This is a genomic window from Buttiauxella gaviniae ATCC 51604 (assembly GCF_001654835.1).
GTDB classification, from domain to species: Bacteria; Pseudomonadota; Gammaproteobacteria; order Enterobacterales; family Enterobacteriaceae; genus Buttiauxella; species Buttiauxella gaviniae.
The window spans coordinates 173,014-223,564 of the sequence record NZ_LXEP01000044.1; the positions used below are offsets into that span (position 1 = coordinate 173,014).

At 47.4% G+C, this 50,551-nt stretch carries 55 protein-coding genes and 4 pseudogenes (1 of these 59 cut by a window edge); 21 read left to right on the plus strand and 38 right to left on the minus strand.

What is annotated here, in order from left to right; genetic code table 11:
- The 3 genes from M977_RS21795 to M977_RS21805 all read right to left on the minus strand — a co-directional run.
- Positions 1 to 894: the 5' portion of a FecCD family ABC transporter permease gene (locus tag M977_RS21795; RefSeq protein ID WP_064518840.1), read on the minus strand. Its footprint begins 111 nt before the window's first position; 894 of the gene's 1,005 nt are visible here — the first part of the coding sequence; the start codon lies at positions 892 to 894; its stop codon lies off the left edge, out of view.
- Entirely contained in the window at positions 894 to 1,850 is a 957-nt protein-coding gene (locus M977_RS21800) for an ABC transporter substrate-binding protein (RefSeq protein ID WP_064518841.1), read from the minus strand. Before M977_RS21800 ends, M977_RS21795 begins: the two co-directional genes overlap by 1 nt.
- Before the next feature lie 232 nt (positions 1,851 to 2,082).
- A complete protein-coding gene (locus tag M977_RS21805; protein WP_083962983.1) occupies positions 2,083 to 2,874 on the minus strand; it encodes an ABC transporter ATP-binding protein in 792 nt (263 codons plus the stop codon).
- A gap of 143 nt (positions 2,875 to 3,017) precedes the next feature.
- Between M977_RS21805 and M977_RS21810 the strand changes: the two genes are divergently transcribed.
- From M977_RS21810 to M977_RS21820, 3 genes are read left to right on the plus strand one after another with little or no spacing between them, the layout of a single operon-like run.
- Positions 3,018 to 4,070 (plus strand): ABC transporter substrate-binding protein, encoded by a 1,053-nt coding sequence (locus tag M977_RS21810; RefSeq protein ID WP_064518843.1) that lies wholly within the window; start codon positions 3,018 to 3,020, stop codon positions 4,068 to 4,070.
- Positions 4,060 to 5,064 (plus strand): FecCD family ABC transporter permease, encoded by a 1,005-nt coding sequence (locus tag M977_RS21815; protein ID WP_064518844.1) that lies wholly within the window; start codon positions 4,060 to 4,062, stop codon positions 5,062 to 5,064. Before M977_RS21810 ends, M977_RS21815 begins: the two co-directional genes overlap by 11 nt.
- Positions 5,061 to 5,813, plus strand: a complete 753-nt coding sequence (locus tag M977_RS21820) for an ABC transporter ATP-binding protein (protein ID WP_064518845.1) — start codon at positions 5,061 to 5,063, stop codon at positions 5,811 to 5,813. The genes M977_RS21815 and M977_RS21820 overlap by 4 nt, the downstream gene beginning before the upstream one ends.
- Here M977_RS21820 and M977_RS21825 read toward each other — a convergent pair.
- Positions 5,797 to 6,522: a substrate-binding domain-containing protein gene (locus M977_RS21825; RefSeq protein ID WP_064518846.1), complete on the minus strand. Its 726-nt coding sequence runs from the start codon at positions 6,520 to 6,522 to the stop codon at positions 5,797 to 5,799. The genes M977_RS21820 and M977_RS21825 overlap by 17 nt on opposite strands.
- Positions 6,523 to 7,142: 620 nt before the next feature.
- On the opposite strand from M977_RS21825, the gene M977_RS21835 reads away from it, so the two are divergent.
- From M977_RS21835 to M977_RS21855, 6 genes are all read left to right on the plus strand, one after another.
- Positions 7,143 to 7,733 (plus strand): lipid-binding SYLF domain-containing protein, encoded by a 591-nt coding sequence (locus M977_RS21835; RefSeq protein ID WP_064518848.1) that lies wholly within the window; start codon positions 7,143 to 7,145, stop codon positions 7,731 to 7,733.
- Positions 7,734 to 7,932: 199 nt separating this feature from the next.
- On the plus strand, positions 7,933 to 9,099 hold the full coding sequence (locus tag M977_RS21840) for a methyl-accepting chemotaxis protein (protein WP_064518849.1): 1,167 nt from the start codon (positions 7,933 to 7,935) through the stop codon (positions 9,097 to 9,099).
- A 202-nt stretch (positions 9,100 to 9,301) separates the two neighbouring features.
- On the plus strand, positions 9,302 to 9,466 hold the full coding sequence (locus M977_RS25895; protein WP_226812007.1) for a YnfU family zinc-binding protein: 165 nt from the start codon (positions 9,302 to 9,304) through the stop codon (positions 9,464 to 9,466).
- A gap of 232 nt (positions 9,467 to 9,698) precedes the next feature.
- The gene (locus M977_RS21845) at positions 9,699 to 10,022 is read left to right on the plus strand and encodes an antibiotic biosynthesis monooxygenase family protein (protein WP_064518850.1); all 324 of its coding nucleotides are present in this window, start codon (positions 9,699 to 9,701) and stop codon (positions 10,020 to 10,022) included.
- On the plus strand, positions 10,015 to 10,407 hold the full coding sequence (locus M977_RS21850) for a hypothetical protein (protein WP_064518851.1): 393 nt from the start codon (positions 10,015 to 10,017) through the stop codon (positions 10,405 to 10,407). Before M977_RS21845 ends, M977_RS21850 begins: the two co-directional genes overlap by 8 nt.
- Complete coding sequence (locus M977_RS21855; protein ID WP_064518852.1) at positions 10,404 to 11,114, plus strand: ArsR/SmtB family transcription factor; 711 nt, start codon at positions 10,404 to 10,406, stop codon at positions 11,112 to 11,114. The genes M977_RS21850 and M977_RS21855 overlap by 4 nt, the downstream gene beginning before the upstream one ends.
- 58 nt (positions 11,115 to 11,172) lie before the next feature.
- On the opposite strand, the gene M977_RS21860 is transcribed toward M977_RS21855, so the two are convergent.
- A complete protein-coding gene (locus M977_RS21860; protein ID WP_064518853.1) occupies positions 11,173 to 12,015 on the minus strand; it encodes an MBL fold metallo-hydrolase in 843 nt (280 codons plus the stop codon).
- A 169-nt stretch (positions 12,016 to 12,184) separates the two neighbouring features.
- On the opposite strand from M977_RS21860, the gene M977_RS21865 reads away from it, so the two are divergent.
- A complete protein-coding gene (locus tag M977_RS21865; protein WP_064518854.1) occupies positions 12,185 to 13,078 on the plus strand; it encodes a LysR substrate-binding domain-containing protein in 894 nt (297 codons plus the stop codon).
- Between the two features lie 61 nt (positions 13,079 to 13,139).
- Here M977_RS21865 and M977_RS21870 read toward each other — a convergent pair whose 3' ends face one another.
- Positions 13,140 to 13,841: a GNAT family N-acetyltransferase gene (locus M977_RS21870; protein WP_064518855.1), complete on the minus strand. Its 702-nt coding sequence runs from the start codon at positions 13,839 to 13,841 to the stop codon at positions 13,140 to 13,142.
- A gap of 138 nt (positions 13,842 to 13,979) precedes the next feature.
- Positions 13,980 to 15,593, minus strand: a complete 1,614-nt coding sequence (locus M977_RS21875) for an ABC-F family ATP-binding cassette domain-containing protein (RefSeq protein WP_064518856.1) — start codon at positions 15,591 to 15,593, stop codon at positions 13,980 to 13,982.
- 205 nt (positions 15,594 to 15,798) lie between these two features.
- Between M977_RS21875 and M977_RS26030 the strand changes: the two genes are divergently transcribed.
- Together M977_RS26030 and M977_RS25035 are read left to right on the plus strand one after the other, a co-directional pair.
- A complete protein-coding gene (locus M977_RS26030; RefSeq protein WP_280643861.1) occupies positions 15,799 to 15,930 on the plus strand; it encodes a hypothetical protein in 132 nt (43 codons plus the stop codon).
- Between the two features lie 61 nt (positions 15,931 to 15,991).
- Positions 15,992 to 16,901 (plus strand): annotated as a pseudogene (locus M977_RS25035) (IS256 family transposase); the annotation flags it as partial.
- A 116-nt stretch (positions 16,902 to 17,017) separates the two neighbouring features.
- Here M977_RS25035 and M977_RS21890 read toward each other — a convergent pair.
- Positions 17,018 to 17,938, minus strand: a complete 921-nt coding sequence (locus M977_RS21890; protein WP_157092109.1) for a LysR family transcriptional regulator — start codon at positions 17,936 to 17,938, stop codon at positions 17,018 to 17,020.
- A 670-nt stretch (positions 17,939 to 18,608) separates the two neighbouring features.
- On the opposite strand from M977_RS21890, the gene M977_RS21895 reads away from it, so the two are divergent.
- The 4 genes from M977_RS21895 to M977_RS21910 all read left to right on the plus strand — a co-directional run bounded on the left by M977_RS21895 (position 18,609) and on the right by M977_RS21910 (position 24,136).
- Entirely contained in the window at positions 18,609 to 19,175 is a 567-nt protein-coding gene (locus tag M977_RS21895; RefSeq protein WP_064518859.1) for a fimbrial protein, read from the plus strand.
- 161 nt (positions 19,176 to 19,336) lie between these two features.
- A complete protein-coding gene (locus M977_RS21900; protein WP_167351112.1) occupies positions 19,337 to 21,967 on the plus strand; it encodes a fimbria/pilus outer membrane usher protein in 2,631 nt (876 codons plus the stop codon).
- Positions 21,968 to 21,996: 29 nt separating this feature from the next.
- Positions 21,997 to 22,710 (plus strand): fimbrial biogenesis chaperone, encoded by a 714-nt coding sequence (locus M977_RS21905; RefSeq protein WP_083962985.1) that lies wholly within the window; start codon positions 21,997 to 21,999, stop codon positions 22,708 to 22,710.
- 103 nt (positions 22,711 to 22,813) lie between these two features.
- On the plus strand, positions 22,814 to 24,136 hold the full coding sequence (locus M977_RS21910; RefSeq protein WP_064518860.1) for a hypothetical protein: 1,323 nt from the start codon (positions 22,814 to 22,816) through the stop codon (positions 24,134 to 24,136).
- On the opposite strand, the pseudogene M977_RS24675 reads toward M977_RS21910, so the two are convergent.
- A pseudogene (locus M977_RS24675) lies at positions 24,069 to 24,353 on the minus strand (ArsR/SmtB family transcription factor); the annotation flags it as partial. The gene M977_RS21910 and the pseudogene M977_RS24675 sit on opposite strands and share 68 nt — an antisense overlap.
- On the opposite strand from M977_RS24675, the pseudogene M977_RS21915 reads away from it, so the two are divergent.
- A pseudogene (locus tag M977_RS21915) lies at positions 24,328 to 24,807 on the plus strand (permease); the annotation flags it as partial. The pseudogenes M977_RS24675 and M977_RS21915 sit on opposite strands and share 26 nt — an antisense overlap.
- A 45-nt stretch (positions 24,808 to 24,852) precedes the next feature.
- Here M977_RS21915 and arsC read toward each other — a convergent pair.
- From arsC to M977_RS21930, 3 genes are read right to left on the minus strand one after another with little or no spacing between them, the layout of a single operon-like run.
- Complete coding sequence (arsC, locus tag M977_RS21920) at positions 24,853 to 25,281, minus strand: glutaredoxin-dependent arsenate reductase (RefSeq protein WP_064518861.1); 429 nt, start codon at positions 25,279 to 25,281, stop codon at positions 24,853 to 24,855.
- Between the two features lie 12 nt (positions 25,282 to 25,293).
- Positions 25,294 to 26,583: an arsenic transporter gene (locus M977_RS21925; protein WP_064518862.1), complete on the minus strand. Its 1,290-nt coding sequence runs from the start codon at positions 26,581 to 26,583 to the stop codon at positions 25,294 to 25,296.
- Between the two features lie 45 nt (positions 26,584 to 26,628).
- Positions 26,629 to 26,949: a metalloregulator ArsR/SmtB family transcription factor gene (locus tag M977_RS21930; RefSeq protein ID WP_064518863.1), complete on the minus strand. Its 321-nt coding sequence runs from the start codon at positions 26,947 to 26,949 to the stop codon at positions 26,629 to 26,631.
- Between the two features lie 85 nt (positions 26,950 to 27,034).
- Here M977_RS21930 and arsH point away from each other — a divergent pair, with 85 nt between their 5' ends.
- Positions 27,035 to 27,739 carry an arsenical resistance protein ArsH gene (gene arsH / locus M977_RS21935; RefSeq protein ID WP_064518864.1) on the plus strand — a complete coding sequence of 235 codons (705 nt, stop codon included), beginning with the start codon at positions 27,035 to 27,037 and terminating at the stop codon, positions 27,737 to 27,739.
- Positions 27,740 to 27,771: 32 nt separating this feature from the next.
- On the opposite strand, the pseudogene M977_RS21940 reads toward arsH, so the two are convergent.
- The 26 genes and pseudogenes from M977_RS21940 to M977_RS22060 all read right to left on the minus strand — a co-directional run bounded on the left by M977_RS21940 (position 27,772) and on the right by M977_RS22060 (position 47,324).
- A pseudogene (locus M977_RS21940) lies at positions 27,772 to 28,825 on the minus strand (ISNCY family transposase).
- 338 nt (positions 28,826 to 29,163) lie between these two features.
- Positions 29,164 to 29,697: a DUF2514 family protein gene (locus tag M977_RS21945; RefSeq protein WP_064518865.1), complete on the minus strand. Its 534-nt coding sequence runs from the start codon at positions 29,695 to 29,697 to the stop codon at positions 29,164 to 29,166.
- Positions 29,697 to 30,221, minus strand: a complete 525-nt coding sequence (locus M977_RS21950) for a lysozyme (protein ID WP_064518866.1) — start codon at positions 30,219 to 30,221, stop codon at positions 29,697 to 29,699. Before M977_RS21950 ends, M977_RS21945 begins: the two co-directional genes overlap by 1 nt.
- Entirely contained in the window at positions 30,211 to 30,399 is a 189-nt protein-coding gene (locus M977_RS24680; protein WP_074392093.1) for an HP1 family phage holin, read from the minus strand. The genes M977_RS21950 and M977_RS24680 overlap by 11 nt, the downstream gene beginning before the upstream one ends.
- A complete protein-coding gene (locus tag M977_RS21955; RefSeq protein WP_245163529.1) occupies positions 30,400 to 30,732 on the minus strand; it encodes a phage baseplate plug family protein in 333 nt (110 codons plus the stop codon). It abuts the gene before it with no gap.
- Positions 30,733 to 30,738: 6 nt separating this feature from the next.
- On the minus strand, positions 30,739 to 31,353 hold the full coding sequence (locus tag M977_RS21960) for a phage baseplate protein (protein ID WP_064518868.1): 615 nt from the start codon (positions 31,351 to 31,353) through the stop codon (positions 30,739 to 30,741).
- Between the two features lie 82 nt (positions 31,354 to 31,435).
- The gene (locus M977_RS21965; RefSeq protein ID WP_064518869.1) at positions 31,436 to 31,702 is read right to left on the minus strand and encodes a DUF4282 domain-containing protein; all 267 of its coding nucleotides are present in this window, start codon (positions 31,700 to 31,702) and stop codon (positions 31,436 to 31,438) included.
- 11 nt (positions 31,703 to 31,713) lie between these two features.
- Positions 31,714 to 34,005 (minus strand): tape measure protein, encoded by a 2,292-nt coding sequence (locus tag M977_RS25900; protein WP_083962987.1) that lies wholly within the window; start codon positions 34,003 to 34,005, stop codon positions 31,714 to 31,716.
- A 127-nt stretch (positions 34,006 to 34,132) separates the two neighbouring features.
- Positions 34,133 to 34,621, minus strand: a complete 489-nt coding sequence (locus tag M977_RS21975; protein ID WP_064518870.1) for a phage tail assembly chaperone — start codon at positions 34,619 to 34,621, stop codon at positions 34,133 to 34,135.
- A complete protein-coding gene (locus tag M977_RS21980) occupies positions 34,621 to 35,043 on the minus strand; it encodes a phage protein (protein ID WP_064518871.1) in 423 nt (140 codons plus the stop codon). The genes M977_RS21975 and M977_RS21980 overlap by 1 nt, the downstream gene beginning before the upstream one ends.
- Before the next feature lie 3 nt (positions 35,044 to 35,046).
- Positions 35,047 to 36,408: a DUF3383 family protein gene (locus tag M977_RS21985; protein WP_064518872.1), complete on the minus strand. Its 1,362-nt coding sequence runs from the start codon at positions 36,406 to 36,408 to the stop codon at positions 35,047 to 35,049.
- The gene (locus M977_RS21990) at positions 36,409 to 37,197 is read right to left on the minus strand and encodes a hypothetical protein (protein WP_064518873.1); all 789 of its coding nucleotides are present in this window, start codon (positions 37,195 to 37,197) and stop codon (positions 36,409 to 36,411) included. It lies immediately after the preceding gene.
- Positions 37,197 to 37,550 (minus strand): hypothetical protein, encoded by a 354-nt coding sequence (locus M977_RS21995; RefSeq protein ID WP_064518874.1) that lies wholly within the window; start codon positions 37,548 to 37,550, stop codon positions 37,197 to 37,199. Before M977_RS21995 ends, M977_RS21990 begins: the two co-directional genes overlap by 1 nt.
- Complete coding sequence (locus tag M977_RS22000; RefSeq protein WP_064518875.1) at positions 37,547 to 38,038, minus strand: phage virion morphogenesis protein; 492 nt, start codon at positions 38,036 to 38,038, stop codon at positions 37,547 to 37,549. Before M977_RS22000 ends, M977_RS21995 begins: the two co-directional genes overlap by 4 nt.
- A gap of 2 nt (positions 38,039 to 38,040) precedes the next feature.
- Complete coding sequence (locus M977_RS22005) at positions 38,041 to 38,229, minus strand: hypothetical protein (RefSeq protein WP_064518876.1); 189 nt, start codon at positions 38,227 to 38,229, stop codon at positions 38,041 to 38,043.
- Between the two features lie 121 nt (positions 38,230 to 38,350).
- The gene (locus M977_RS22010) at positions 38,351 to 38,710 is read right to left on the minus strand and encodes a DUF4054 domain-containing protein (RefSeq protein ID WP_064518877.1); all 360 of its coding nucleotides are present in this window, start codon (positions 38,708 to 38,710) and stop codon (positions 38,351 to 38,353) included.
- 9 nt (positions 38,711 to 38,719) lie between these two features.
- Positions 38,720 to 38,974, minus strand: coding sequence for a hypothetical protein (locus M977_RS22015; RefSeq protein ID WP_064518878.1), 255 nt, complete (start codon positions 38,972 to 38,974; stop codon positions 38,720 to 38,722).
- A 3-nt stretch (positions 38,975 to 38,977) separates the two neighbouring features.
- A complete protein-coding gene (locus M977_RS22020) occupies positions 38,978 to 39,916 on the minus strand; it encodes a major capsid family protein (protein WP_064518879.1) in 939 nt (312 codons plus the stop codon).
- A 17-nt stretch (positions 39,917 to 39,933) separates the two neighbouring features.
- On the minus strand, positions 39,934 to 40,725 hold the full coding sequence (locus M977_RS22025) for an Ig-like domain-containing protein (protein WP_064518880.1): 792 nt from the start codon (positions 40,723 to 40,725) through the stop codon (positions 39,934 to 39,936).
- Positions 40,725 to 41,741: a DUF2213 domain-containing protein gene (locus M977_RS22030; RefSeq protein WP_064518881.1), complete on the minus strand. Its 1,017-nt coding sequence runs from the start codon at positions 41,739 to 41,741 to the stop codon at positions 40,725 to 40,727. The genes M977_RS22025 and M977_RS22030 overlap by 1 nt, the downstream gene beginning before the upstream one ends.
- The gene (locus M977_RS22035; protein WP_064518882.1) at positions 41,713 to 43,074 is read right to left on the minus strand and encodes a phage minor head protein; all 1,362 of its coding nucleotides are present in this window, start codon (positions 43,072 to 43,074) and stop codon (positions 41,713 to 41,715) included. The genes M977_RS22030 and M977_RS22035 overlap by 29 nt, the downstream gene beginning before the upstream one ends.
- Positions 43,061 to 44,407: an anti-CBASS protein Acb1 family protein gene (locus tag M977_RS22040; protein ID WP_064518883.1), complete on the minus strand. Its 1,347-nt coding sequence runs from the start codon at positions 44,405 to 44,407 to the stop codon at positions 43,061 to 43,063. The genes M977_RS22035 and M977_RS22040 overlap by 14 nt, the downstream gene beginning before the upstream one ends.
- Positions 44,404 to 45,813, minus strand: a complete 1,410-nt coding sequence (locus M977_RS22045; RefSeq protein WP_064518884.1) for a PBSX family phage terminase large subunit — start codon at positions 45,811 to 45,813, stop codon at positions 44,404 to 44,406. Before M977_RS22045 ends, M977_RS22040 begins: the two co-directional genes overlap by 4 nt.
- Entirely contained in the window at positions 45,800 to 46,342 is a 543-nt protein-coding gene (locus M977_RS22050; RefSeq protein ID WP_064518885.1) for a hypothetical protein, read from the minus strand. The genes M977_RS22045 and M977_RS22050 overlap by 14 nt, the downstream gene beginning before the upstream one ends.
- Positions 46,343 to 46,669: 327 nt before the next feature.
- Positions 46,670 to 46,825: a Hok/Gef family protein gene (locus M977_RS25360; protein ID WP_157092110.1), complete on the minus strand. Its 156-nt coding sequence runs from the start codon at positions 46,823 to 46,825 to the stop codon at positions 46,670 to 46,672.
- Between the two features lie 208 nt (positions 46,826 to 47,033).
- On the minus strand, positions 47,034 to 47,324 hold the full coding sequence (locus tag M977_RS22060; protein ID WP_064518887.1) for a hypothetical protein: 291 nt from the start codon (positions 47,322 to 47,324) through the stop codon (positions 47,034 to 47,036).
- 298 nt (positions 47,325 to 47,622) lie between these two features.
- On the opposite strand from M977_RS22060, the gene M977_RS22065 reads away from it, so the two are divergent.
- The 3 genes from M977_RS22065 to M977_RS25905 form a co-directional block, all read left to right on the plus strand.
- Positions 47,623 to 49,263 carry an ERF family protein gene (locus M977_RS22065; RefSeq protein WP_064518888.1) on the plus strand — a complete coding sequence of 547 codons (1,641 nt, stop codon included), beginning with the start codon at positions 47,623 to 47,625 and terminating at the stop codon, positions 49,261 to 49,263.
- A 17-nt stretch (positions 49,264 to 49,280) separates the two neighbouring features.
- Positions 49,281 to 49,796, plus strand: coding sequence for a Ref family recombination enhancement nuclease (locus tag M977_RS22070; protein WP_064518889.1), 516 nt, complete (start codon positions 49,281 to 49,283; stop codon positions 49,794 to 49,796).
- A 111-nt stretch (positions 49,797 to 49,907) separates the two neighbouring features.
- A partial coding sequence (locus tag M977_RS25905; RefSeq protein WP_245163530.1) for a pyocin knob domain-containing protein occupies positions 49,908 to 50,551 on the plus strand: 644 nt, incomplete at its 3' end.

Here is a 50,551-nt window from a genome sequence, read left to right on the forward strand (position 1 = left end):
GCCCGCAGAGAGAAGTATTGCCCCCATTATTCCCACTAGTGGCAATAATTTCCGGTGACGCACACCAGCAAATGGTCGCGCCAGATGGGGCACCATCAACCCAACAAAACCAATCACCCCGGTTAGTGAAACCAGGATTGCGGTGGCCATAGAACAGCAGAGGAAAACCTCGGTTCGTAAGCGATTGACGTTAATACCCAGTGACCAGGCGGTTTGCTCGCCTGCCAACAGGGCATCGAGGGCTCGCCAGCGTCGGGATATAAGCACAATGAGAATGATCAGTGCGGTCGCGGCAAATCCGAGATTTTCCCAGCGTGCAAAACCTAAACCGCCAAGCGCCCAAAAAAGTGCATTGCTGGCGGCCCGCTGATCGCCGGAAAAAATCAGGAAGTTGGTCAATGCCCCAAATAAAAATGACACCGCCAGCCCGCATATAATCAGCTTTTCAGTTCCTTTATGTGATTGCGACATAAAGATAATCATCACGGCAGCGGCAGACAGCATCCCACCGACAAATGCGGCTATGGGCAATGTCCACGAACCCAGACTATCGCCAAGACGGGTTATCACCAGCACCACGCCTGCAGAAGCACCCGAAGATAGGCCGAATAAAAAGGGGTCGGCTAAATCGTTGCGCGTGGTGGTTTGCAGCAAGGAACCGACCAGGGCCAGCCCGGCACCGGCAATTATGCCCAGTATCGTGCGCGGCAACCGTAATTCGAGCACGATGCTTTTTATCATCGGGGCAACCTCACCATGCACCAGGCCGAGGGAGGTCAACACTTGTGAAAAAGAGAGTGCTACGCTGCCATTCGCAACACTTGCCAGAGCGAGCCCCGCAAGCAACAACGGGGCGACTAGCCACACCAGTAAAAAACGCTTGTTAGCGAACATTAGTTAAATGATGCCGGATAAAACGCGCGGGCAAGTTTAGTAATCGCGGTGATATTGGCAGGCCCTGGTGTCAGTTCCTGATACTTCAGTTTCAGATAGCGATGATGAAGCACCGCTGGCGTATTCTTCATCAACGGATGTTGTTCCAGGAAACGCCGTAATCCATCAGCGCCACCGTTATAGTCAGACTGATAGTCCATCAGAATAATAAACTCAGGCTCCGCGGCGGCAACACTTTCCCAGTTGGTCGCGGTCCAGCTTTTATCCATCGTATCCATGACGTTTTTACCGCCGGCAGCTTCGATAATTGCCGTTGGCATGGCATACGCACCGCTGGTGAAAGGCTTATCTTCGCCAGAATCGTAGAGGAAAACGCGCACTGGTTTATGCCCGGCAATCTTTTGGGTTAAGTTCGCAACGTGTCTTTTCCAGCTATCGACCAACTTAACGGCATCTTCTTCTTTGCCGAATACTTTACCCAGTCGCACCATATCGCTATACAGCAAATCCATACTGGCGCGTGGGCGATGGCTATCTACATGAATACAGCTTTCGGTCAGGACCAGCGTTTTTATATTAAATTTCGCCAGTGCATGGGGCGTGACATCGCCACGTAAACCATAGTTCCAGCCGGCGAAGAACAGGTCGGGCTTTGCCGCCAGTAACGTTTCCATCGACGGGTATTTCGGCGCAATTTCCGGGATAGAACCCTGCAAACGAGTAAATGCCGGGATATTTTTATACCAGCCAGAAATGCCACTGACGCCTACGATTTTTGGTTGCAGATGTAGAGCGAAGGCCATTTCAGACATATTGATGTCATGAACGACCATGCGCTTAGGCGCCTCGGTAAACGTCATTGGTTTACCACAGTTATCGACGGTGACCGGGAAGCCAGAGGCAACCGCGCCGCCAGAAATCACGGTCAGTAACGCCGCTAGAATTAATTTTTTCACACATACTCCTGATTCACTATTGCCGCAAATGATTGACCTTGCGGACATGAATAGCGGGGACAGGGTGTCCAGAATGGAACCTCACCTGAGCACACTATCCCGGATAGCGACGTGCGCTAAAACGGCAGAACCGAAAGCGAAACTCTCGCTTCCTGATAAACCGCCGCACCATACAGGAATTGATGGGGTGAATAGGTCTGGTCAGATCAAACAATGCTTAGTTATTTGTATTTCAATCAAATTGTGATGGCAGGGCTTCGAAGATGCGTAGTGTTTTGCCACTGTTGGGATGTGTAACATGCAGGCTCTGCATACCGAATATTTTTGCAAGCCAGGGTGAGTCCAGAACCTGCGCCGGCGTACCTCGGCAAATCAGTTGCCCATGGTTCATCATCAGAACCTGCTCTGAAAAAGGTTGAATCAATTCAAGATCATGCAACACCGCAATGGTGGTGATGTTTTTGTGTCTGACGAGGCTAAGCAACTGATGACGGGCGAGTGGATCGAGATGATTGGTCGGTTCATCCAACAACAGCAAAGCGGGTTGTTGGGCCAGAACACGGGCTAAACCTGCTCGCTGACGCTCACCACCGGATAATTTCCCCAACGAAACCTGTTGTAGATGCGTGATGCCAACATCGTTAATCGCCTCGGTAATGGCGTTTTCATGTTCAACATTTGGATATTCGGCCTGCCAGGGAATGCGCCCCAATGCCACATATTCACGCACTGTTAGACGTAAATCTGCATTGTCATGCTGGGTCAGTAGAGCGACAGAGCGCGCGCGTTCAATGGGTTTCATGGTGCTTAACGCTTTACCCTGAATCACAATCTCGCCGTGAGCGGGTAGCAGCTCGCTGATGATAAGCCGTAACACAGTCGATTTCCCGCTACCATTTGGCCCTATTATTGAAACAAATTCACCGGGATAAATATCAAATGACACCGCATTCACCTGTGGTGTTTTACCGGCAAAGCAGTGGGTTAGGTCACGAACAGATAGTAGGCTTTCAGGCGCGTTCATTGGCAATATCATTAGCTGAAAATGGCGCTTAGGATAGCAGCCATGTTTTGCCAGGCAAGCAGTAAGGATCGATAATCAGTTGCTAATGCCATCGCTATATAATTTAATATATATCGAATTTACTCCTTTCCCAGATGGCAACTATGTTAATCCTTCGTAATATCGTACTGGTTCTCACCAGTATGTTTTTCGCATTGAACGCTCAGGCAGACAGAATCATCACTGACCAACTTGGTCGCCAGGTCACTATTCCTGATCATGTTGAAAAAGTGGTGGTGTTACAGCATCAGACCTTGAATCTATTGGTTCAGCTTAATGCACAAAATGAAATAGCAGGTGTGATGACCAGCTGGAAAAAACAGCTTGGCCCTGAGTTTTCACGCTTTATGCCTAAGATTACCTCGCTGCCGACTCCGGGTGATCTCACCTCGGTAAATATCGAAAGCTTGTTGGCCATTCACCCGCAAGTGGTATTCGTCGCCAACTATGCACCCCCTGAGATGATTCAGCAGATTCAGAGTGCTGGAATCCCTGTCGTGGCAGTCTCTTTGAGAAAGGATGCTGACGGGCAACAGGATAAAATGAATCCGACGATGGCGGATGAAGAGCTGGCCTACAACGAAGGGCTAAAACAAGGTATCCGTCTCATTGCAGATGTGGTGGGGCGCAAACCTGAGGGTGAAGCACTCATCAAGTATACCTTTACGGCGCGTGAGAAATTTAACGCTCCGGTTGCAAATATCCCTGATACGCAGAAAGTGCGTGTCTACATGGCGAACCCTGATTTGATGACTTATGGCTCAGGTAAATACACTGGGCTTATGATGAAGCATGCAGGTGCGTTGAACGTCGCCGCAGCCAGCGTAAAAGGCGCGCGCCAGGTTTCTCTGGAACAGGTATTACAGTGGAATCCACAAGTTATCTTCGTGCAGGATCGCTATCCGCAGGTGGTGACTGAAATTCTGAATGACCCGAACTGGCAGGGTATTGATGCCGTGAAAAACCATCGTGTCTGGTTAATGCCGGAATATGCGAAAGCCTGGGGTTACCCAATGCCGGAAGCCATGGCGATTGGCGAGTTGTGGATGGCGAAAAAACTCTATCCGGATGCCTATAAAAACGTCGATGTCGATGCCCAGGCGCAAGATTACTACCAGAACTTTTATCGTGTGAACTGGCAGCCCGATGCTAAGTAGTGAGTCATTAATTCCCCAGCAACTGGTACTGATTATCTCAGTGCTGTTGCTGGGAGTTGCTTCACTTTGCTTAGGTCAATATTCACTTACGCTAAGTGAAGTTCTCCATCAGCTAACTCATTTCTCCGATACGCAAAACATTGCCAACCAGGTCATCTGGACGGTAAGACTACCGCGTATTCTGATGGCTTTGCTTGCCGGTGGCGCGCTGGGTTTATGTGGAGCAACGCTGCAAGGGGTTTTCCATAACCCGCTGGTTGATCCACATATCATCGGCGTGACGTCAGGCGCAGCCTTTGGTGGCACGCTGGCGATTCTGCTTGGTCTTGAACCATTAATGATGATGGGGTCGACATTTTTCTTCGGACTGAGCGCATTGATTCTGGTCTATGCGATCGCCGCCTTGCAGGGGCGAGAAAACGCATTGGTGCTGATTCTCTCCGGTATCATTCTGAGTGGTTTTTTTGCAGCCCTAGTAAGCCTTATTCAATATCAGGCCGATACAGAAGAAGTTTTACCTAACATCGTTTTTTGGTTGTTGGGGAGTTTCGCAACCGCCAACTGGCATAAAGTTTTGATGCTGACTGTTCCGGTCATAATTTCTACTACGATTTTGTTCCAGTTACGTTGGCGCATTAACCTATTGTCACTTAACGATAAAGACGCGCAGGCGTTGGGTATTTCCGTGGTACCCCTTCGACGCAGCGTATTGGTTTGCTGTGCATTTTTGGTAGCAGCACAGGTCGCTGTCAGTGGCAGTATTGCGTGGGTCGGATTAGTCATTCCTCATCTGGCGCGTCTTCTGGTGGGGGTTGACCATCGTCGTTTACTCCCGACAGCATTCTGGATGGGGGGCGGCTTTATGATTGTCGTTGATGATATTGCCCGCACGTTAATGCAAGCCGAAATTCCATTGGGAATCATCACCGCTTTATTGGGTGCACCGCTGTTTACCTTTTTGCTAATACACTCAAGCCGTAGAGGCCGTCGATGAAAACGGGTGAATTACGTGTTCAGCAACTGTTATACGGACACAAAGAGCCGTTGTTTGAACCGCTCAGCTTTCACTGCCAGCAAGGGGAGGTTTGGGCAGTTCTCGGACGCAACGGTTTGGGGAAAAGCACTTTGCTTGACACGCTGACAGGTACATTAAAACCCCTCGCTGGGAATATAGAAAATGAGGGTGGCATTGGTATTGTTGCGCAACATTCGCACTTGCCCTTTCCGTACTCGGTAAGCGATGTGGTGCTGATGGGAAGGGCGCAGCATGTGAAGCTATTTTCACAACCGGGCAGTGCGGATAAGCAGAAAGTTATCGAGGCGCTGGAGCAGTTAAATATTGCACAGTTGGTTTCAACACCTTTTACTTCTCTCTCTGGCGGGCAGCAGCAATTAGTGATGATTGCCCGCGCGCTTGTGACTGCCAGCCAAATCTTATTGTTGGATGAACCTTGTTCAGCGTTGGATTTAGCCAACCAACAGGTGGTGTTACAACTGATTAGCGATCTGGCTCACCGCCAGCATCGCGGCATCATTTTTACCACCCATGATCCAGTTCATGCATTGCAGGTTGCAACCCATACGCTGCTGCTTTTGCCTGGAGGGAAATGGTTGGCCGGCGCGACCGATACCATCGCTTCTGAAGAGAATCTGTCTCAAGCTTATGGTTTAACGTTGCGGAAAATCAGGATGGGCAACTATGCCACCCCGTTTGTTGCGCCACTCTTTACGATTGAGAAGTGAGTGGTAAAAAACCAGCGCTAGTCAGAAACGCTTGTCCTTCATGGCTAAGAATAAATTCAACCAGTGCCATTACCTCTGCGGAATTCTCGAGCACAGCCAACTGATATTCGCAGCGAATATTGTGTTCTGGCGCAATTGGTACGCAACGGATATCCAGCTGCCCGCTCAACGCTTTGCCATAATGCGCATAGCCAATAAACACATCGGCGAAGCCGTGGCGTAAAATCCAGGCGCTAGCCAGTTCACCTGGCGGGACGCTGAGCGTATCACGGCCACCAACCAGCGGAATTGCCCGCAGGCGCAGTTGCTGCCCAAGACCTGGCTGAAGCTGTTCGAGTTTATCAAACAGTGCCCATGTGTAATCACCAGACGGGTCACACCCAGGCGTGGAAGTACCAATCCGTAGTGCTGGGTCAGTGAGCAAATCTAGCCAGTCGCCACTTTTTTGCGTAGTTAATACCAGTTGATTCCAGGTGAAGGTCTGGGTTTTGGTCGCTTTACCTGTCGCAAGTAAGTGTTGGGGATGCTCCCGATTGGCAGAAGCGAAAAGGGCGCAGGGCTCTCCAGCTTCAATGCGCTCTCTCAACAACCCTGCCGGGCCGTATTGTGCCGCAACCTCAATCCCTGTGAGTTGGGTAAAATGGTTAAGTAGCGGGGTTAAAGCCAGCCGTAGACTGCCAGCAGCAAACAAAGGTAAAGCGCGCGTCATTATTTTTAGTTCTCTCACTAAATGCTTGGTTCAGCAGACATATACCATCATACTTAACTTTTACTAATGGTTTTTGTTAATTGCAAAATCGCACTGCGTTATTATTCAGGCAGTACGCTGGGGGGTTAATCTGTAAATGCCCAAATGATAAGTTTATATAACTTGTAGGTTAGAAAACCAAAACTTAGTGCGAAGAAAATCGACACTATAGATAGCCTAGGATATAGATATTTTGGCATGAAATAGTAAAGATCAGAAAAAACCCACTTTGTCACCAGGTAGCTTAAGAACGAAAAGAAATATGCTTCAGCTATATTTTTACTTTTACGTTTCATGAGTAAAGACTCCGTCAATAATCAAGTGAAAAATAACCTTATATAACATTCATCGTAATATCCACTTAATTAGCTGGTTGGCTGTTTTTTGCGCACGCCGCACTGACCTTCAATATCAAAATCATTTCCAGTTAAATCTTGTATAAAAATAAACAAAGAAAATAAAAATCAGCACAAATTAAATAACATGCAACACTGCTGAAACATAAAATCCGCATTCTTATTTTTGGTATTTGGCAACAGAATTTGTTCGTTTTGCCGCCTATTTTTTGAATCAGGATATACATGAAGTACAAAAAGCTATTTCTAATTGCCGCTTTGGCCATTGCAGGTTGTAGCGCAAAGGGCGATACGGCTAGCCAGCAACGAAGTGCCATTCAGCAGATGCGAATTGATACGCTGATGAAACTGTATAAGGTCCACCCTGAAGCCCGCAGTGAGATCCTGAAGTCAAAAGGGTATGCGGTGTTCTCCAATAACAGTAGCAAGATTTTGTTATTTGGGTTTGGCAGTGGATATGGTGTTGTGAAAGACCTCAGGTCAGGGAAAGACACCTATATGAAAATGGCACAGGCCGGGGCAGGATTGGGGATGGGCGTGAAGCAACAGCGAACCGTTCTGGTGTTCAAGGACAGCAAAGCGCTGAGCGATTTTATTAAGAATGGCTATATTGTTGGCGCTGATGCAAATGCCGCGGCCAAATATGACGATAAAGGGTTGCCTGCGTTGGGGGCTTCGGCAAGTGCCGTTGCTCCGGACAGTGTGGCAGTGCCTAAATCAGTCGATGTTTACGAACTCACCGAGAAGGGGCTTGCCGCACAAGCCATGGTTAATGGTTACAAATACTGGCCAGATGACGCTCTGAACAGTAAATAATCTAGAGAAGCTAACGGCGCGATGGTGCCGTTTTTTTATAGGGTAATTTTTCAGCTTCAAAAGCAGAAGGGTAAAGAAGTGTAAAAAACTATTTCATTTGCTTATGGCAATACATAGCTTCAATTTCAATTATGCACTGGCTTTTTCATCAATACCGACAATAAATAAAGAACCAGCAAAACATGTTATAGGGTTAGGTATGCTTAACAACTACAGCGTAAGAACCGTTATCCTTGTTTTTATATCTGCCTCTTTTGTCTTTATTGATCTTATGGCCTTCCTTCTGGTAGCAAATGTGAGTGTCATCCTCATGTTGAACATCGTCGGCGTTGTATTGATCTCAACCTTATGGTTTTACATGACTAAATATCTTGTGAGGCCGATTAACGAGGTTAAAAGAAATATTGATGAAATCAACTCAGGGAATTTATCAATTTCTATCCGCGAGTTTGGCAATAACTGTGCGGGGAAATTAATTCCAGGGATAAATAGCCTCGCAAAAGAAATATCCAGTCTGGTCATGGATATAAGAAAATCATCCAATTCGGCCAGCATTTTATCCGGCACGCTGGCTAACCAAAGTGCCGAACTCTCCGTCAAAACTGAACAACAATCGGCCATGCTGATGCAAACAGCATCAAGCATGGAAGAGATTTCAGCGGGGACAAAGAGCAATGCAGAAAACACCCGCCAGTTAAACGATATAACCAATGAAGCCCATAAATCTGCAGGTCATGGGAGTGAGTTGATGCATAAACTCACTGAGAATATGGTATCCATTACTGATTGTTCGAAGAAAATGACCGAAATTATTAGCATTATCGATGGGATAGCGTTTCAGACGAATATCCTGGCGCTTAATGCAGCGGTTGAAGCCGCGCGAGCGGGTGAGCACGGCAAAGGATTTGCAGTGGTGGCGGGTGAAGTCCGAGTGTTAGCTCAAAAAAGCTCTGAGTCTGCCAAAAACATAAAAGCGCTGATTGAAAAAACAAATACCAATGTAATGCAGGGTGCAAAACTTGTATCTGAAGCAGAAAAAAACATGCACGACATCGTTTCAGGATCAGATGATCTTAACATGCTGATGGAGCATATTTTCATATCCACGAATGAGCAGGAAAAAGGTATTCAACAAATAACCATTGCTTTGTCCGAGCTGGAAAAAGTTACTCTGAGTAATGCTGCAGTCGTTGTGGAACTCGCCGAATCCTCAGATGTTCTAAAAAACCAGGTGGTAGAACTTCAAAAAAGAACCAATAATTTACGCTTGAATGGTGAAGATAAAAACACAATGCCTGTGGCTCCGCTCTTAGTCCCAACGAAGCAGGGAAAACATGCATCAGAAGGTCACTGGCAGACATTTTAAATTATCATAATTTAACGACCTGGACTGCACCCCAACTGTTGAATATTCAACGCATTAAGGTGCAGTTTTTAATGGTGAATTTTTGATTATATGGATGCAGATATTTTTATTAATTTAAGATTCAATTGTCTACTGGATAATTTGTGCGCTATTTGATCAGGGCGTGATACGATGAACCTCATTCATTGAAAGGCTAATCCTCATGTCTATATTCGATTATGCAATGAAGCGCTTTAGTAACGCCACAAATGGCACTGTGACATGTCCAATCTGTGGAAATAAAGCCTCTTTTCCCGCCAACAAAATTCGCCAGGGGCAAACATTGCTCTGCCCAAAATGCAAATCACTGTTTGTTGTACCTCGCTAATACTGTTGCCCACAGATCGTAGCGGCTAACGCCAGCAATCCTCATCTTTTATGAAGATTCTCTCTGGCGAATTGCGCCAAAGAACCTGCGCTGAGCTTACAAATCAGCGCACGTAATGGCGATGAAAACCACTGTAACTTCTCCTGAACATTCATACTTCGCTTACCAACGAAGCATCATCTTATTGAATCCCTATAGTAGGCTTCACAAGCGTACATTCAGGAGCAGTATTATGATTGCGGTACTTTTTGAAGCGAATGCCATACCTACACAACAAGAGCGGTATCTACAACTGGCTGCAGAATTAAAGCCAGAGTTGGAGCAAATTGCAGGCTTTATTTCAATTGAGCGTTTTCAAAGTCTGAATACCGTAGGAAAAATCCTGTCGCTGTCATGGTGGGAAAGTGAAGAGTCTGTCATAGCATGGAAACAAAACCTAAAACACCAGGCTGCTCAATTTGAAGGGCGGGAATCTATATTTTCTTTTTACAGAATCAGAGTTGCACATGTCCTGCGCGATTATTCATCTGAAAATAGAGATTCTGGCCATGTTTGATATTCACGTTATTCTTACCAATACTCCGGGTGCACTGTCATCGCTGGGATCTTTACTCGGCCAAAGTGGGATAGGACTTGAAGGCGGAGGTGTTTTTACCATCGGTGATGAAAGCCATGCTCATTTTCTGGTTGAAGATGGTGAGCTTGCGGCACAAGTGCTTAGCGAGGCTGGTCTGAATGTTAAAAATATCACATTGCCATTAATCAGAAAATTAAAACAAGAAAAGCCTGGAGAGCTCGGTGAAATTGCCAAGGTCATTGCTCTGAATGGAATTAATATCAATGTACAATATAGTGATCATAATAATCGTTTGATTCTTCTGACCGACAATAACGACCTTGCCGCTAAAGTAACCAAACAATGGGAAGTGCCTGCGGAATGAATTTAAAAGTTTCAAAAACTGCTGTTGATGAAACTGACTATCTCGAAACATCCATGTCAGTTGTTGCATCAGCCATTGCTGACCCATCGCGGGTCAGCATTCTTTGTGCGCTAATGGATGGTCGGGCATGGACGGCAACAGAATTAAGTACGGTTGCCAATATCGCCGCATCAACAACAAGCGCGCATCTCGCAAAACTGCTTAATAGCCGCTTAGTTACATGCCTGTCTCAAGGGCGGCATCGTTATTACCGCCTGGCTGGAAGCGATATTGCAGCTCTTCTTGAAACTTTGATGGTGGTATCAATGCACAGTGGAAAGACGCTTGAGACCAAAACACCGTCACATTTACGTGTTGCCCGGACATGCTACGACCATATGGCCGGAGAAGTTGCTGTTGGAATCTATAACTTCATGTTCAAAGAAGGCTGGTTTTCTCCTGATGGTAATCTGCTTTCGCCGACAGGAACGCTTCAGTTTCAGAATATGGGCGTGCTCATCGATCCAAATAGCAGGCGCAAAAGCTCCTGTGCTTGCCTTGACTGGAGCGAGAGAAGATTTCACCTTGGAGGCGGTGCCGGTGCTGCACTGATGCTGTTCTTTGAACAAAAGGGGTGGATAACTAAAATCGCTGGTTACAGAGAGGTGGTAATTACAGAAAAGGGCAAAGTCGCTTTTTTACGGTTATTCCAGCTCACTGTGAATTGAATAAAACGAAAGTTTCAAAGCATTGATTCCGAGCAATCCTTTGCTCTACAGCAGCCTGTTAGGCTTCAACGTATGCGATACGATACCCATCATTTTCAGGAATAACGTGAGCAAATCCCGGTCTGGCAAAGTGCATTCCTGCAATGAGCCATTTTTCTCGGGCTGCTTGTTCCAGAATTTTTTTCCTGGTCACTTCGGCTTGAACAGGGTCGCAGTCAAACGCAATAGAAACAGCCGGTTGTGCAGATTGAATATGTGGGAAATGGACAATATCTCCCCATATCACCAGGCTTTTATTATCCGACTCAATGCGAAACCCGGTGTGACCTGGCGTGTGACCCGGTAGCCAGACCGGGTGAATACCCTTAGCAATCTCATTCCCATCCAAAAAACTGACACTCTTTTCATAGGCATCCAGCGTTCGGCGCGCCAATGCAAAATTGCGTTGACCACGCTCACTTGCTTGTTTTTGCCAGGTATCATTGCGCCAGTATTTTGCTTCCAGAGCATTAAGATGGAGTGTCGCATTCTTAAAAACCGGGCGCCCCTCAATATCGAGCAGGCCGCCTATGTGATCAGGATGACCGTGAGTTAAAAGAAGCGTATCGATTTCTTCTGGGCTACTTCCGGCCGCATAAAGGTTTTCCTTGAGCTTCCCTCCAGCATTATTCAGACCACCTGTACCAGCATCAACCAAAATGGTTCGCCCAACGCCACGGATAAGATAACAGTTGATGTGAATATTGCCTGGTTCAGCAATCCCGGCATTACGCTGTATTTCACCAGCTTCAGCAATATCAATACCGCACAATAATTCAAGGCTTGCAGACATATTTCCGTCACTCAGGACGGTAACCTGGTAATCACCGATTTGATGAGATGCAAAGGACGGGTAGCTCATGAACGGTTCCTCTTGAGAGCAAGACAAATTGTGGAGAAGGAATATCCTTCAACTGACATTTCGTCATGCTACACGCTGTATTATCGCTTCTGAATCGATATTATTTCATCATTCAGTGACATTTTGTCACTGACAATAAAACCCACCCTCAACTAAAAAGGCAGCGGTTATGCGTAGAAATATCCCCAGTAGCGCTTCGTTGCTGGCTTTTGAAGCCGCAGCAAGACACGGTAATTTTGCCCGTGCGGCAGAAGAACTCTCGCTGACGGAAGGTGCCATCAGCCGTCAAATTGCACGCCTCGAATCGCTACTGAAATGTAAGCTATTTGACCGAACGGGAAGTCGCGTGAAGCTCAATCCTGTCGGGGCGCGCTATGCACGTCACGTGGGTGAAACGCTTGAGCGCCTGGACCGAGATACTCAATACATAACCGGAATGCCGGAAGGAAACAGAAGTCTGGAGTTAGCTGCGCTGCCGACCTTTGCCAGCCGCTGGCTCATTCCTCGCTTAAGCAGTTTCAGAAAACAGCATCCAGACATCACACTGAATATAGCGGCCAGAATCGATCCATTTATTCTTACCGGTAGTGGTTTTGATGCTGCAGTGCATTTTGATCACCCCGCGTGGGCGGGTATGCGCATGGATTTTCTGTTTAAGGAGAATCTGGTTCCGGTATGTCATCCAGAGCTGCTTACAGATACAAATCTTTCCAGCCAGTTGAACGAACTACCGCGAATTCATCGCAGACAAAATCCAGAGGCCTGGTATAGCTACGCTTGTGAAAGTGGAATTGTCCTCGATAACCCGGCTCAAGGGGTCAGATATGACCTTCACGAAATGGCAATCGCAGCGGCGCTGGCAGGGGATGGCGTGGCATTAGTACCGTGGATGTATGTTGAAAAAGATCTCAGCAGCGGGGCACTAGCAGCGCCCTGGCCCAAATCTGTAGTGCTAAGTAAAAGCTTTTGCCTGGTGAAACCAGTAGAGACTGGAATAAATGACGCTGCACTACAGGCTTTCGAGCAATGGCTGAGGGCTGAAATCACTGATAGCGGGCAATAACGTAATACGATGGAGCAAATATGGCCGCACCAGCGACCATATTGCATCAGTATTGAAAACGTTATGGGTGACTTCGAAAACTCGCAAGTTTGCGCTTTTGCTGTCCGCTGGCTGTGAAATTGCCCGGCGAAAGCCAGCCTGAAAGTGAGCTTTCCACTGTTGGCCATTCAATATCGATAATGGATAACCAGTCCGTGTCACGGTTGCGTTGTTTGCGTGTCATGGCCTGACGGAAGCGTCCTTCAAACTTGAAACCCAGTCTGTCTGCAGCATTTCTGGAAGCCAAATTGAGCGAGTCACAACGCCATGCCACACGGCGATAGCCCAGAGAAAATGCATTTTTCAGCAACAAAAATATGGCTTCTGTGCCCATGGCGGTTCGTTGCATCTTGGGTGACCAAGTGACATGTCCTATTTCTATCGCACCGTTAACAATATCAATATTGCTAAAGCAGACGACACCAACCGGAAGACCACTGTTTATGTCCACCACGGCCCATGCAACCAGCCCGGGATCGTTAATTTTATTCTCAACCCAAAGCTGCATTTGCTGTAAGCAGGTAGGCTGCTCAGCACCAAGCCAGGTCCAGTCTCTATCATCAGGCGCCTGTGAGAAGGCTTCGAGAAGATCACCGCAATGGCTGGTTTCAAGAGGTAAAAGATTACAGTGATGGCCACTGAGCTGAGCTCGGGCTGGAAAGGGTGCAGGTTGCCAGTCGGGAAGTGGGAAACCCACAGGCTGACCATATTTATTCATATTCAATGATCATTCACCTTTTGCATTGCAAGATTGCACGATAGCCATTGTGGTAGCGACAAAGAGCCTATTAAAAACATGATGATCGAATCAAGCGTCACACGCTAGATTTCATGCTGATAACCGTTTACTACCCTTAAAACGTTAACACGCCTCAAGTTTCCAGCTACCGTCGGTGATAGATAAGCGTTCTGTTAAGTTCAGGCTCTTCAGGAACGTCTCATCGTGCGAAACAACCACCAATGCCCCTTGATAAGTCCGCAGCATTGTCTCTAGTGCCTGAATAGAAGGCAAATCCAGATGGTTGCTGGGTTCATCGAGCAGCAATAGTTGTGGCACGGGGTCAGCGTACAACACACACGCCAGCGCAGCTTTCAGGCGCTCACCACCACTCAGGCATCCGCTGGCAATTTGGATTTTGTGAGCATCCAGGCCCAACTGCGCAAGCCGCATGCGCAAATCAGCTTCACTGGCATTGCGGTTGGCTTCACGTATCTGCTTCAGAACTGAACGTTGCGGATCAAGGTTGTCGAGATGTTGATTAAGTAAGGTATGGCCATGTGGGATACGTAAAGCACCGCTTAATGGCTGAAGTTTGCCAGATAGTACGTTTAAAAGTGTCGATTTTCCGCAGCCGTTACATCCAACGATACCGATGTGTTGCTGAGCGTATATCGACAGGTTCAATGGTGAAGAAAAAGCTGTCACGAAAGGCAGTTGTATCTGATTTAGCTCTGCAACCAGACGCCGTGAAGGAGAGTTCACAGCAAGCGAATGCACAACGATTTCAGCATTATCTTCAACGCGCGTTGCCGCTTCATGCACGCGTTGATCAAGTAATTCCTGAGCGGCGAGATGGAGTTGGTTTAATTTACCGACCGACGATTCACTGCGTTGCTTTTGTCCGCCCAGCAAAATTTTAGCCTGATTAGCTTCTCGCCCCTGGCGATGACCACGCGATTGCCGTTTCTCTAAACGTTCCTTCTGATCCTGAAGGTTCTTCTGTTCGCGCTGGCGTTCACGTTTTCTCTGTTCCAGCAGCTGAAGTGCGCTTTGTGTTTCTTGCGTTTTTTGCTGGGCGTAAAACGAGTAATTGCCGCCATAATTGTTCAAGCCGATGGAAGAAAGCTCAACAATCCGCTGCATCGATTCCAACAATTCTCGGTCATGGCTTACCACCAATAGCCCGGCAGGCCAGCGTTGTAACTGAGCAATCAATGCAAGACGGTTTGCTCTATCAAGGTGGTTACTGGGTTCATCGAGAATCAAAAAATCGGCCTGTGAAAGCAAGGCCCCTATGAGTGACACGCGCATGGCTTCGCCGCCACTCAACTGGCTGACAGGTGTTGATGGCGCAAGATGCCCCAGTTCACACCGCTCTAACTCAATGTCCAAACGCTGGCGTATATCCCACTGCTGGCCGACCAATTCAAAATCTGCCATTGAGACACTCCCCATTTCGATGCGCTCAAGTGCGCCAATAATGGATTGAATCCCTGCGAGTTCTGCAACGGTCATTTCTGCCTGATAGTGGGTTTGCTGAGCCAGATAATACGCAACGCCGGAACAGTTACATCTGCCCGATGAAGGAGGGATTATCCCGGCCAGAATTTGCGAGAGAACGCTTTTACCCACACCGTTTCGCCCAACAAGGCCGGTATGACGTGAGTCGAAAGATTCATTGAGTTGTGAGAACAGCGTTGTGCCGTCAGGTAATACAAAAGATACGCTTTCAAGCGTAATGAATGAATTCGTCATGTAACTACTCCATAGATGCCAGAAACTGGCCCGATAAGTCGGGACTAGTAAATTGGCCGTCAGATAGACGGCAGCATCAATGGCGCATTGGACGAATACCTATAAAGAAGAAATGATTATAGACATTTTAAATAGGGTATGAAAAAAGTAAAGGTTCGGGTGAATACGTGATTCAGGTAAATTCGCGCAAATGGGGAGTGAAGTGATGAAAGTTAGATTGGCAACGCCTGCAGAGGCAGAAGAGTGCTGGAATATCAGAAATCAAGCTATAGAGGCTATTTTTACCTCGCCCGATTATTTAGGCAAAGGGTTTGCCGGGCTTATTCTGAGACTGTAATTAAAATTGTGTAATTGCCTGTTTTTGATATGTTCACTCCAGTAACGGAGACAGGCAAATTATGGACGAAAAGAAACTCAAAGCCCTTGCGGCTGAACTGGCTAAAGGCCTTAAAACCGAAGCCGATCTCAATGCGTTTTCTCGTATACTCACGAAATTAACCGTCGAAACAGCGCTCAATGCAGAGCTGACTGACCACCTCGGACACGAGAAAAACGCCCCAAAATCAGGCTAAAATACCCGCAACGGCTATTCATCCAAAACGCTGTTGTGCGACGATGGCGAGATCGAACTGAGCACACCTCGCGATCGTGAAAACACCTTCGAGCCTCAGCTGATAAAGAAAAATCAGACGCGCATCACGCAGATGGATAGCCAGATTTTGTCCCTGTACGCCAAAGGCATGACGACCCGTGAAATCGTCGCCAAGTTCAAGGAAATGTACGATGCGGACGTGTCTCCCACGCTGATATCTAAAGTCACTGATGCGGTTAAAGAACAGGTAACAGAGTGGCAAAATCGACCTCTGGATGCACTGTGACTGTATCGTGGTTAAAGTTCGTCACGGCGGCAGCGTGATTAACAAAGCCGTATTCCTCGCTCTGGGCATTAATACCAAAGGCCAGAAAGAATTGTTGGGCATGTGGCTGGCAGAAAACGAAGGGGCAAAGTTCTGGCTCAGTGTGCTGACAGAGCTGAAAAACCGGGGTCTTCAGGATATTATGATTGCCTGCGTGGACGGCCTGAAGGGCTTCCCGGATGCGATAAACAGCGTTTATCCTCAGACGCACATCCAGTTGTGCATCATCCATATGGTGCGCAACAGCCTGAAATACGTGTCGTGGAAGGATTACAAAGCCGTCACTGGCGGGTTGAAAACGGTGTATCAGGCTCCGACAGAGGAAGCCTCCCTGATGGCGCTGGATGCATTCGCAGACGTCTGGGCCGACAAGTACCCAGGCGCATCGCAGCACCACCGAGGGGGGAAGCAAGGGAAAGCGCGAGCCGGTATTTATTATTTTCCTGCTGTGGGCTGCATGTGATTAAAATGAAACGTTAGGTAGTATCAAAATAATTACAGTACAACCTAGCACTCATTGTAATGTTGTTTCAAATACTCATATATTTCCTGATACAGCGCTTTATTTATGGAGGATTTGTTGAAATACATACACTCTTCAATGACGGGAAGCTCAAGGTTAGACGTGAGGGATTTAAGATTGAATACGTTCTGAAATTTATTGAAATACCACTCTGGCATCATCGCTAAAGAACATGACACAGACAAATGAGAGCTGATAGTGAATATAGACTTAGCCACTAAAGAGTTCATAGTATCTTCATAAAAATTAGGATTAAGCGCTCTCATTTTCATGACTTCTGGTGTGTCAGAAAATAACAAAGCTACTTTTTCAGGGGCATCAACTCCATGATTATAACTGTCTTTCAGGCGGGGGTGGTTTTTACTGCAAACCAACACGCTTTTATCTCTGCCAATGTGAAAATGTTCTCTGGAATGTCCCATATCTGATTTCATACCCAAAGCAATATCAACTTTTTTTAAAGACAGTCTGTCACTAAACATTGAACGGGTAGCGAAATGATTGATGCTAACAATTTCACATTCAATATTTTTTTGGTTTAGGAATTCAGTAACCAAAGGTACATATTTCATTGAAAAGTAGGGCGTACTTTCAATAATTAGCTTAGTCTTATTTGTTTTACCTAAATTGTTTATAACATATTGCAATTCATGGAGGCTATCCTTCGTCTCTGCATACAGTTGTTCTGCGAACGTTGTAGAACTTATTTTCTGACCATCCCGTACAAACAACGGGTCATCAAATAATACTCTCAGTCGCTGCAAGGACTGACTTATGTTTGAGGGACTACAATTGAGCAGTGAAGCAGCAAGCTTTACGCTACCGGTGTGATACACAGCGTCAAATGCAACTAGCAGATTTAACTGATTTTTATAATTTTTTTTTGAAAAATCATCTTTATTCATAAGTATGTCCACTATCACCTTTGTTGAAAATACAATAATGAAAAGCCAGAACTGGTTAATGAGCACTCGTTTCCGGCAACTTACACTCCTACAACAGATCAAAAAAAAGGTTTTGCAGTCGATACGGAAAAACTCATGAGTGGGGAAATTTTTTCACGTGTCTATTTAATAGATTATGTTGCTGCGAACAAAAAATCAAATGAGTAGGTTGATGACTGTGAGCACATGGTGTTAATACTCTAACAACTACTGAAAGCGAAATTTCAACTTAATGAAATTATTATCTTTAAGAGTGCTGAGAATATTTCTCAGACATTAACTAAATGATACGAACGGCTTGCAGGAACTCTTAATGACAGTCTTAATTAAATTAATAAGATAAAGTGAATAATCAAAAAAAAACCACCAATGCAATATTGCATGCTACTAATGAGAATTATTTAGTGATATGTGCTTTATTGGCGCCAAAAGGCGCTATAAAACACTGAGTGATCATTTTTTCACGGCTTCACTGTTTTATATTTAATTTTACTGCCACAGATAATTAGCATCTAATAGACACGACTAGCATATACCTTATTTTTTTATTCTATTGTCTAGTAATTTTATTTACATGTGAACTCGTCGTTAGTAAAACACTTATTAAAAATTTTATGAATGGAGCTATAAAATGAAAAAATATCTTCTCGCAGGTGTGGTGTCTGTAATTTTAGGTACTTCATTGGCAAATGCTGCTGATGGAACAATTACCTTTAATGGCATGGTTACCGCAAGTGCATGTACAGCTATTACAGGGGTTTCAGCTAATGGTGCTGCGCCAAGTGCTAATGCAAACGTGAGTTTACCGAACATAACAGACAGTACCCTTAATGCTTTGACACCGGGATCTTACATTGGCCAGACAGGATTTAGCATTCTCCTGACGGGTTGCCAGGCAGCAGCTCCGCTCGGAAATGTTCGCACCGCATTCACTGCTGCCGTTAGTCCGGCGAGCGATCCCTATGTGATGGGTAATACCGCTGTAGGTGGTGATACAAACGTCGCAGTTGCAATTTTAACTCCTGGAGGGGCTCAAGTTGACCTTAATGGTGGCTCCCATCAGGATCCCGGTGCTGTATTACCAGCGACTTCAGGTCCAATAACCTTAAGTTATATGGCAGCCTATAAACCATTGACTAATACAGTTCTCGCCGGCCCGGTCACTGGTACAGCTGAGTATATTATTTCCTATTACTAACAGTCATACTGGTTAATATCCAAGCAACATAATACAGTGGGATTTCCCACTGTATTTTTTCAATCCTTTTAGTTCATATAACCAACTGTTAACGCATGCGCGATTTTGGGCAATACAAACGCCCTTGCCACATTGTTATTGCGATAGTGAATAGGTTGAATATGGATGTTCACGTTGGTATTTTTATGAAGAAATCGCCTCGTTCATTTCAAACCTTTCATTGTAAACCTTGGCTGTTATTTTTGGTCGCCACTCCTTTTATTTCTTCAGCTGTGCTTGCAGATACTGAATTTGAAAATGTGTTTCTTCATAAAGATAAAGCGGGTGCCACTCCCGAGGTTTTCCTTTACCGTAATAATGTCATGCCAGGTCTGAAAAAAGTTGATATTTACCTTAATGATAAATTAGTTGACCAGTTTTCTATACATTTCATAGAGGATAAAAAAAGCAGAATAGTTACCCCTTGCCTGAGTTATGAATTGCTCAACACCGTAGGTATTAAAACTTCATTATATCAGGGCTGGAAAGATACAGAAAAAACTTCAGATATAGGGGCCGAAAACACTGCTAAAGCCGGGACGGCTCAAAAATGCGAAGATGTCGAGGCACATATACCTTCTGCCAAGGTCGTATACGACGACACATTACAAATTCTGTCAATAACGGTTCCACAAGAAGCCATTGATAGTCAAAGATTTACGATGATTTCCCCTAAAGAGTGGGATAACGGCACTCCCAGCCTTCGGACGAGCTACAGCGGATATTTTTATCGTTCAAAGCTTAAAGGCATGGAGACCGGTGACGACCGTGAAGAAGATAGCTCGAGTCAAAGCAGCTATGTCAGCCTCAATAGTATAGCGAGTGTTGGGCCATGGCGTTTTTATAGTATTGATTCTTTCAGTAAGGATCCTGAACAAGGCTGGGAATCCAACCACGACCGTCTGTATCTTGCCCGCGATATTGCCCTGCTGCGCAGTAAAATGTCTGTAGGGGACCTCTACACTTACACCCCCAGTAATATTATGGGAACTGTCCCCCTTCGCGGGGTCACGTTGGGTACCAGCGACCGGATGATGCTGGACAATCAGTTCAGCTATGCGCCGGTGATACGAGGCATCGCTCGTACTAATGCACGCTTAGTGGTGAGACAAAAAAATAATATTGTTTACAGCACCACTTTAACCCCCGGTCCTTTTAAAATTGACGATCTCTATAGTGCCCAGGTTGGGGCTGATTTAAATGTGACGGTTGAAGAAGCTGATGGGAGTAAACAAGTTTTCAGCGTGCCATACACTTCGCTGCCAAATTTAATCCGTCCGGGTGCAATGCGATATAACTTGGCTGCTGGTCAATACCGTGCTGATGGTCAACCCGGTGAGAAACCGATGGTGGGCAGCGGCAGTATAGAATATGGCTTCGAATCGTTTACGCTTAATAATACGGTACTCGCGTCTGACAAATATCAGTCCATTGCAGTGGGTGCCGCATGGAACGTAGGCACAATTGGTGCCTTCTCATTCGATTTTGCACAAGCGCGATATCAAGATACCTGGGATACGAATAAAACTGTCAACGGCAGTGCGATCCGTATGCTTTACGCGAAACAATTTGATTCCACGGATACGGGTTTGCAGATCCTCGGCTATCAATATCGCTCAAAAGATTTCCTCGATTTTTCAGAGTTTGTTGATCACAGTAATTATCAAGACATCGATGGTTATGAATACGGCGAGGAGCAATGGGATCGTCGCCGCCGTAGCCGAATTGAAATGAGTGTGAACCAGGGATTGCAGGGCAATAGCAGCCTTTATTTTTCACTTAGTCAGGACCGATTTTACCAAAACAGTGATAAATCCACATCAATGTCGGGTGGCTTTGGCACTCAAATTGGTCACGCTAACGTCTCTGTTACTTATACTTACACCAAAGACACAGACTACGACGACAATCAAATTAGTCTGAGTATTAGCATGCCTCTGAATTGGGGTGAGCAACAAAGTAATTACAGTAGCTTGAGTTACGGTTTGTCGCGCAACAAGGACAATGATTACAGCCAATCGCTGAACTATTCAGCGAGCGCTTTGGATAATCGCCTCAATTATTCTGCGAATGTTCAGCAAGATGCTCAAAAGAAATTCAGTGAAGCCGCATCGATCGGCTATAACGCAAATGCAGCAAGTTTAACAGGTTCAGCCAGCCACAGTGACTATAATGACCAGGTGTCAGCCGGGATCAGTGGTGGTGTTGTGTTGTACAAAGGTGGGGTTATTTTATCGCAAAGTCTTGGCGACACAATCGGTATTGTTGAAACCCCGGGCGCGAGCGGTATAGGTGTTTCAAGCAACAGCAGTGTACATACTGACCGTTGGGGCCGGGCAATTGTTACCTATCTTAGCCCCTACAGATATAACACCATCAATCTTGATACCACCCAAACTGAAGGCGTGGAGCTTAAAGAGAGCACCCGCAAAGTGGTTCCGACTGAAGGTGCCGCGGTACTGCTACGTTTTGCTACCCGTGTCGGTCGCCGTGCCATGGCGGTGGTTCAAAGTACTAAAAATATTCCTCTTGGTGCAGTCGCGCATGTTAAAGGCGAAAAAGAGGAGGCAGGTATTGTGGGCAACAACGGCCTCACCTATCTAAGTGGCCTGGAAGCGACGCAAGACCAGCAGATCAACGTAACCTGGGGCGATTCTGCCGCACAGCAATGTAGTTTCATCCTGCCTGCGCAAACTGAAGCACAGCGTAAGCAGAATAACTGGTATCAGAAAGTCACGGTTAACTGCCGTTAAGTCACGCCATTTAAGCGTAAGGGTAATATATGAATATGTTTGTAAAATCCACACTGGCGGCATTGCTACTCTCCTCATTCTGTCTACCGGCTTACAGCGCCGTGCGCCCCCAGCTGACACGTATAGTGGCCTATGCCAGTGATAAAGAGACCCCGGTTGAGATTATCAATGAATCATCGGAAAGTTATATGGTGCAATCCTGGCTGGAAGATGTGAATGGTAAGGATGCCAATATCCCCCTGGTACTGACACCGCCCGTGTTACGACTCGATGGTCAAAAACAGGGTAAACTGCGTTTAGTCGTATTACCCGCAGAATTAACGCCAGATCGTGAATCGGTTTATTGGCTTTCAATTCAGGAAATACCGCCAAAAGCTAAAACAGAAGCAGACAATAAAGTGGTTATTGCCATCCGAAGCCGCCTGAAAGTATTTGTGCGTCCTCAAGGACTTAATGCTAAAGGCGCACGTGAAGCGATCAATAGCCTGACCTGGACCGTGGAACATGACGGTACGACAACATGGCTCACAGCGAATAATCCATCCGCCTATTACATCAGCTTCGGCAAGTTGATGGTAAATGGTTCCATGCTTGATGACAAATATAAGATGCCGGCACCAAAGGGAAGCCAGCGCTACGCTATACCCAAAGCAATGACGGGGAAAAAGGCGACGATCACCTACAGCGCAATGAGTGACTATGGTGGTGCAGGCGAAGATTTAAAGACGGAAGTGCAATTGTGAGGTCAAGAGACCTCCTGCTTTCTCCTGAACTTGTTGCTCATAAATAGGCTCGCAGTCCTAATTTCTCGTGCTATTCGTACTATTGTAGAGGTTAAATACCACCATGATTTCGTTCGTAAATATTAAATTAGCTGACTGGCTTAGTCGAAATATGCATTTCGTGGCAATGAAGTGGCGTGTATGTTTTATTGTGGGAATGAGCGTTTATAGCGTGCAGGCTGGAGCTTCTGGTCATGAATCTATTGACTATACTAATGGCAACCAAGCCGCAAGCGGTATTGATGCTGATACTCTTACTAGTCCATTTTCAGCCCCCAAAACACTCATAGTAGATAACAGTCTTCCTAACGGTACGGTTTTATACAGCTGGGATATGTACAAGTTTGACGTGTCTTTTTTATACAATTTCAGTGCTTTCTCTGGAAGTGGTGATGAGTCATTATTAAAACTAGGTGATGGGTCCACAAGTAGACTATTAGAAACTAAGTTTATTGGGCCAGGGATAAGTCCGATACCCACTAACAATCCAGGGATCGGTGTTAAGTTATATGCTGTCTATTCCGATCAATCGCAGGCATGTAAAAATAACTGCATAAGTAGTCCCCTGGGAAATAGACTTTCTATGAAGATTGGTCCCGATGGTCAAAGCACAGCTTATAGAGCTTATGAATTAAACGACAGCTATTATGGATATGTTGCTTATGCAGCAGTGGAAATCATAGAGCCTTCAGGGAAGCATGCTTGGCAGCTTGAAACTAATCGTGGCCTATTATACTTGAGTGCTGAGTTAATTAAAACAGGTAATGTGGATTATAGCGCTGCAAGCACACCCATTGTATTTAATCAAGGTACCAACGTACAATATTCTATCAATTCGCTCGTTAAATTTTCTGGTTTTATAGGCAGTGTACTGGGGGGCGGGGGGATAAATATTATTAGACCATCTTGCCAGTTAAAAACCAAAGATTACATAATTCCTATGTCAAACTGGATTGCCGTTGGGGTTGGCACGCGGGTACCTGGCAGGTCGCTTCCTGCTAAAGGGGAGGAAAAACCCGTAGACCTGAGTCTGGAATGCTCAGGTCAGGTACCCAACGTTCGTTTCAAGTTTGAAGACGCCGGGAGTTCTGTTTTGACAAGTAAAAACATCAGTTTATACGATTCATCAGGCGGAGCTAAAATTAATGGTCTTGAAATAGAAATGTTGTATAACGGGGCGCATATTGATGTAGATAATAGTACAGAAACAAATGTTGGCACTCAGGGGGAAACAAAATCAACACCTGCTGATAAATCTATTTTTGATTCTGAAAGCACTGTAAAATTTACTGCGCGCTTTATTCAAACAACCGATATCACTAAAAATGGAAATGCCTACGTAGGCCCTGTAACGGGAAAGGTGAATATGTGGATAACTTACGATTAAGGTGTGGGCCCGAAACCGAAGTAATATTGATGCAACATTCATCCTGCAAGTACTGGATGATACTTTCCAGTACATCATACTGAGCAACACACATCAGAGTCCGACTTTCCCTGTTTTGATGGAGTAGTCCTACAGAGACTAACGCTGATATATGATGGCTTAATGTAGATCCAGGTATATCTAACTGCTTTTGTAGTTCTCCCACTGGCAATCCAGATAGTTCATGTTGTACCAGCGGTAATAGTGAAGTGACAGCAAAACCACGGCCGATAACATTAGCCTGGCAGGAAGCGTGGAAACAGTTCAGGGAGGTATTTCCTTATCTGCTGGCCGGTGTACTGATTGGCTCCCTGATTTATGGTTTTGTGCCGACCGAATGGATCGCTAAACATGCCGGTGGTGATAATGTATTTGCTATCCCTTTGAGTGCTATTGTCGGTATTCCGCTCTATATCAGAGCAGAGGCGGTCATCCCACTGGCTTCAGCTTTAGTAGCCAAGGGGATGGGAACTGGCGCAGTTATGGCGCTGATTATCGGGAGTGCTGGAGCCAGCTTAACAGAGGTGATCTTGCTTAAATCCATGTTCAGGACACCGATGATTATTGCATTCCTTACAGTGATTTTAGGCATGGCAGTGATGATGGGATACCTGACGCAGTTAATCTTCTAACGTGAAAACTCAAGGGAGTACGCTTAGTACTCCCTTGAGATGTACTTATTTCTTGAACTGTTTACCCTGTGCATCAACAACGCATTCACCATCTTCTTTAGTGAATGCTCCACGTTGCTCATCAGTCAAAATATCCAGCACCACCTCAGAAGGTCGGCATAAACGAGTACCCAACGGAGTCACAACAATTGGCCGGTTAATCAGAATAGGGTGCAGCAACATAAAATCGATTAACTGCTCGTCAGTAAAGCGGTCTTCCGCCAGCCCTAACGCTTCAAAAGGTTCGACATTCTTGCGTAACAGCGCTCGAACCGTGATCCCCATATCTGCAATCAGCTTTACAAGTTCCTCGCGGGTTGGCGGTGTTTCCAGATAAAGAATAATCGTGGGTTCAGTCCCACTGTTGCGGATCATCTCAAGGGTATTGCGTGACGTGCCGCAGGCCGGGTTGTGATAAATGGTAATGTTGCTCATATCAGTATCTCATTACAAAGTGAAAGACAGACGAAGCGCCAGTGCTGCCAGCGTGACAAACAGCACGGGGATTGTCATGACAATCCCCACCCGGAAGTAATATCCCCAGGTGATTTTGATGTTTTTCTGCGACAGAACGTGCAGCCACAGTAACGTTGCCAGACTGCCGATAGGGGTAATTTTTGGCCCCAGGTCGCTGCCGATGACGTTGGCGTAAATCATCGCTTCTTTGATAACACCGGTTGCTGTGCTGCCATCAATCGACAGCGCTCCAACCAGCACGGTCGGCATATTATTCATCACCGATGACAGGAAGGCCGTCAGGAAGCCCGTACCCAGCGTTGCCGCCCACAATCCCTGTTCTGCCAGCTGATTCAGGTAGGAAGAGAGATAGTGGGTCAGACCGGCATTACGTAAGCCGTAGACCACCAGGTACATCCCCAGCGAGAAGATAACGATTTGCCAGGGCGCACCACGCAGCACCTTACCGGTGTTAATGGCATGCCCTTTTTTCGCAACAGCAAACAGAAGCAATGCACCAGCGGCTGCGACCAGACTGACCGGTACGCCCAGCGGCTCCAGTCCGAAGAATCCCACCAGAAGCAACACCAGAACCAGCCAGCCAGTTTTAAAGGTATTCACATCGCGTATAGCGTCTTTCGGTTCTTTCAACAGAGCAACGTCGTAAACGGCTGGAATGTCCTTACGGAAAAACAAATGCAGCATCGCCAGCGTAGCCGCAATCGCGACCAGGTTAACCGGGACCATCACAGCGGCATATTCGGAGAAACCAAGCTTAAAGAAATCCGCCGAGACGATATTCACCAGATTTGAGACAATCAGCGGCAGGCTTGCCGTGTCAGCGATAAACCCAGCGGCCATGACAAACGCTAAGGTTGACCCCTTGCTGAATCCCAACGCCAGCAGCATCGCGATAACGATAGGCGTCAGGATCAGTGCGGCACCGTCGTTGGCGAACAGTGCGGCGACCATCGCGCCAAGCAGCACGATCCAGGTGAAGAGCAGTCGCCCCCGGCCATTCCCCCAACGGGCAACGTGCAGCGCGGCCCATTCAAAGAAGCCGGATTCATCGAGCAGAAGACTGATGATAATCACGGCAATAAAGGTGGCGGTCGCATTCCACACTATCTGCCAGACCACCGGAATATCCCCCAGATGAACGACGCCAGTCAGCAATGCCAGACCTGCGCCCAATGAGGCACTCCAGCCAATCCCCAGCCCTCTGGGTTGCCAGATAACCAGGACGAGCGTGAATAAAAAGATAGTACCAGCCAGTAACATCAGAAACTCCATTCACATTTGTTTAGTCGAATATATACATCGTCATCAGCAGGAGGCAGATGCCGCACTACTAAGCTTGTTGCGTATGTTTTCTCGTTCACAGTTCCAGGCTGTATCAATAATACCCGCAGCCCATGCAGGCATGTGTGGCGACAGTCGGTAATGCACCCATTTTCCTTCGCGGCGGTCGATGACCAGTTCTGCTTCGCGTAACAGCGCCATATGTCGTGAGATTTTTGGCTGAGATTCTGCGGTTGCCGCACAGATGTCACAGACGCACATCTCACCGGACTCCCTGAGTAGCATCATGATAGTCGAACGGGTTTCGTCGGCGAGCAGTTTAAAAAGCTGAACAGGCTGTAGCATGCTTAACCTCGTCAAAAAATAACAATACATATGATATTTCATATGTGATAACTTTTAAAGTATAGCTTATGACATGGAGATTTTTATGGTCGACTTACCAGCAATCGAACCGGCTTATTTTGATGATGCGCTTGCCAGCAAACTTACGGGCAACAACGAAACAATGCCGCGAATTCTCATCCTGTACGGTTCAGTACGAGAGCGGTCCTACAGTCGTTTTGCAGCGGAAGAGGCCGGGCGGTTGCTGGCAAAGATGGGCGCTGAGGTGAAAATCTTTAACCCATCCGGTCTACCGTTACCAGATGATGCGCCCGAAAGTCACCCCAAGGTGCTTGAACTCCGCGAGCTGGTCAGGTGGTGTGACGGAATGGTCTGGAGTTCTCCGGAAAGACATGGCGCCATGAGCTCGGTGATGAAGGCCCAGATTGACTGGATACCTCTGAGTGAAGGTGCTGTTCGTCCGTCCCAGGGCAAAACGCTGGCGGTCATGCAGGTTTGTGGTGGTTCACAGTCGTTTAACACGGTGAACCAGATGCGGATACTTGGCCGCTGGATGCGGATGTTCACCATCCCCAATCAGTCGTCAGTGCCAAAGGCATGGCAGGAATTCGATGATGAAGGGCGCATGAAACCTTCAGTCTGGTACGACAGGATTGTCGACGTTACCGAAGAGTTGTTCAAAATTACGTTAATCCTCAAGGGACACACAGGCTATTTGGCTGACCGCTACAGCGAAAGGAAAGAGAGTCATCAGGAGCTCTCGGCACGGGTCAATCAGGCCAAAATCTGACAGCCAGGCATGCCCGGATGGATTACCGGGCTTTAAATCGGTTTCTTTCCAAATATCTCTTCAGAGCGTGACTGAAGTTTCACCAGGGCACATTGAACATATCGTCCTGATCAAGGGAGCGCTGGGATTTCTTCGTCGTGGGGGCTTTACGCCTGCGTGAAGGACCGTCGCCGGATGGAACGGACTGCGACCGGTTATTATCCCGCTCGGCCTGGACCAACTGCGCCATTTCTGGGGCCCGCCCCAGACGTTTGTTGTCAACAATGGCCCCCTGGTCGATTTCAGAAAGCTTGTCATAGGTGGAGTAGGGTTGTAATCGTTCATGAATTCTTCGGCAAATACGTTCGCAGCTTCCATGGAACTGATACCCTGGAGCCTGAGCTCCTTGACCAGGCGGTCCTGAAGCGTCAGGTGCGCCCATTTTTTATTGTTGATTCTGAATACGCTGGCTTTATCGCTGTACAAAGCCATCGGTTTACCATGCTTTTCGAGGTAGCTCCGTGTGTCCACGAAATAGGTGAATGTAGACTCAGATTTTACAAAGCGCAGCTGCATAAGGCAGCTTGTCGCATCGTCAACGTAAACTAGTAAAGTGCATGGCTTGGCACGGGATTCGAACCAGTGATGATTACAGCCGTCTATCTGGACCAGTTCACCTGTACATGCCCAGCGATATCTTGGTTGCTGAATGCGGGGCGCGCGCTTACTACGTGGGACCCAAATACCAGCTTTAATCATGAGCCGGCGAACTGTTTCTTTTCCTAAGATAAGCCCATGGGTTTCTTCAAGTTTTTCTCTGGCCAGAGTTGGACCAAAATCGACATAATTTTCACGGATAATATGCAGGACGCGTTCGGTGAGCGTTTCAGGTAATCTGCGATTGCCAGGGCGTCCGCGGCTACGGTTCGTCACGCCAAGCGGACCTGACTGGCGGTAACGGCTAATCAGTCTGCTGCAATGTCGGGGAGTAATACCAAGCATTTCAGCAGCCTGGCCGGGACGGAGATTGCGATCGATGACATCCTGAAGAATCTTGGTACGGTTGATTTCTTTCAAGGTGAACATTCCGGGTTGAGCTGTAGTCACTGGAGAATCCTCGCGGTACTAACGGGAGTCGTCCAGGCGCGAGGCTCAGAGAGAACTATAGAACAGACATTCCTAATGAGCCACGATTAGACATTAGCATTGAGCCTCCAGAACCTTGGTGCGCATAATGTATATTATGTTAAATAGCCCAGAAAACGAAGTAAACCGTATGTTATCTACGTAAAATCAGGAAACCCCATGTTCCCCAGTGATTTCAAGCTTAAGTGAAGTCATGGTAAAAAGCAACTACATCCATTTGAGCTACATCACACCCCCCCTCCTTTCATTGCCCTATTAATTGACGCATTAAATGATGTTCATTAATTGATCTGTTTCGATCACTCAACAACCCGCGTCACTGCGCTGTAGGTGCTGTTGCAGATGGCTCCGGCGCCTGCAGCTTCATCAGCGTATCGCGCCAGCGCTCCCGAACGCTTATCAGATTCCGTGAGCATGTCGGCAAGCACTCCGATGGTTTCGGCGGCTGAATACCTGACTGCGGCATTTGTGGAAAGCTTGCTGGTTTCACTGGCTGCGAACTGATGCCGGATACTGGCAAGCGTTCCGCGCAACTGGTCAGCAACAGCATCAGCGGCAGCAACATCAGCCAGGGCTTTTTGTTTTTCGATTTCTGCATTCTTTACAATTTCCTCTTTTTCTTTTTGGCGGCGATTCTCTTCTTCGCGTTCGGCAAGCTGACGACCTGCAAGCTCAAGCAAATCTTTACCGTCCCGTTTGGCCCATTTAATTTCCCACGTCTGATTATTATCGGACTGACCTGATAGGTATCCATGGTGATGAATTGCAAAACCAAGACCACCCAATGACGAGACAACAAAACAACCAATCACAACGGCGTAGCGTGTTTTCATTAATCTAATCCCCAGCATGTTAATTCTGACTCCTGGTCTCGGCGCTCAACCTGACCACGACAGTTATTCGATTTAATGCGGCAATCTTTCCCTCCGTCCCATATCCAACGCTTTATCTCTTCACAAGCACCGCGCCGATCTCCAGCATTTAGCTTGCGTAAAAAACCAGACGGCAAGCATTTTCCAGAACCAAGATTCCACGGACAAAATGAAGCTATTCCAACTTTCTGAGGTTCGGTTAATGGTATATGGATATTTTTATCAACCCACGCTAACGCCTTTGCTTGCTCCTTCTTGTCTATTTTTTCGCATTGGGCTTGTGTTAATTTCATGCCCTGAATTACTGGTTTACCTTCAACATAAGTAACGCCACCGCAAATAGTCCATTTCCCCCCGGCATCTTGATATGCAGTGTTACTGGCTCCTTCTTTTTCGTGCTGGAATTGCGCCATTAATACCGGAGCGCTCGCCCCGACTGAAATTAGTGAGAGCATGACTACACTCAGCCTGTTCTTATTCCCCATGTATACGCGCCCCAATATCTCGCATATATTTCTTACGCTGGTAATACCAATTAACTCCACAGCTAACTATGGTGCAGATAATACCAACCAGAATAGCGAATTCGTTCAAAGATAGTGCTGCCATAGTTGCCGTTGCTAACCCCGCGCGATAAGTAACCCATTCCCATAATCGCTCCACTTAATCACCCTCCACTTCATCGCAAAGAAACAGGCCAAACGACCCAGAAAAAGCATTCACATCGCCAAATGCATCATTTGGACGCAAGCGTGCAACGCCAATAGCACCTGCACCCGCATAGCCTGGCAACTTGCCTAAAAGCCGATGCCAAACCCCCGGACGCAAGCAAATTTGTGACAGTGTAACTGCGCGGTCTGCATCAGAAATCTGGAGCCACCACAGCTTGGTTGTAGTGGCAAAGAACAGTCTGACATTAAGAATCAGGCCATTTAATGAGGTGGTAAATTCCTGGTCAGGAATGGAAGGGATAACGCTTACTTCGTAATATTTCACCTCCACTTAAGAACCTCCCATCAAGCGGCGAATCTTCTCAAGGGCGAAAGTTTTTTGAGGTTCTTTCTTTGGATCTACTACCGTTGCGCTTTTCTTCCCAGCCGCAACTGTCCCCTTCCCTGCCGTGCTGGAAGTTTTTGCTTGCGCTGATTGGGTGCGTGAACGCTGAAAAGTGACCGTATCAACTTTCTGAACGGTCATCTTGATGGTGAGATAATTTTTCTTTGGCTCGGCTTCAACATTCAGCGACTGAATGACACTTTGCGGCATTGCCATGAATGATGTGTAGACCGAGACAAACTCTTTCATATCGAACGCAGCAATAATTTGCTGTGCCTGATTCATCGCGAAAATCATGTTTTGCGTGGTATGCAGAAAACCATACATGTACGGCATATCTGCACCAGTGATGATTCCCTCAAACGATACCACTTTCGGATCGTCTACTGTCCCGTCAGAAATTTTATAGCCGGTTTCGATTTTCCCCTGGGTAATTGTTCGTTTTGCTTCAAAGCTTTCTCTGGTTTTGAGCCTAAGTGACACCGTCACCCCTGATTCAAAGACCATCACAGCCCGGTTATCTCGTGGCGCTGTTATCGCTCCACCCATGCCACCAGCCATAAAAAACCCCAAAAAAAATCCCCTTCGATGAGGGGATTTTGTCACGCTGGGCGCTTCGGTTACATGGTGTTACCGCTGGCTGTTATTCGCCTTTTTTTGCCTCAGTCGCCTCGCATATTCGACGCAGATATTCGTTGTTTTTAAAGGATACCATTATCAATTCAAACATTACGCGCATACCTACGAGGGAAACAGCAAACCCAAGACTTGCACCCTCACTATCATGCAGCCAACTAAATATTGCACCGATTATAAGTAATGCAGTAAACACCCAATAAACCACTGTAATAATTTTTGGTGTAATTAGAGTGCTGAAAGTTGCGAAATCTTTAAATTCATTTTTTGGCATTGTTTTATCCCTTATCTTGCCCCTGTCGACTCAGCAATGTTACCACTGATATCTCCATTTATGGCACCTGCATCACTAATATTATTTACCGTATCAGCAGCCTCTTTCGCGCTATTGACATAAATAGTTGTAGTCTTGTTGCCACTGTTGGTTACATTCATACCAGAACCACCTGAACCGGAAGCCATTCCCAATGCGCTTTCAACCCCTGTTAGCGGATTTAAATCGAACATTGAAGTAATCCCTTTAAACGCTCTGACAGTGGACGCTAGAGGTGTCATCTCATATATTCCATCCATCGCGCTTTTAATAGGGTGCTCAACTATATCCCCAAAAAAACCACTATCATTATTATTTTTTGTTGAATTGTTTATTCCCGCAGCAGCCTTCCCGCCCAAATCAATTAGCTTTCGTAAGGCAGCAATGAGATTCGGATATCGCTTCTCGAATTCATCAAAACTACCAAACAGGCTATCAAATACCGTTCCACCCTCCCCGTTTAACCATGCCTTCCATTCTACAAAGGCTTCATACAGCAGCCACACAGCCGCACCAACAGCAAGGAAAGGCCAAACAGCCGCAAGCACTGGTGTAGCTAATGCGAAAAACGCCGCGCCCACAGCCCCCAAGATACCGATAAGGATCGCCGCTTTACTTTCATCTGCCAGCGTAGACCAAAACTCTGCTACTTCGCCTTCAGCTTTTCTTGCAACAGGAATGAGCGTGTTTGCCGCCCAATCGGTGAATTTTTGCCACTCGCCACTAATGGTGGCTTTAGCTAAGAACGCCTGCCAATCGTTTTTCATCACAGTAGTGACCTGGCCCCATGTCCAACCCTGCTTTTTCAACAGGTCAGCGTTGCTTGCTGCCAGCTTCTGGAAAGCTTTAATCATGGTTTCTGCGGTTAATTTCCCCTCAGTAGACATGTCTCTAAGCCCTTTAACATCGGTTCCAAAGGCTTTCGCTACTTCTGGTGCCATCGTGCCGATAGCTTCCATAAACGACTTAAATTCATCACCTGAGAATCGGTCAGAAGAAAACGCCTGGCCCATTTGGTAAAGGGCTGCATTTACCGACTCAGCACTACCACCACCCAATTGAAGTGCGCCCACCAGCCCTTGTGTTGCCTGAATAGTTTGCTCTTGCGACAGGCCTAATTTTTGCGTGGCGGTTGCCATGTTGGTATAAGTGGAGATAAACGCACCGCTATCACTACGCACATCGCTAGCGGCCTGATTAAGAGCAAAGAATGCGTCTTTAGCATCACCGGTAGTCTGTGCTAGCCGGGCAATTTGGGCTTGCTGGCGTTGAATAGAGTCCAGGCTAGCAGAAACCCCATTCCAGGCTGCAACAACACCTGCTGTTAACGTGGCTCCGCCTATTAGGTTTTCAACACCTAATCCACCGCCTGTTGCTCTTTCCACACCTTCCGCAACAGGTTTCTTTTTGGGCTTACTTTTCCCTGATGCTTCATTCCAATCAGTACCACCCAAATCAATATCGTTGATTTTACGCGGGGTGCTCTCCCCAAATATTGAAAACCCTTTTCTTGTACCTGCAAAATTTGCATCGGCTCGCGTAGCTAACCCACCAGCGTGACCATTCGACCAGTTTTGATGTTGTTGAGGAGGAATGGACAGACCACCGCCGCCCGATGATGGGCTGGGCGCTTTTGGTGCCGCTGGCTGTGGTGCAGATGGCGTAATGCGCGGCACCGGAGCCACAGGAACTGGCGCGACCGTTTGCTGTGGCAACGGTTGGATCCGTTGAATAACAGGTGGTTTCGGTGTCGGTAATGCTGCCGCTGGTTGTGGCGCAGGTGGTGTAATTCGCGGCACCGGAGCCACAGGAACTGGCGCGACCGTTTGCTGTGGCAACGGTTGGATCCGTTGAATAACAGGTGGTTTCAGCGCTGGCAATACTGCTGCTAGCTGTTGTGTGGGTGGCAAACGTAACGCCGGGGATGGAAGGCCAGTTAATCCGCTTGCTGTACCTTCCACCGCAGCGCGAGCAACTTTCTGCGCCTCTTTTCTGACAGTTTCCGCTAACGGTGTGCGAGTAATTAGATTAGCGCCTGTAGCGGCGATTGTGGCAACGGCTGCTGTAGTAGCCACTGATGGCGCTGCCGCTGTGTTTCGTGGGGCGTATGGGCTGGCTGGCTTGAGGTTATTTACACGCTTAATGGCTGCGTCGAGTTGGTTAACCTTTCCAATTGCACGCTCAATGGCTGCATCAAAGCTATCAATACCTGCCAAATCAGGTATGACGTCAATCTTGGTGACGAGGTCGCCTTGTTCACTCATTTTTTCACCTTATTAATGGCGTGAGAAACCGCGTTATCAAACTGGATAACGGCGGAAGCTCTCATAATGGAATCAAAGGAGGCGCGGCCTGTAACTACATCTGCGTAGTCAATCAGACCGCTTTCAATCACTCGCCAGATGACGAGTTCTGTGCGGACGGTGCGGTCAAGGTTTTCAGCAAGCTGCTGAACAGTTGTTGCATGGCTCCCCGCATTGTTACCGCCGTGTCCAGACCAATATTTTTTTTTAAGCCTGTAGCGACGGGAAGCACGGAAAGTTTGAGACATTCCAGCGCAACCAGATACACATCAGCAATGTTTGCCGCCGTGTAAACGGTGTTAACTGCATCCCAGCTATCAAGAAAATCACCGTCTTCATTCAGGATTTGAGCGCGGGATTTTGACAGCAATGTAAAAAGCAGTTCGTCATGGTCTTCACGATTGAGCATCCCGAAAACCTTCGTCGACATCGAGAGAATGCTTTCGACCTGGTTGATGCCATGTTTCGCCAGAATTTCAGCGACACGCAAGTTAAAGTGAACAGCATCAAAGGCGCTCATACGGACAATGCAGTATTTATTGCCGTTGATTTCTACGTGCTTAATTGAATCATCCATCAGCGCACGATCCCCCCAATGATGGTTGAATCCAGCTCACCTGTTACCAGCTTCCATTCCAGTGTTTGAGCGCCAACACCATTATTTGCACCGTCAGAAGGCTGGCGGGCAAACATCGCATAACCCAGACGATGAACGGAAAGATTGCGCGTGTTGGTGACAGAAACAGGAATAACCGCCTTTGTTTTCTGCATCAGAGCAAGCGCGGTATTTACCGGGGAATTTCGCTGCGTCGTAAACGTAACCGAACCCTCTTCGCTCGGATTCTCAATAAATGACCAGTCGCCACCAATACCAGATGTGACCGTGATTTGGTCATCAGGAACTTCGACAGTGATATTACTGTCTTTAGCTAGGCCAATAACCGGGACAACACCTACGGTAATTAACCAGTCTTTTGAGGACATATTTCCTAAAAACATAATTTAAATCCCGTAGGTCATGCCTGTGCCAATAGCATCTACATGCTTAATGGCGTGGCGTAGATAGAATTGGAATTTCACAGTAAGGTCGCCTTTGATGCGCTGGACGGCGCTAACCTCTGCCATTGTCGGACGGAATACCTCGAAGCCGCGAATCAGATCGCCATTCTCATCGGTAAAGTTCTCAATGATGCCGCCCGCGCTCTGGCCTGCTTTGAGTGAACTTTCCATTTTGTTGCAGACCACTTCGTAACCCGGCATGTCGTGACCAACCTTGTTGCGGTTTACAAACAGTGTGGCGAGGTCTTTTTGCATACGGTCAGCCTGCCAGTAAGCAAAGCGAACCACTTCGATTGACTCACCGTCACCACAGGTGCCAGGGTAAGTGACCGTGACGCCCGAACCGTAATCCTCAAAGGTGTTGCCATTGAGTGCGATAATTTTTTGATAGTCTGTTTCGGTAAAGTCATCACTCATGACACCGTTAAGCGTCTTAAGCGCCCATGTTTCTGAGCCTGGTTGCATGACCAGACAACGCCCAGCAATAGCAGCATCAAGGAAGTTTTTAGGCTTTTTGGTAGAGATGGCAAAAGAACCAGACAAGTTTTTATCGTGCAAATACTTGGTAATGCTGTCTGTTGCCCAGGTTGAAGAGGTGTAGTCATCAATGAATACACCCATCTTATCAATCTGAGATTCAACCCAATCAGCAATAGCTTTCTGAATGGTCAAATTGCGCGAGGTGGTCATACACATAAAGAACTTGTTGTACTGATTTTTAATGCTGGCAATAGCAGCCGCAACCTGTGAACCCTGCGCTGTTGACTGCTCATGCAGAACGTCTGCACCTTCCAGATAGACAACACGACCTGTTACGTTGAACTGGTCAGCGTTATTAGTATCAACAACAATATCTGCTGCTGCACCTGTGCTACCTGCCCATGCTGTTCCGTTATAGCTGGCGTAGCGATATTCTCCCGCGACAGTAATGTATGCGATAGTGGCTTTTTTATCGGCTGGTGCGCCACCAACAGGTACACCATTAAGCTTAATCATGGTCTTGCTATAGACCAATGAAATATCACCCACCACCAGCGTATCCGGGGCGGGTTTTTGGGAAAAGTACGCCTGCACTGCTTTCAGGTTGTCGCCTGACATACCATCAAGAGCCGGATCGTCTGGGTTGGTATAAACCGCATAGGTGTAATCAAATTCTTCTGCACTGTGCGTTTCATACGTTCCGTATGTAACCCCATAAAACCCCGAAACCGGAGCAAGGATAATCCCCACCCCGAAAACACCATATTTCGCGGCCGTTGTTTGTCGTCCAATCTTGACGCTAAAAAGTCGACTTAAATTCGCCATTTAGTAACCTCTGATAGTGAGAGTTGCCTGTTTAGCGCCTGCATCTACCGCAGCGCCAGCAATCCAACTCTCTTTTTTGTAATACTGATACACAAATTGAAGTGACATTGTCACTTGGGCCATTTGCTGGTAAACGAGGTTATCAATAAGCGGTGAGCTATTCTCGAAATCGCTTGAGCGGTCAAGGCAGCAGTTATTTTCGAATTGCCAGAAATCCCCCTCTGTACTGTCAATCTGGTAGAGGAAATTCTCCAGAAATGCCTGAGCATCATCAGCCGAACGGATAATTACCACTTCTGCCGAGCAGTTATAGTGATACACCCGGTAATCACCGTCCCACGTCTTATCAAAGGGATATGGCTCGCGGGATGTAGAGAGCAAATGAATTGCTGTAAATGTCTCTTTTGGCTCAGGAAGTTTTTGTTGCGCGTAAAGTGGGTTATCACCCATCAATGCAATAAGCGCCTGCCGCAGCCGCACCAAAGCGACATAAGGCGCACCTGTCATGATTAAAGGGTTTGCCTGGCTATCCGTGAGTTTTAGTGTGCCTGCCGGGAACTTGATGACAGTGCCAACAGAAATCAGGGCATCGACGGGAATCGTGATTGACGCGCTGCCGTTGGTGCTTAATTCAATTGCGGTGACAGAAACCGGATCGCTTCCGTTGTAGGGGGTAAACAAAATATCTTTGCTGTTGCCGTTAGCGGTAAATGTCGCTTTCTCTGCCCGGTAATCCGGGTAAGCAATTTCCCCGCCAACGGTCATTAATTTGACCGTATAGGTTGCCATTATCCCACCAGCTCGAGGGCGTCCTGTTCTTTCATAATGAAAAGCAGATATTCAAAATGGTTTATCACGCCGTTTAACCACTCCTGACGCTGTACCACCTCGTAATATTTGCCACCACACAGCACGATAGCGCCGTTATGCTCACCTTCCTCAGTAACCAACAGGTCAGCCTCGCCGATAGCTTCGTAATAGTCCTGTGGCTTACGGCCCGATAGGTATTGACGGAATGAGCCGTTACCATCAACGGGCTGCATACTGAGAAAAGCGGATTGCTGGTCTGAATATTCCTGGCGAACAATACCCGCCACATTCTCAGACTCCAGCGGTTGCCAGTATTGGATTAGTCGTCTCATTTTTGTGTGACCTTGTATGCGACGGTATCGAAGAGGAAATGACTAGATTCAAGCACTTGCTTTTGCACACCGTACTTTTTGATTTTTCGGGCAATAGTCACTTCTGAGTTTGGTTTGTAGAGGGTTGCAGTCATCAGCGTGCGGCGCGTCATTCGGTAAGCTTCTGCACCAATATAATTAGCGGCCTGGCCTGCTGTTTTCTTGCCGTCAATAACCTGCCTGATAACCTGCTGGTATTGGGATGATTGCATCCAGCCCTGAATACGGTTTGCCGAATAAGTCATAAACGGACGGGCCGGAATTAACTCCCAACCCATCGCGTTTTTAGTGCCGAAGTTGTTCCAGGCGGCGTAAGTGGCAACGTCTACGCCTTCATGCTGTTTGCCGCGATGAATGCCGACTGTTACCTTGATGTTTGCCAGTGACTTAATACGCTGGCGAATAACTCGGTCATAGCCGCGTGTTTCAAACTTTGCGCCGCCTCTCATGGCTACCCCATAGACGCTCTAACCAGCGCGTCTTTTGCCTCTGGCAACTTGCGCAGACCTGCTGACTTTTCACCACTATCAGGCAGGCTTTCATCCATCTGTTTTGCCAATTCGCCGATTGGTTTACTTACTTCTTGCAGATGTGATGGAAGATGTTCGTATGCAAAAAACTTCATAATTGGTGATGGCATGGATCGAACTCCTAAATCAATTTAACTAAATTAGAATGTTTCACTATAAAAGAAGGGTTTCACCGCATTAACACTGTGGGCGCCAAAGCTGGCCAATCGCATTTATTAGTACAATATGCTGTTAATCAGCGTGACCGACGATAATACAACCGCCTGAAAGGTCGCTCATTGCATCAAGAAATTCCCGGCCCCAATCAGTACCCTGCCAGCCCGCCTTTTGCGCTGATGCCGTGTAGCTAATTGCAACCTTTCCTTCCTTGCGGCTTGCCATGCCGCGAACGCTTGCGCTTAATCCTTCAATAGTTATCGGGGCGAGGTTAGCGGCTACATATAGCGCCACAAGACGCTCTGATTCATAACCGTAATCCGCAGCGGCTTGAAGGTCATAGAGCCGCTTACACTGATTAGAAAGGGCGCTAACTGCGCCCTTATCTAATGTGATACCCGGTAACAGAATGGCTAACCACTCATCTACCGTCATGCTATGCCCTTACTCGTCGTCTGACTCAACAACGCCGTCATGCTCTTTCTGGAGCTTTTTAGCTTCGGCGGCGCTAACTTGTTTTAGCCTCTTTTCATCCAGAAACTGCTTAACACCACCAATTTGCAGCGTAGCTGCCGGAACGCTTACAACCTCCAGCGGAGCAACAACAACGTTTTCAATCCCACCCTCATCGTTTTTAGCCAAGATGTGGATCGGCGCTTCGGTTAGATTTGTCAGGAAAATGGTCTTTAATTCGTCCATTGATTAAATTACCTTCGATGATTTAGCGGCGGCTAATGGTGCACGGGTTATAACACCAGCACTACGCGATAAGCATGGGATAGACAGGTCAAGCCCGCTACGCTGAACAGGCAATTGACGGAACAATAAAGGCGTAGCCTGTGCGAAGTTACGGCGGTTGTTTGCCAGAGCAACTAAAATGCCGTCATCATCCAGATCGGAGTTTTTGCGGAATGTTACTTCTGGGTATGAAGTACGTAGGAATGACAGTACAGTCCCCAGCGTACCGGACAGGCGTTTACCCTGGACTTTTGACCATGCTTTAGATGGGAAATGCACTTCGTTGGTTTCGTAAATCTTGCTGGAGTTTACGGCGGCAATAAGTGCAGAAACATCATCAGCAATATCATCACCATCACCCGTAGCCCAACCACCTTTCAACGCCACCTGTGGAATGTTTGGATGACTGATAAAACCGATAATCTGATATTCACGATCGCCACGCCACAGCAGATTAGAAATAGTACGCTCGTGTGCTTCGCGGGTATTCATTGCAAGAATATTGTCCAGTGGTGTACCAGACATAGCCGCAGCCATAACATCACTGTAGGTGTACCCGTAACCCAGGCCGAAATCGTACATCAGCGCAAAATACTCTTTCCCTTTTGCGCTCATCATTGGCATGTCAGTACCAAATGCCGCCATGATTTTCGCCATGCCCGCCGCAGAATACATGCGGTAGCCTGCGTACTTCGCTCCTTCGTTAATGCCTTGTTCCTGTGCAAACATCGTAAGCGCAACAGGTGCTGGCATTTCTTCCATGTAAACATCAGTCGACATAGAAATAAGGTCACGGGCAAAAATTAACCCTTGCTCATCGGTATTGATGGTTGGCATTGAGCCAGCGGCTTGAGCATCCGCAAAGTACAGCCCAAAGAATTGGGCTAAATGTTTTTCATTCATTCTTCTTGTTTTCCCAGTTAGCCCACGGTAATTACAGCGGTGTCAGTGAAACCACCATCATCAGTGGTGACAGTAATCGTTGCGGTCGCTGCTGCGGTTGCTCCAGTAACAACAGTTGCAAGCCCATCGGCATCAACAGTGGCAACATTTGCATTACTGGTTGCGTATTTTACGCCCTTAGTAGTTGCACCAGCAGGGGTAATGGTCGGTGTAAATTGCTGAGTCGCACCAACTGCTTTAGTTGCTGCCTTTGGTGCGATAGTCACACCAGTAACAGGCACGTCATGCGGATAACCCGCCGCCATCACGTCACCGTCAGTGACCATCACGATAGCTGTGCCGCCCTTCTGGGTTGGCGTTTCAAAACGGAAACGACTTTTAGCCGATGAGCCAGCAACCCCCCATTCCATATAACCGGTAGTCGTGTTGCGGCCTTTTGGTGCAGCCAAATCGCCAACCTTCGGTGATTCACCAGCTTTGACCGCTACACGAACTGGACCCTGCTCAACAATGCCAACAGGGCAATTAATTGTTACTGCGCCGATTTTGGTATTGCTACCAAATCCCGGTGTGGCTGACATGTTTGAGTGAGCGGAAACAGCAATACCCAACGCGTCAGTTACTGCACCGTTATCAGGTAATGCGACTACGGTAGAATCATTGCCGGAACCCAGCTTAACGGCATCACCCGGTGCAACTTCACCGCCAGCACGATGAGAAGTAACGCGAGCGGAGGATCGGAATGAAGGCAATGTAGCTAAATCACCTGGTGAACCTGCATCAAAATCACTTTTAATGGTGGTTTGCATTATTTAGCCGCCTCTTTTTTATGACCAAAGGTGCGCTTCTGGTATTCGCTGTGTGCGTTTTTGGCTTCGCCCTGCTCATCGTTATTGATGTTAGTGCGAGGGTTACGCGGGGTTTGTTCAAACTTTTTGCCACAGGCCACCAACGCCATAGACAGCGCAACATCGGTCTGCTCATCACTCCAGCCGTCCATGTTTACTTCTGGATGCGCTTTTTTGATGATGGCTTGCTTGACCAGATTGATATCACCCAGGCTATCAGTGTTGATATTCAGGCGCTTTGCGGCTTCTTTCAGGCTGTTTTCCTGACGACCATCTGCAACACCACGGTCATAAGCTTCATTGCTGGCAGAATCCATATTAACCAGGCGAGTATTCGCCTTAATCAGATCGCCGCGTGTTTTGCTGAGGTCACTGGTCAGCGTCTGCTTCTCAGTCTCCAGCGTTTCGATTTTGGCTAACGCCTCTTCTAATTCCATTGGTTCACCATCCAGATTAAATGTTGCCGTCTTTACCCGTGGGTTGCGCACAATGCTCAGGTGGTTGTAATTAATGCCCTTCTGAACAGTGTCAAATTCCTGACCATCAGTAGAGCGCCCCACCTCTTTTGGCTTGTCGTCACACTGATAACCCGCCGACGCGCCGCGTAAACTTTTATCCTGCTGAATCAGGCGAATAGATTTTTCATCCTGAACCAGTGCGCGGGCGATTAGCTCATTACCCTGACGCATGACAGCCGTTACCACACCTGCACTGACCGCCCGATAATTCTTGGACGTAACCAGACCATTGCGAGGGTGTGACACTGTCACAGGCTTGCCGATGAGACTATTCATTGAGTCCTGATTAAACAACTCATCAGGTGAGCGGTATTCTTTCGCGGTGAATGCATCACCGCGCTTTTTGTCGTATACCAGTACGCCGGGGGTGGCTATGGGGATATCAATCTGGAGATAACCCTCCGGGGTTATCGTCCATTGTTTTATTGCGTCAGTGTTTACCTGCGTTTCTTGCAGCAATTTCTTTCTCCGCTTTTTCAACGTCCGAATCCACAAACAGCATTTCGGCTTCGCATCGGCAAATATGCGGTTCACCTGGATTGCCATCAGGTGGCGGACGGTTGAAGTAGTAGGCTCGACCTTCGCGCTTAACATGTTCTTTGCGCTCTCTTTCGTCCAGCCGACCCCGCCAGCGGTAAAGCGTCACACCCATCATTTTGGCGCTGTGCGCCTCCCTTGCAGCGCGACCATTGCCAACCTCATTTCGGGCAACATTTGCGGCACGGCGAGCGGGAATTTCCATCTCTTTAATAAGCTGTTCCTCAACCCAGCTTGACGGCATACCTTCGCGTAACCCCTCCTGTACAACCTTAATTCCGCGTTGAAGGGCTTCATCTGAAACGTTCTGCATGCGGCCCATGCTTTGCTCAATCTGGTCTGCTAGCGCCTGACTCAGCGCCTTATCACCCTCAAAAGCGTCAACAGAAATAAGGTCTGCCATTTTTTCAGTTGGAAGCGTGATTCCACTGGCAAGGTTATGACCATCAGCAGCGCGAATAACTACCTTGAAATCTTCTAGCGACGCCTCAGTAAGCTGTTTGCGCGTGGTTTCCATGGCGGGTAAAGATGGGGTGATGCTGGCAATGCGGAGGGGTTCGTAAAGGTTTGCAGCCTGCTTTGTAACCGCGCCCGCCGTGTCAGGTGTGGCGGGTAACGCTTTCTTCATGTCGACGAGCGGCACACCGTCGACACGAAAGCGCTGATAATGGTTTTGCCAGTAGTTATCAGTAAATCCAAATTTACCCTGGGTAATAGCAGACTGAACCTCATCAGCAGCGTGATTAATGGCGCGAATATGCATATCGGGCTTGGTGCCAGTGACTTTAGAAATGTCGTTAGCCAGGGCAATACCAACCTGCCTGCTTACCTCGCTCATGATAAAGGCAGGAACCGCACCAAACTCACCATCTTTAAGTAATCCGGGAATAGCTCGAAGCAAGGGTTTGGTATCAGGTGTAATCAACTGTGCTACCGACATAATCAGCGCTTCTTGCTGCCGGCGCGTCATGCTGGAAAAGTTATTTTTACCCTTCCGCATAACATAAACGCGCACTTTTTTGACCGTTGACGCCGCCAGAAAATCACTAAGCAAATCATCAACAGACACGTCTTTTCCGTCTGCTGCATCGGTATTGATTATTGCGCCGGATTTACCAATAGCCCTATAAGCCTTTAAACATGCGGCCTGTATCCATTTTCCCATCTGGCGTGTGTTATCGCTCAGGCGCTGGGCGTAAACCATTTCAATACCCAACGGGTAAGGCGCGTTATAGCGCGGCTCACTCGTCGGCATTGTCATTACCATTATTGGTGTTGGTGTTTTGGTTTAAATCATCGTCGCTTTGGTCATCAATGGTGCCTTTGGCTGGCGCGGTAGTGGATAGCAACGTAACAGCCCCGGTTTCCTGCGCGGTGGCGCGGGCTTCTTCACTGGTAATTGCGCGAATGTTGTAATAAATCTGCGCGGTTTCGGCGCGTTTCTTATCCCGGTCAACTTCGCGGTCAATCTGGCCTTGTGACTTGTTCGGCACAAAATCAGCACGCACACCCAAATAGCGCATAGCCAGCTTCTTAAGCGCCGGAATGATGTAGTTGGTATTGATATGCGAAACGAGGTTTTGCCACTGAGCATCAGCGCTGGTATCGCTGTTTGATAATCCACCCTGACGCTCGGCAAGCATGGCGATCGGAAATCCTGTTTCAGCACAAACCAGCTTAATTGCCATATCGACAATTTCGGCCGTTCCCGTCAGGTTTGATTGAAGTCTGGTTATTTCTTCTTCCGCATCAATGGCAATCATGTCATTGAGATGGCGAGTGGCGGCAATGCCTGCGATACGCTTTGCGGCTTGCGCTTCGCCTTTGGTGCTTTTCATATCCTCTGCCAGTTCATCTTTCTTATAAATATCCTGCACTGATAGTGACAAGATACTGATGATTAATTCATGTGACAGGCCGAGGCGCTGGAGCGAGGCGTAAGGTCTGCAAAGCAATGGTGCGCCAAATTCCACACCATTCATGGCGTAGATAGGCTGGTAGTTTCTCTCACCGAACAGAATTGAATCTTCCTGCTCAATGAATACTTCACCACCAATCGGGCTTTTAAGCTGGATGCGCCATCCTTCCGGCAAGCCAAATAAAGGCGAGTTGTAGTCTTCATACCAGTCGTTAGAGGGGGTAATCCAGTGCGCACCATGGGTACGCACCCAATCATCACCCATCACCAGTACAGACCAGCCGTGATGACGCTTAAGCACAGCGGCAACCTCTACCACCTGCCAGATAGCCATATCATCAAAAAGTAACTGTATGCGTTTGGCATCGTCCGGGTTTTCAGTCACAACGGTAAAACCATTGAGCATGGCAGCAGCAACCGGCTCACTGATAATGCGCCAGCCAATGCCGGATAACTCCCCGGTCATTGCCGCTACCATTGGAATCATGCCTTCTGCGGCTCGCGCCTTCATCCGGTTAGCCGTTGGCGAACTCATGCCAGCAGCCCCCTTTGCGCTCATAGCTACGCTTTCCATCATGGTTACGTAACTATCAGTGTTGAAACTGGCTGGCTGTAAGCCTTCTTTTGTTAGCACCCCTTCAGTGGGGATCGTGTTGGTTTTTACTGTCATTGAATAATTCCTGATTTCATGCGTACCAGGTGGGGGAAAATGGCGTCGGCGTAGTCAGGTGACACACCCAGCCGCTTTTTAACTTTTTTCTTATCTTCGATAAGGATTTTGTCTTGCTTTGAGGTTTCCCACATAACGCCAGTGGAATCGGAAAGGATGCGGTCGAGATAGCGGCGCGGAATATCACTTGAAATAGCGAATAAACCATCAGGCGGCATAATGCCAGTTTCCATCCAGCGCACCGTGTCATTGACTGCATCACGATATGACCACCACGCCTGTGCTCGAAGATTCTCAAATGTTTCTTCGTTGTTGCGGCCACCGCGATAACGCGAGGTTTTTCGCAAAACTTTGCCCTGGGCGACAAACTTACGAAATTCAACTTCTGAATCTTCGTATTTGTTCAATTCACCGCGAACACCAGCACCCACGCCCACAGAGTCATAAATCAGGACTTTACAGCCCTCTTCTTCTGCAAGTTTTAAAGCTTGTACTGCTAGCTGCGCCGGGTCGCGCGCCCGTAGTCGTTCCACACGGTACAAAAAACGCCCGTCGAAAAACGACAACACCGAATCATCATCACCCTCGTCAGCAACATCGAGCACGGCGGTTTTAACGCCAGTGCGACAAGCTTTAGCCAGCTTTGAATCTGGCTTAACAATGAGCTTTTCGAGGTTGCCACGGTGAACTACAGCACCCGGTAAATCACTAACCGGGACACCATTCCAAATGTTGTCGTACCTGTCCGGGTAATATTTCAGTGTGTAGGTTCGTTCCTTATCGAGTGTGCTATTGAAATATGGGTTGTGATACCAGTTAACCTCTTCTACAAACCAATCGTCCTCTGCCTTAAGTACAAAGCGAACAAAGGTTTCATCCCATGCAAAGGCCGGGTTAAACGTGATCCATAATTCGGCACCTTCACGGCGTAATGTTGGCGCTAATGTTTCCCATGCTTCGGCAGTAATCCCGTGGGCTTCTTCAACCCAACAGATATCTATGCCCTCGATAGATTTAATACTGTCGAGATTCGACTGAAAGCCCAAAAAACGAAACTCTGCCCCTGACTTTGCCTTGATATGAGTGTTGGTTATCGTGAACTCAGACTCATATCCCAGGCGGCGGATCGTGTCGCTCAAAAGCTTATGTGACGATGCATCAATAGACTTTTGAACCCTGCGTAAACAAAGGATTCTCAGGTCATGCCGCACCGCAAGTTGAATGAGCGCTTCCGCAATCCTCCAGGACTTACTGGAACCACGACCACCACGAAGGCATTTAACGCGATGCGGTTTTGTCGTCAAAGAACGCATAACCCTGCGCCACTCTGACATTTTTTTCTTTTCTGAAAGCCAGTACTGGCGGCGCTCTAAATCATTTTCTGGTTCCTGTTCAATCGCTGTCATCGTCAATGTCCTGGTAGATTTCAGTCAGCGTTTCACGGGCAATGCGTTTTCCTTCGTCTGTAATTGGCTTGCTGATATCAACACCCGCGAGCGTTAGTATCCGCGCAGCCAGGTTTGATTTATCCAAACCTTCAACTTGCCAGCCGTGCTTTGTTTTCTTGATGGTTTTTACTGCTCTGGTGTCTATTTCTGTGAGTTTTCGTTGAAACACTTCCGGTTCCAGCCTCATCTTTTCCAGTGCCATTAACTGCAACATCACGTCAGATGCATCCGGCGCACGAAAACGCGCCGACAAGTCAATTAATGCCTCCTGCCGTCCGACAATGTCGGATGCAATAATATGTTTTTTGTAAATGCTGACCGCCTGCTGTATGTCACTGTCTTTGAGCAACTTTTCAGCATGGAAATCATCATTAAAGCCCTTGTAATCCCTACTGCGTGACTTTGCGTAGCTGAAGCCCGGCGCTTCCCGCGCTTCGGCTACCAGCTTTGCAAACGCGTCATCACGTCGATTTATCTTTAAAGTCACAATACCCCCCTTGTGAGGAATGCAGCGTAACGGGGATGGAGGCAGATCAGAAACGGCTATACCGCTGGAGGAATGACAGACAAAAAAAAGCCACTCCGGGGGTGGAGTGGCAACTCATCACAAGGGCAATACGAAGCAATGGCTAAAACCATTGAATAATCACAAGGAACCTCGACACTTCGCCGCCATTATGGATTTTTAACAAGGTTATTCAAAAGAAATGTGAGCGGTATGCAAAAAGAAAAGCCGCCCCGAAGGGCGGCGTTTAAAAGGTACTCAAGCCGTGTTTCACAACCCGAAAAAAGGTGGGGTTTCCCCCACCTTGGGTTAGCGACTCGCTTCAGCTTCGTAGGCGAACTTTGCCGCTACCTGCATACCTCCCTGACCTATTGACGCTTCGCAAAGCGTCCGGTTAAGGGCTGTATACGCCAGTAACCCCGCGATAAAGATTGCGAGAAACAAAACTACTGCTCTGTAAAACAAAGTTGCCTCCGTTGCATTTAAGCGTTGAGAGGCTATAATCGAGTTGCGATTCAGGATTAGGGCCTCGTTGGTTAATGTAAATTGACCTTCGGGGCTTTCTTCTATCTGTCGCACGGTAACATGAGACAGACAGCCTCAAGCACCGGGCGGGAGTATACCAACAAACAATCAGTTACAGCAAAAACCTTATCCCAAGTCGATTTGCTTATTACTTAATCGCATTTCGTTTTTTATAGTCCGCTACATACTCAGACCACTCGTAAAACATTCGACTCATCAGTTGATTAAACTCAGCGCGGTCATATCCAGTCACAGAACAAAAGTCAGATGCGTATTTGTCACTTTTATCAGTCCACATAAGGGTATTTTTAACGGTAGTTTCGAAAATCATCCTTTCTTTTTCACTTCTCCATTGGAACCTTGCCGCAAAAATCCCTGAAAATCTCTGCATTTGCGCTGTATCGTCATGTTCATTAAGACCGTAATTATTCCAAGACATTACCCATTACCCGATTATGGTTATTCGTGCCTTGATTCTAAAATGTAGTTGCTTTAAGATCTATATCTAGGTGCTACAAACACCCATCGAAAGCGGCCTTCACCCCGTTAGTGTGATTTTTTTACGCCCAAATTTTATGCTCTGGTGGCATCATGCTACGTGAGTGCTGAATTATGGGCTGGAGTGCGGCTAATAGCGCAGGTGAAAATCTGTGTAATATGCCCGCCGACTTTCGACGGTTTGTAGCTCCAGCCCACCCTCTACAAAAGGGTTCAGTCTCATCGAAAGGAGCACCACCATGTCTACATTATTATCTATTCCCGACACTGCCGAACTGCTGTCACATACCCTCGTTACGCTAAAAGCTCTTGGCTATGCCAGTGCTGCTATGATTCCCGTTCATCAAAAGAATGCCAAAGAAGAATCAGAAAAAGCCACCTCTGGTTATGCGCCAGAAGCCTACATTGCACCCGGCAAACAATATGCCAATGCTCGCGAAGCGCTGTCGCATATGGTGCATGAGTTAAAGAACCCAGTACGCGATAACTATAACGACTCACTGGACTTTACCTATGCTTCACTGGCGCAACTGCTGGATATGCTGCGTGACCCTATTTACCAGCATGGTTTAATGCTTGACCAAACACTCGCCCAAAGCGACCAGGATGTAGATAACCTGCCATTTAATATGGTGACGACATTTCACCACATCCCGACAGGTACAGAAGTTTCGTTTATCCTGCCCGCCTACCTCAAACAAGATAAACGCCTTGATGCGTGTCAGCAGTTTGGGGCCACGTACACTTATTACCGTCGCTATGGCTTGCGTCAGGCGCTGGACATCACAGACGGTGATGATGATGCAGACCAGGCTGATTCAAAGAAAGAGCGCCGCAAAACTCGCGCACTGAATAGCCAGCGCGAATGGAAGCCGACAAAATCCCCACGAACCACACCCGAATCTATCCTCAATATGCTGGTAGCGTCTGGCGAGTTCACTGGAAGCGCCGTTGTTGCCCAGGCTAAATCTCGCAACCCGTTTTTAAGAACACCTACGGAAGTTGTTGAAGACATCATTCACCAGCGCAACTTCACCCTGGATGATGAGCAGACTGCGCGTGATACCGTTTTGCGTTATGGCCTGACTGATAAGCACTGGCAGGCGTTTTATGTCAATGGCGGCGTATTCAAAGCTGATGAAGATGAGCTAATCGACTTACGAACTGGCAATCATGTAGACGCCATGACTGCAATGGAACTAGCGGAGTCTCTGGCAGGTATTGCGCTTTCTACCGCCGATCCAAACAGCGTATATGACACGCGCGATATGTCCAAGCCACTCATAGCCAGCACCTTTGTACCGGATATTTCCCCACTTGATACCGAAGAGGAAACCTTTATTAAGGCCGTTGAAGTTGGTCATTTTGATGAAATCTTAGAAATTGCTGAAAACAATATTGATAGAGATATTGCCAAGGGTTTTGACATCACTAGCCAGCACAACAGCACAGGCTATAACCGCCGTAACTGGTATAACGCCTGCCGTGAGTTTTACACACTTGCCCTCATGTCTGGCAATGTGAACTTTGACGCATTGGCAAAGCCTGAAATTACCGTCACCCACACCATCACGGATATTGTTGGGGCTGATGGTGATGACGAAGTGTGCGCCGAAACTATTCTTGCTGCGCAGTCACAGCTTGAGCGCGAGCAACACATTGATATGGCTGATGAGATGCAACAAAAGGCCGATATTGCGCGTGAGATAGCCACTGGTAATGCTGATTCTGATGAAAAGTTGCAACAACTTCATGAAATAGCGAAACGCTGTGACGAGTTCACGAAAAGCTATGTCGATACACTTATCCTGCACGTCGAGAGTGACGGCCTAATTAACGAGGCTCCGGTATTCATCCCTGAACGCGAACTTCCGTACTAATATGCGGAGCGCTCAACATGAAAACCGCACAGGAAAAGTTACAACGTCACGCAGATAAGCAGCGTGAGTATCAGCAGCGGGCGATTGCCCGCCAGCGCGAAAAACAGTCCGATCCCGAATGGAGACAGGCGCAATACGACAAGCAGCGCGAGAGGCAATCTCGCGTAATTGAACGGGCAAAAATTAAACCGTGTGGGCGCGGATTAAAAGGGCGTACGCCTTTAGCCGAAGAGCGTTTATTAATGGACAAGATAGGCGCTCTACCCTGCATTGCCTGTTATGTTCACGGTATCGTGAATGATGTGGTTAGCCTGCATCATTTAGAGGGACGCACAGCAAAGGGATCGCATTCGTTTGTGTTACCACTATGCAACCATCACCACCAGTACGCGGCACCACCATCAATACGCGCTATTTATCCTTGGCTGATTCCCGTTCATGCTGATGGTACTTGCGGCGGTAAAGCAGCATTTGAGTCGCTAAACGGCACTCAGGAGTCTTTATATGCTCTATGCCTTGAAATGATAGCCTGAAAATCGTAAATGCCGTCAGTAACCGCTGACGGCGCTACCGCTCACCCTCTCGCTGTACCCCTTCACACCAATGGATTTTAATCGCACCTGACATTTTTAAATGAGGTGCTTATGTCTGAAAACAATTACGGCGCATTAATGATGAAATCTGCCGTGGCTGCTGGGGATGATATTAATGCGATAGTCCAGCCCGGTATTTATATCATTCCTCCAGCAAATAGCTCTTCGCCAGATGCTGCCGGAGGTGTGCTTACCGTTCACTCTGGAAGCCCAATTCGCCGAACATTCACATCTGATTCGATTATCACTCTGACATCTACGAGAAACGGCAATTCTTGGACTGCATGGAAGGGTCCACTTTCACGTACTAATCCAGGCGCGGATATAAAAGCTGATGGCGCAGCCGCTATTGCCTCGTTTCTCTCAAATCTTGGTATCACCCAGGCACTTGAGCTTAAAGCGCCACTGGATAGCCCGTCACTGTCAGGTACACCTACTGTTCCCAATGCAAATCAGGACGAAATTGACCTGCGCATTGCCAATACATCTTTTGTTGCTCAGGCAATCGCGGAATTAAACGGTGGCGCACCAACTGTATTGAACACGCTAAAGAAGCTGGCAACAGCTATCAATAATGACGCGGATTTCTTCACCACAATAAGTAATGCACTTGGGGCAAAGGCACCGCTAGCCAGCCCGTCATTCACCGGAACACCATCAGTGCCAAATGCAGACCAGAACCAGATTGACCTGCG

Coding starts and splice junctions, on each gene's coding strand:
- M977_RS25900 (WP_083962987.1), bottom strand. CDS start 34,005: ATGAGTGAACAAGGCGACCTCGTCACCAAGATTGACGTCATACCTGAT.
- M977_RS21985 (WP_064518872.1), bottom strand. CDS start 36,408: ATGGCGAATTTAAGTCGACTTTTTAGCGTCAAGATTGGACGACAAACA.
- M977_RS21995 (WP_064518874.1), bottom strand. CDS start 37,550: ATGAGACGACTAATCCAATACTGGCAACCGCTGGAGTCTGAGAATGTG.
- M977_RS21945 (WP_064518865.1), bottom strand. CDS start 29,697: ATGAAAACACGCTACGCCGTTGTGATTGGTTGTTTTGTTGTCTCGTCA.
- M977_RS21825 (WP_064518846.1), bottom strand. CDS start 6,522: ATGACGCGCGCTTTACCTTTGTTTGCTGCTGGCAGTCTACGGCTGGCT.
- M977_RS21910 (WP_064518860.1), top strand. CDS start 22,814: ATGATTTCGTTCGTAAATATTAAATTAGCTGACTGGCTTAGTCGAAAT.
- M977_RS22000 (WP_064518875.1), bottom strand. CDS start 38,038: ATGAGAGGCGGCGCAAAGTTTGAAACACGCGGCTATGACCGAGTTATT.
- M977_RS21865 (WP_064518854.1), top strand. CDS start 12,185: ATGCGTAGAAATATCCCCAGTAGCGCTTCGTTGCTGGCTTTTGAAGCC.
- M977_RS21820 (WP_064518845.1), top strand. CDS start 5,061: ATGAAAACGGGTGAATTACGTGTTCAGCAACTGTTATACGGACACAAA.
- M977_RS21850 (WP_064518851.1), top strand. CDS start 10,015: ATGTTTGATATTCACGTTATTCTTACCAATACTCCGGGTGCACTGTCA.
- M977_RS21975 (WP_064518870.1), bottom strand. CDS start 34,621: ATGGATGATTCAATTAAGCACGTAGAAATCAACGGCAATAAATACTGC.
- M977_RS21840 (WP_064518849.1), top strand. CDS start 7,933: ATGCTTAACAACTACAGCGTAAGAACCGTTATCCTTGTTTTTATATCT.
- M977_RS21980 (WP_064518871.1), bottom strand. CDS start 35,043: ATGTTTTTAGGAAATATGTCCTCAAAAGACTGGTTAATTACCGTAGGT.
- arsH (WP_064518864.1), top strand. CDS start 27,035: ATGGTCGACTTACCAGCAATCGAACCGGCTTATTTTGATGATGCGCTT.
- M977_RS26030 (WP_280643861.1), top strand. CDS start 15,799: ATGAAAGTTAGATTGGCAACGCCTGCAGAGGCAGAAGAGTGCTGGAAT.
- arsC (WP_064518861.1), bottom strand. CDS start 25,281: ATGAGCAACATTACCATTTATCACAACCCGGCCTGCGGCACGTCACGC.
- M977_RS21990 (WP_064518873.1), bottom strand. CDS start 37,197: ATGGCAACCTATACGGTCAAATTAATGACCGTTGGCGGGGAAATTGCT.
- M977_RS21875 (WP_064518856.1), bottom strand. CDS start 15,593: ATGACGAATTCATTCATTACGCTTGAAAGCGTATCTTTTGTATTACCT.
- M977_RS22035 (WP_064518882.1), bottom strand. CDS start 43,074: ATGCCGACGAGTGAGCCGCGCTATAACGCGCCTTACCCGTTGGGTATT.
- M977_RS21900 (WP_167351112.1), top strand. CDS start 19,337: ATGGATGTTCACGTTGGTATTTTTATGAAGAAATCGCCTCGTTCATTT.
- M977_RS21805 (WP_083962983.1), bottom strand. CDS start 2,874: ATGAACGCGCCTGAAAGCCTACTATCTGTTCGTGACCTAACCCACTGC.
- M977_RS22060 (WP_064518887.1), bottom strand. CDS start 47,324: ATGTCTTGGAATAATTACGGTCTTAATGAACATGACGATACAGCGCAA.
- M977_RS21895 (WP_064518859.1), top strand. CDS start 18,609: ATGAAAAAATATCTTCTCGCAGGTGTGGTGTCTGTAATTTTAGGTACT.
- M977_RS22065 (WP_064518888.1), top strand. CDS start 47,623: ATGTCTACATTATTATCTATTCCCGACACTGCCGAACTGCTGTCACAT.
- M977_RS25895 (WP_226812007.1), top strand. CDS start 9,302: ATGTCTATATTCGATTATGCAATGAAGCGCTTTAGTAACGCCACAAAT.
- M977_RS22005 (WP_064518876.1), bottom strand. CDS start 38,229: ATGCCATCACCAATTATGAAGTTTTTTGCATACGAACATCTTCCATCA.
- M977_RS21810 (WP_064518843.1), top strand. CDS start 3,018: ATGTTAATCCTTCGTAATATCGTACTGGTTCTCACCAGTATGTTTTTC.
- M977_RS22020 (WP_064518879.1), bottom strand. CDS start 39,916: ATGAATGAAAAACATTTAGCCCAATTCTTTGGGCTGTACTTTGCGGAT.
- M977_RS22045 (WP_064518884.1), bottom strand. CDS start 45,813: ATGACAGCGATTGAACAGGAACCAGAAAATGATTTAGAGCGCCGCCAG.
- M977_RS21835 (WP_064518848.1), top strand. CDS start 7,143: ATGAAGTACAAAAAGCTATTTCTAATTGCCGCTTTGGCCATTGCAGGT.
- M977_RS21890 (WP_157092109.1), bottom strand. CDS start 17,938: ATGAATAAAGATGATTTTTCAAAAAAAAATTATAAAAATCAGTTAAAT.
- M977_RS21860 (WP_064518853.1), bottom strand. CDS start 12,015: ATGAGCTACCCGTCCTTTGCATCTCATCAAATCGGTGATTACCAGGTT.
- M977_RS21815 (WP_064518844.1), top strand. CDS start 4,060: ATGCTAAGTAGTGAGTCATTAATTCCCCAGCAACTGGTACTGATTATC.
- M977_RS21905 (WP_083962985.1), top strand. CDS start 21,997: ATGAATATGTTTGTAAAATCCACACTGGCGGCATTGCTACTCTCCTCA.
- M977_RS21965 (WP_064518869.1), bottom strand. CDS start 31,702: ATGCCAAAAAATGAATTTAAAGATTTCGCAACTTTCAGCACTCTAATT.
- M977_RS21930 (WP_064518863.1), bottom strand. CDS start 26,949: ATGCTACAGCCTGTTCAGCTTTTTAAACTGCTCGCCGACGAAACCCGT.
- M977_RS22010 (WP_064518877.1), bottom strand. CDS start 38,710: ATGACGGTAGATGAGTGGTTAGCCATTCTGTTACCGGGTATCACATTA.
- M977_RS21855 (WP_064518852.1), top strand. CDS start 10,404: ATGAATTTAAAAGTTTCAAAAACTGCTGTTGATGAAACTGACTATCTC.
- M977_RS22070 (WP_064518889.1), top strand. CDS start 49,281: ATGAAAACCGCACAGGAAAAGTTACAACGTCACGCAGATAAGCAGCGT.
- M977_RS21925 (WP_064518862.1), bottom strand. CDS start 26,583: ATGTTACTGGCTGGTACTATCTTTTTATTCACGCTCGTCCTGGTTATC.
- M977_RS22025 (WP_064518880.1), bottom strand. CDS start 40,725: ATGCAAACCACCATTAAAAGTGATTTTGATGCAGGTTCACCAGGTGAT.
- M977_RS21950 (WP_064518866.1), bottom strand. CDS start 30,221: ATGGGGAATAAGAACAGGCTGAGTGTAGTCATGCTCTCACTAATTTCA.
- M977_RS22040 (WP_064518883.1), bottom strand. CDS start 44,407: ATGACAGTAAAAACCAACACGATCCCCACTGAAGGGGTGCTAACAAAA.
- M977_RS22015 (WP_064518878.1), bottom strand. CDS start 38,974: ATGGACGAATTAAAGACCATTTTCCTGACAAATCTAACCGAAGCGCCG.
- M977_RS21845 (WP_064518850.1), top strand. CDS start 9,699: ATGATTGCGGTACTTTTTGAAGCGAATGCCATACCTACACAACAAGAG.
- M977_RS21960 (WP_064518868.1), bottom strand. CDS start 31,353: ATGGCTGGTGGCATGGGTGGAGCGATAACAGCGCCACGAGATAACCGG.